Annotated in this window: 41 protein-coding genes and 1 pseudogene (1 of these 42 running past the window's edge); 18 read left to right on the plus strand and 24 right to left on the minus strand. The window is 68.2% G+C overall.

Annotation, left to right across the window (positions count from 1 at the left end):
• The 3 genes from potA to Q0Z44_RS01995 form a co-directional block, all read right to left on the minus strand.
• Positions 1 to 89 carry the 5' end (the start) of a polyamine ABC transporter ATP-binding protein gene (gene potA, locus Q0Z44_RS01985; RefSeq protein ID WP_298009446.1) on the minus strand. Its footprint begins 1045 nt before the window's first position, so 89 of the gene's 1134 nt are visible here — the first part of the coding sequence; it begins with the start codon at positions 87 to 89; its stop codon lies beyond the left edge, outside the window.
• 8 nt (positions 90 to 97) lie between these two features.
• Entirely contained in the window at positions 98 to 1159 is a 1062-nt protein-coding gene (locus Q0Z44_RS01990; protein ID WP_298009577.1) for a polyamine ABC transporter substrate-binding protein, read from the minus strand.
• 180 nt (positions 1160 to 1339) lie between these two features.
• Positions 1340 to 2707 (minus strand): glutamine synthetase family protein, encoded by a 1368-nt coding sequence (locus tag Q0Z44_RS01995; RefSeq protein WP_298009449.1) that lies wholly within the window; start codon positions 2705 to 2707, stop codon positions 1340 to 1342.
• A gap of 289 nt (positions 2708 to 2996) precedes the next feature.
• Between Q0Z44_RS01995 and tssI the strand changes: the two genes are divergently transcribed.
• The 8 genes from tssI (at position 2997) to Q0Z44_RS02035 (ending at position 12270) form a co-directional block, all read left to right on the plus strand.
• Positions 2997 to 5975: a type VI secretion system Vgr family protein gene (gene tssI / locus Q0Z44_RS02000; protein ID WP_298009452.1), complete on the plus strand. Its 2979-nt coding sequence runs from the start codon at positions 2997 to 2999 to the stop codon at positions 5973 to 5975.
• A gap of 4 nt (positions 5976 to 5979) precedes the next feature.
• Entirely contained in the window at positions 5980 to 6900 is a 921-nt protein-coding gene (locus Q0Z44_RS02005) for a hypothetical protein (protein WP_298009455.1), read from the plus strand.
• Between the two features lie 18 nt (positions 6901 to 6918).
• Positions 6919 to 9906 carry a T6SS effector BTH_I2691 family protein gene (locus tag Q0Z44_RS02010; protein ID WP_298009458.1) on the plus strand — a complete coding sequence of 996 codons (2988 nt, stop codon included), beginning with the start codon at positions 6919 to 6921 and terminating at the stop codon, positions 9904 to 9906.
• A 5-nt stretch (positions 9907 to 9911) separates the two neighbouring features.
• Positions 9912 to 10934 carry a DUF6708 domain-containing protein gene (locus tag Q0Z44_RS02015; protein ID WP_298009461.1) on the plus strand — a complete coding sequence of 341 codons (1023 nt, stop codon included), beginning with the start codon at positions 9912 to 9914 and terminating at the stop codon, positions 10932 to 10934.
• Positions 10935 to 11083: 149 nt separating this feature from the next.
• Entirely contained in the window at positions 11084 to 11296 is a 213-nt protein-coding gene (locus Q0Z44_RS02020) for a DUF4177 domain-containing protein (protein WP_298009466.1), read from the plus strand.
• Positions 11293 to 11508, plus strand: a complete 216-nt coding sequence (locus tag Q0Z44_RS02025) for a hypothetical protein (protein WP_298009470.1) — start codon at positions 11293 to 11295, stop codon at positions 11506 to 11508. The genes Q0Z44_RS02020 and Q0Z44_RS02025 overlap by 4 nt, the downstream gene beginning before the upstream one ends.
• Positions 11509 to 11559: 51 nt before the next feature.
• A complete protein-coding gene (locus tag Q0Z44_RS02030; protein ID WP_298009474.1) occupies positions 11560 to 12033 on the plus strand; it encodes a thioesterase family protein in 474 nt (157 codons plus the stop codon).
• A 105-nt stretch (positions 12034 to 12138) separates the two neighbouring features.
• On the plus strand, positions 12139 to 12270 hold the full coding sequence (locus Q0Z44_RS02035; protein WP_298009479.1) for a hypothetical protein: 132 nt from the start codon (positions 12139 to 12141) through the stop codon (positions 12268 to 12270).
• A gap of 61 nt (positions 12271 to 12331) precedes the next feature.
• Here Q0Z44_RS02035 and Q0Z44_RS02040 read toward each other — a convergent pair whose 3' ends face one another.
• The 3 genes from Q0Z44_RS02040 to Q0Z44_RS02055 form a co-directional block, all read right to left on the minus strand.
• Positions 12332 to 13126 carry a MetQ/NlpA family ABC transporter substrate-binding protein gene (locus tag Q0Z44_RS02040; protein WP_298009482.1) on the minus strand — a complete coding sequence of 265 codons (795 nt, stop codon included), beginning with the start codon at positions 13124 to 13126 and terminating at the stop codon, positions 12332 to 12334.
• A 63-nt stretch (positions 13127 to 13189) separates the two neighbouring features.
• Positions 13190 to 13867 carry a methionine ABC transporter permease gene (locus Q0Z44_RS02045; RefSeq protein WP_294639420.1) on the minus strand — a complete coding sequence of 226 codons (678 nt, stop codon included), beginning with the start codon at positions 13865 to 13867 and terminating at the stop codon, positions 13190 to 13192.
• Complete coding sequence (locus Q0Z44_RS02055) at positions 13864 to 14814, minus strand: ATP-binding cassette domain-containing protein (protein ID WP_366517565.1); 951 nt, start codon at positions 14812 to 14814, stop codon at positions 13864 to 13866. The genes Q0Z44_RS02045 and Q0Z44_RS02055 overlap by 4 nt, the downstream gene beginning before the upstream one ends.
• Positions 14815 to 15059: 245 nt before the next feature.
• Here Q0Z44_RS02055 and Q0Z44_RS02060 point away from each other — a divergent pair, with 245 nt between their 5' ends.
• The 5 genes from Q0Z44_RS02060 (at position 15060) to Q0Z44_RS02080 (ending at position 19221) form a co-directional block, all read left to right on the plus strand.
• A complete protein-coding gene (locus tag Q0Z44_RS02060; protein ID WP_298009487.1) occupies positions 15060 to 15365 on the plus strand; it encodes a hypothetical protein in 306 nt (101 codons plus the stop codon).
• 123 nt (positions 15366 to 15488) lie between these two features.
• Positions 15489 to 16400 (plus strand): TauD/TfdA family dioxygenase, encoded by a 912-nt coding sequence (locus Q0Z44_RS02065; protein ID WP_298009492.1) that lies wholly within the window; start codon positions 15489 to 15491, stop codon positions 16398 to 16400.
• Positions 16401 to 16489: 89 nt separating this feature from the next.
• Positions 16490 to 17500: an ABC transporter substrate-binding protein gene (locus Q0Z44_RS02070; protein ID WP_298009495.1), complete on the plus strand. Its 1011-nt coding sequence runs from the start codon at positions 16490 to 16492 to the stop codon at positions 17498 to 17500.
• Positions 17501 to 17512: 12 nt separating this feature from the next.
• On the plus strand, positions 17513 to 18358 hold the full coding sequence (locus Q0Z44_RS02075; protein WP_298009498.1) for an ABC transporter ATP-binding protein: 846 nt from the start codon (positions 17513 to 17515) through the stop codon (positions 18356 to 18358).
• Entirely contained in the window at positions 18355 to 19221 is an 867-nt protein-coding gene (locus tag Q0Z44_RS02080) for an ABC transporter permease (RefSeq protein WP_298009503.1), read from the plus strand. Before Q0Z44_RS02075 ends, Q0Z44_RS02080 begins: the two co-directional genes overlap by 4 nt.
• Here the strand turns inward: Q0Z44_RS02080 and Q0Z44_RS02085 are convergent.
• Both Q0Z44_RS02085 and Q0Z44_RS02090 read right to left on the minus strand, forming a co-directional pair.
• Positions 19187 to 20260: an RNA methyltransferase gene (locus Q0Z44_RS02085; RefSeq protein WP_298009507.1), complete on the minus strand. Its 1074-nt coding sequence runs from the start codon at positions 20258 to 20260 to the stop codon at positions 19187 to 19189. The two genes, Q0Z44_RS02080 and Q0Z44_RS02085, sit on opposite strands and share 35 nt — an antisense overlap.
• 74 nt (positions 20261 to 20334) lie before the next feature.
• Positions 20335 to 21129 carry a sulfite exporter TauE/SafE family protein gene (locus Q0Z44_RS02090; protein ID WP_298009511.1) on the minus strand — a complete coding sequence of 265 codons (795 nt, stop codon included), beginning with the start codon at positions 21127 to 21129 and terminating at the stop codon, positions 20335 to 20337.
• A gap of 117 nt (positions 21130 to 21246) precedes the next feature.
• Between Q0Z44_RS02090 and Q0Z44_RS02095 the strand changes: the two genes are divergently transcribed.
• Positions 21247 to 22176: a LysR family transcriptional regulator gene (locus Q0Z44_RS02095; protein ID WP_298009514.1), complete on the plus strand. Its 930-nt coding sequence runs from the start codon at positions 21247 to 21249 to the stop codon at positions 22174 to 22176.
• Between the two features lie 37 nt (positions 22177 to 22213).
• Here Q0Z44_RS02095 and infA read toward each other — a convergent pair whose 3' ends face one another.
• The 9 genes from infA to Q0Z44_RS02140 all read right to left on the minus strand — a co-directional run bounded on the left by infA (position 22214) and on the right by Q0Z44_RS02140 (position 33011).
• Positions 22214 to 22471 (minus strand): translation initiation factor IF-1, encoded by a 258-nt coding sequence (infA, locus tag Q0Z44_RS02100; RefSeq protein ID WP_298009517.1) that lies wholly within the window; start codon positions 22469 to 22471, stop codon positions 22214 to 22216.
• 218 nt (positions 22472 to 22689) lie between these two features.
• A complete protein-coding gene (locus Q0Z44_RS02105; protein ID WP_298009520.1) occupies positions 22690 to 23874 on the minus strand; it encodes a hypothetical protein in 1185 nt (394 codons plus the stop codon).
• Between the two features lie 126 nt (positions 23875 to 24000).
• A complete protein-coding gene (locus Q0Z44_RS02110; RefSeq protein ID WP_298009523.1) occupies positions 24001 to 24324 on the minus strand; it encodes a hypothetical protein in 324 nt (107 codons plus the stop codon).
• Positions 24325 to 24365: 41 nt separating this feature from the next.
• Complete coding sequence (locus tag Q0Z44_RS02115; RefSeq protein WP_298009526.1) at positions 24366 to 24791, minus strand: hypothetical protein; 426 nt, start codon at positions 24789 to 24791, stop codon at positions 24366 to 24368.
• Positions 24792 to 24801: 10 nt separating this feature from the next.
• Positions 24802 to 26103 (minus strand): hypothetical protein, encoded by a 1302-nt coding sequence (locus Q0Z44_RS02120; protein ID WP_298009529.1) that lies wholly within the window; start codon positions 26101 to 26103, stop codon positions 24802 to 24804.
• Positions 26103 to 27200 (minus strand): two-component system response regulator, encoded by a 1098-nt coding sequence (locus tag Q0Z44_RS02125; RefSeq protein ID WP_298009531.1) that lies wholly within the window; start codon positions 27198 to 27200, stop codon positions 26103 to 26105. Before Q0Z44_RS02125 ends, Q0Z44_RS02120 begins: the two co-directional genes overlap by 1 nt.
• The gene (locus tag Q0Z44_RS02130) at positions 27197 to 30427 is read right to left on the minus strand and encodes a response regulator (protein WP_298009535.1); all 3231 of its coding nucleotides are present in this window, start codon (positions 30425 to 30427) and stop codon (positions 27197 to 27199) included. Before Q0Z44_RS02130 ends, Q0Z44_RS02125 begins: the two co-directional genes overlap by 4 nt.
• A gap of 254 nt (positions 30428 to 30681) precedes the next feature.
• Positions 30682 to 31881 carry a GGDEF domain-containing protein gene (locus Q0Z44_RS02135; RefSeq protein ID WP_298009538.1) on the minus strand — a complete coding sequence of 400 codons (1200 nt, stop codon included), beginning with the start codon at positions 31879 to 31881 and terminating at the stop codon, positions 30682 to 30684.
• Positions 31878 to 33011 carry a GGDEF domain-containing protein gene (locus Q0Z44_RS02140; protein ID WP_298009541.1) on the minus strand — a complete coding sequence of 378 codons (1134 nt, stop codon included), beginning with the start codon at positions 33009 to 33011 and terminating at the stop codon, positions 31878 to 31880. The genes Q0Z44_RS02135 and Q0Z44_RS02140 overlap by 4 nt, the downstream gene beginning before the upstream one ends.
• A 157-nt stretch (positions 33012 to 33168) precedes the next feature.
• On the opposite strand from Q0Z44_RS02140, the gene Q0Z44_RS02145 reads away from it, so the two are divergent.
• The gene (locus tag Q0Z44_RS02145) at positions 33169 to 33540 is read left to right on the plus strand and encodes a phage holin family protein (protein WP_298009544.1); all 372 of its coding nucleotides are present in this window, start codon (positions 33169 to 33171) and stop codon (positions 33538 to 33540) included.
• Positions 33541 to 33562: 22 nt separating this feature from the next.
• On the opposite strand, the gene Q0Z44_RS02150 is transcribed toward Q0Z44_RS02145, so the two are convergent.
• From Q0Z44_RS02150 to Q0Z44_RS02170, 5 genes are all read right to left on the minus strand, one after another.
• Positions 33563 to 34054, minus strand: coding sequence for a CinA family protein (locus Q0Z44_RS02150; RefSeq protein WP_298009547.1), 492 nt, complete (start codon positions 34052 to 34054; stop codon positions 33563 to 33565).
• A gap of 12 nt (positions 34055 to 34066) precedes the next feature.
• The gene (locus Q0Z44_RS02155) at positions 34067 to 34645 is read right to left on the minus strand and encodes a phosphatidylglycerophosphatase A (protein WP_298009550.1); all 579 of its coding nucleotides are present in this window, start codon (positions 34643 to 34645) and stop codon (positions 34067 to 34069) included.
• A gap of 3 nt (positions 34646 to 34648) precedes the next feature.
• Positions 34649 to 35638: a thiamine-phosphate kinase gene (gene thiL / locus Q0Z44_RS02160; RefSeq protein ID WP_298009584.1), complete on the minus strand. Its 990-nt coding sequence runs from the start codon at positions 35636 to 35638 to the stop codon at positions 34649 to 34651.
• A gap of 74 nt (positions 35639 to 35712) precedes the next feature.
• Complete coding sequence (locus Q0Z44_RS02165; RefSeq protein ID WP_298009553.1) at positions 35713 to 36870, minus strand: hypothetical protein; 1158 nt, start codon at positions 36868 to 36870, stop codon at positions 35713 to 35715.
• 66 nt (positions 36871 to 36936) lie between these two features.
• Entirely contained in the window at positions 36937 to 39405 is a 2469-nt protein-coding gene (locus tag Q0Z44_RS02170) for a hypothetical protein (protein ID WP_298009556.1), read from the minus strand.
• 289 nt (positions 39406 to 39694) lie between these two features.
• Between Q0Z44_RS02170 and Q0Z44_RS02175 the strand changes: the two genes are divergently transcribed.
• The 3 genes and pseudogenes from Q0Z44_RS02175 to Q0Z44_RS02185 all read left to right on the plus strand — a co-directional run.
• The gene (locus tag Q0Z44_RS02175) at positions 39695 to 42070 is read left to right on the plus strand and encodes an NADP-dependent malic enzyme (protein ID WP_366517563.1); all 2376 of its coding nucleotides are present in this window, start codon (positions 39695 to 39697) and stop codon (positions 42068 to 42070) included.
• Between the two features lie 332 nt (positions 42071 to 42402).
• On the plus strand, positions 42403 to 42792 hold the full coding sequence (locus tag Q0Z44_RS02180; protein WP_109038474.1) for a ribonuclease domain-containing protein: 390 nt from the start codon (positions 42403 to 42405) through the stop codon (positions 42790 to 42792).
• A 104-nt stretch (positions 42793 to 42896) separates the two neighbouring features.
• Positions 42897 to 43283 (plus strand): annotated as a pseudogene (locus Q0Z44_RS02185) (barstar family protein); the annotation flags it as partial.
• A 242-nt stretch (positions 43284 to 43525) separates the two neighbouring features.
• Here the strand turns inward: Q0Z44_RS02185 and Q0Z44_RS02190 are convergent.
• Together Q0Z44_RS02190 and Q0Z44_RS02195 are read right to left on the minus strand one after the other, a co-directional pair.
• A complete protein-coding gene (locus Q0Z44_RS02190; RefSeq protein ID WP_298009562.1) occupies positions 43526 to 44497 on the minus strand; it encodes a complex I NDUFA9 subunit family protein in 972 nt (323 codons plus the stop codon).
• Positions 44498 to 44516: 19 nt separating this feature from the next.
• The coding region (locus Q0Z44_RS02195; protein ID WP_298009564.1) for a lytic transglycosylase domain-containing protein at positions 44517 to 45957 on the minus strand (1441 nt) is incomplete at its 5' end.

Here is a 45957-nt window from a genome sequence, read left to right on the forward strand (position 1 = left end):
ACCGCCCGGAAGCTGCCGCCGTCCGGGCTCACGAAGTCCTTCACCACCCGGTCGATGACCAGGTAGCCCTCCCCTGTCCTGCTGTTCATTCTGTTCTTTACAGGCCGGTCTTGAAGGACGTGTAGATGCGCGTCATCTGGCGGCGAATGTCGTTGTTCAGCGCCTCGGGCTGCGCCATCTTCTTCATCTCGGCCTCGGGCGGGAACACCGCCGGGTCATTGGCCACTTCGGGCTTGATGAACTTGCGCGACGCCAGGTTCGGGTTGGCGTAGAACACCTTGTTGCTCAGGCCCGCATGCACCTCGGGGCGCAGGATGTAGTTGATCCACTTGTGGGCGTTCTCGGGATGCGGCGCATCGGCCGGAATCACCATCGAATCCATGAAGATCACGCCGCCGGTCTTCGGCGTCATCGTCTGGATGTGCTGGCCCGTCTTGCCCTCGATCGCACGGTTCTTGGCGATGTTGATGTCGCCCGAGTAGCCGAACACCGCGCACAGCTGCCCGTTGGCCAGGTCGTTGATGTAGCCGCTCGAGCTGAACAGCGTCACGTACGGGCGGATGGTCTTGAGCAGCGGCGGCACGGCCTGGTAGTCGGCAATGTTCTTCGAGTACGCCGGTTTGCCCAGGTAGTGCAGCGCCGCCGGGATCACCTCGGTGGGCGAATCCAGGAAGGACACGCCACAGCTCTTGAGCTTGCTGATGTACTCCGGCTTGAAGATCAGGTCCCAGGCGTTGTCGGGCATGGGCGTGCTGCCCAGCGCGGCCTTCACCTTGTCGACGTTGATGCCGACCGTGGTGTAGCCCCACATCCAGTTGACCATGTACTGGTTGCCCGGGTCGAGCCGACCGAGCTGCGCCAGCATCGCCGGATCCAGGTTCTTCCAGTTCGGGATCTTGCTCTTGTCGATCTTCTGCAGCAGTCCGCCATCGGCCTGCAGCTTGCCCCAGTACGACGAGGGCACGACGATGTCATAGCCCGTCTTGCCGGCCACCAGCTTGGCGTGCACGATCTCGTTGTTGTCGAACACGTCGTAGCGGACCTTGATGCCCGTCTCCTTCTCGAAGTTGGCAATCGTGTCCGGTGCGATGTAGTTCGACCAGTTGTAGATGTTGAGCACCTTCTCTTCCTCGGCGTGGGCGCCCAGGGCTGCCGCCATGCCGAAGGCCAGGCCGCACGTCAGCCGGATCAGGGAAGGCATTGCACTCATCTTCAGGTTCATGGTGATCGTCTCCAGCGCGGGGCCGCGAACAGGTTCAGGTGCGCACCCGGACAGGTGCATCGGTTCAATTCGAAATTGTGACGCGCCGATGTGGTGCGGACGCCGCAGGGCGCCCGCTCACACATGCAGCAGCAGGTGCTCGCGCTCCCACGGCGAGATCACCTTCATGAATTCGGCGTACTCCACTTCCTTGATCTCGGTGTAGACCGTGACGAACTCGTGGCCCAGCACCTCGGCCAGGTCGGCTTCATCGCGCAACAGGGCGAGCGCCTCACCCAGGCTGCGGGGCAGGCCGTAGTCCCCGAGGTAGGCGTCGCCCCGGCATTCCGGCGCCGGCTCGATCTGCTTGACCATGCCGAGGTAGCCGCAGGCCAGCGTGGCGGCCAGCGCCACATACGGGTTGGCATCCGCCCCGATCACGCGGTTCTCGATGCGGCGCGAGGCCGGGGTGGCCACGGGCGATCGGAAGCCCACCGTGCGGTTGTCCGAGCCCCACTGGATGTTGATGGGCGCTGCGGTGGCCCGCACCAGCCGGCGGTAGCTGTTCACATAGGGCGCCATCAACGCCATGGCCGCGGGCACATAGCGCTGCAGCCCGCCGATGAACCAGTGAAACGCCTTCGACGGGCTGCCGTCCGGGTTGCTGAAGATGTTCTGCCCCGTGGCCGTGTCGACCACGCTCTGGTGCACGTGCATGGCGCTGCCCGGCTCGTTGGCCATGGGCTTGGCCATGAAAGTCGCGTACATCTCGTGGCGCAGCGCCGCCTCGCGGATCGTGCGCTTGAAGAAGAACACCTCGTCGGCCAGGCCCAGCGGGTGGTCGTGAAAGAAGTTGATCTCCATCTGCCCCGCGCCCACCTCGTGGATCAGCGTGTCGACGTTCAACTCCATCTTCTCGCAGTAGTCGTAGATGTCCTCGAACAGCGGATCGAACTCGTTGACCGCGTCGATGGAGTAGGCCTGCCGCGAGGTTTCGGCCCGACCGCTGCGCCCCCGGGGCGGCCTCAGCGGCATGTTGGGATCGGTTGACCGCTCGATCAGGTAGAACTCCAGCTCGGGCGCCACCACCGGCGACCAGCCCTTGTCGGCATACAGCTGGCACACCCGCTTGAGCACCGAGCGCGGCGCATACGGAATGAGGTTGCCCTCGCGGTCGAAGCAATCGTGGATGACCTGCGCCGTGGGGTCGGAGGCCCACGGCACGATGCGCACCGTGGCCGGGTCCGGCTGCAGGTGCATGTCGCGGTCGGTCGGGGTGATGACGTCGTAGTACGGGCCGCTGGCCGGGAACTCGCCCGTCACGCCGATGGCCACGATGCCCTCCGGCAGGCGCATGCCGCGGTCTTCGGTGAACTTCTGGCGCGGCAGGATCTTGCCGCGGGCCACCCCCGTCAGGTCAGGGACGAGGCATTCGATTTCGGTGACACGCCGCTCGTTGAGCCAATGCTCCAGATCGCTGAAACTGCCGGGTAGCTTGCCTTGCATCAGGTCCTCGGTGGATGGGGTGCAGGCCGGTTGCCCGGCTGCCAGCCGGGGTGCTCGCAAGGCCCGTACCAGGGTGCATGCCGGACCAGTGTGCCAAACGGTCAAACCGTGTCAAGCCGCACGGCCCCGGAGCTCTCGTCACATCGGACACAAGTTCTTGCACTTTTGATGTGCGCGCGGGGCCCCCAGGCGGGTGCCCATGCATGGTGCACGGCGGCTTTTGCGCTACCGTCGCCGCATGACCAGCCCGTGCATCCGCACACGGGTGACAGACACATCAGGGACGACCATGACCGACCATTCCGGCATCCAGCATGCGCTGGGTGACGCTGCGCGCAGCGTGCTCGATGGCCTGCTGGCCGAGCTCAGCGCCTTCGGCCCCAACCAGCACACCCGGCTGCTGCGCCTGCACACTCCGCTGGGCCCAGACGTGCTGCTGGCCGAGCGCGTGCAGATCCACGAAGGGATCGGCCCCGGCGCCGCGCTGCTGCCCGACACCCTCGATGCCCCCGTCGGCCCGCACCCTGCCCCGTCGGTGGAGGCGCCCCCCACGGGTCAGCGCATCGAATTGCTGGCGCTCAGCACCCGTGCCGATCTCGCTCCCGTGGACCTCCTCGGCCACCCTGTCCTGCTGGAGCTGCTCACTGCCGGCCCGGGCGGTACGCTTCGCCCCTTCCACGGTCACGTCACCGCCTTCGAACTGCTGGGCGCCGATGGCGGCCATGCCCGCTACCGCCTGCGCATCGAACCCTGGCTGGCCTTCCTCGGCCACCGCACCGATGCCTGGGTGTTCCAGGACATGAGCGTGCTCGACATCACCGAAGCGGTGTTCGCCGACTACGCCGCACAGGGCAAGCTGGTGCCCGCCTGGCGGTTCGATCTGGCCGACCGCAGCGCCTACGCGCGCCGCTCGCTGTGCGTGCAGTTCAACGAAACCGACCTCGCCTTCCTGCAGCGCCTGTGGGCCGAAGAAGGCCTGTTCATCTGGTTCGAGCACGAGGGACGCCCCGCCGACGCCCCCCACCTGGGCCGCCACACCCTGGTGATCGCCGACCACAACGGTGCCTTCGGCCCCAACGCGCAGCCGCGCGTGCGCTTCACCCAGCCCGGCGCCGTGATGAAGGAAGACAGCCTCACGCGCTGGCACGGCCTGCGCCGCATCAGCCCGGCCACGCTGCACACCGCAAGCTTCGACTACCGGGCCGTGGCCAACCACGGCGCCAGCGCCACCACCGACGCCGGCCACGACCAGCCCTTCGATCTGGTCCACGCCGACCAACCCGGCACCTATGCCTACGAGACCCCGGCCCAGGCCGAGCGCCGCGCCTGGGTGCAGATGCAGTCGCTCGACGCGGCGCGCAAGCGCTTCGTGGGTGAAGGCACCGTGCGCACGCTGGCGCCAGCCACCACCTTCACCTTGCTGGACCATGCCGAGCACGACGTGGGGATCCTGCTGGCCGGCAGCACCGAGAACCAGTTCGTGGTGCTGGGCGTGGTGCACGAGGCGCGCAACAACCTGAGCGCCGATGCGCAGGCTGGGCTGAAGCGCCTGCTGGGCGATGCCGTGCTGGGCGCCCTGGCCGCCGCCGGTGACGGCGAAGCCCAGGCCAACGACTCGGACGCGCCCCTGTACCGCGCCCGCGTGACCGCCCAGCGCCACAGCGTGCCCGTACGCGCGCCCATGCGCGGCGCCGACGGACGGCTGCTGCACCCGCGCCCGGTGGTGCACGGCGCCCAGACGGCCGTGGTCGTGGGCCTCGGCGAGCCGGTGCACACCGACCGTGACGGCCGCATCAAGGTGCAGTTCCACTGGCAACGCGGCGCTCAGGGTAGCCACCGCCTGAGCGCCCCGGCCGACGACAACGCGCCCGCCTCCGCTGCCTCCGGCACCTGGGTGCGGGTCGCGCAAGACTGGTCCGGCCAGAACTGGGGCAGCGTCTTCATCCCCCGCCTGGGCCAGGAGGTCATCGTCGGCTTCGTCGAAGGCGACATCGACCGCCCCGTGGTGGTGGGCGCGGCCTACAACGGACAAGGCGCCGCCGATGCGCAGGGCAACCAGGTGGCCGCCGGCAGCGCCACGGCCACGGGCAACGCCCCCGCGTGGTTCCCCGGCAGCCAGAAGGCCGGCGAGCTGGAGGGCCACGCCCACACGGCCACACTGAGTGGCTTCAAGAGCCAAGCGCTGGATGCCTCGCAGACGGGGAGCGGCGGGCACAACCAGCTCGTGCTGGACGACACGCCAGGACAAGGCCGGCTGCTGGCGCACACCACCCAGCACCAGACCTGGCTGCAGATCGGCCACCTGCTGCAACAGCATGACAACCAGCGCCTGGCGCACCGCGGGCACGGGCTGGAGCTGCACACGCTGGCACAAGGCGCCCTGCGCGCCGCGTCGGGGCTGCACCTGTCGAGCTTTGCGCGCGCCGGTGGCACCAGTGCGCAGGCCCGCCCGATGGACACGCGCGAAGCACAGGCTCAACTGGTGAGCCATGCCGCCCTGGTGCGGACGCTGGCCGGCAACGCCCGCACGCACCAAGCCAACCTGCCCAACGAGGCGGAAGCCGACAAGCTGCCCGCGCACCAGGCCATGCAGGCCACGGTGCGGAGCTTGAAGGGCACGGAAGGCAACGGCCAGGGCAGCGAAGCCGATGGCGCATCGGGCGAGGTGGTGCCCATCGGCGGCGGGCACGGCAGCATCCCCGTCACCGAGCGACCGGATCTGGTGGCCAGCGCCGCCGGAGACATCGCCGGCATGACGCCTGCCCATACGGTGCTGAGCGCCGGCCAGCACACCACGATGAGCGCCGCGCAAGACACCAACCTGCTGGCCCAGCGCCATCAGGCCTGGGCCGTGAAAGACGGCATCAGCCTGTTCACCCGCGGCGAGGCGAAGAACGAACAGCGCGCCGTGAAGGACGTCGGCATGAAGCTGCATGCGGCCAGCGGCAACGTGAACGTGCAGGCTCAGAGCGGCGCGTTTTCGCTGACGGCGCTGAACGCGGTCGATGTGCAGAGTACGGCGGCGGATGTGGTGATCTCGGCGCCCTCGCGCATCGTGCTCAATGGCGGCGGGGGCTACGTGAAGATCGACGGCGGCAACATCGAGATCGGCACGAGCGGGATGGCGCAGTTCAAGGCGGCGATGAAGGAGTTGACGTCGGGGGGAAGGCCCTCGGGAGATGGGCCCCCATTGAAGAAGATCGGATCGCTGAAAGGGTGCTCCGAGAAGGTCGTCGATGCGGCGCTGACTGGCTCCGCGGTGATCTGACACCATGTCCTTGGAAACCTCACCCGCTCTGAATGCGGTCGCACGCCTTCACGAAGCCACGGAGCGCGTGCCGGGCCAGAGTCTCTACCTGCTGGTAGACCCCGTCACATGGTCTGAAGAAGAACATGCCCGCTGGTCCGGCCGGCCCGTGGAATGGGCCGCAGTGCCTGTGCGCCACCCTGATGTGGAACCGGATCAAACGCCACGCCTGTTGCAGCTCGCACCCGGTACGGCGTCTGCCGACGACCTGCTTCTGAAGGAGTCTGTTTCGTTGTCACTGGATGAGGTGCTGCGCCCTGCCGAAGCCGGTCGCAAAGCCCGCTCGTACTGCGCGTGGATTGCGTCGAGCGTGTCAAAACAAGCGCTGGCCAACGCGATCGCCGGGGCCTGCTGGCAACACATCGAGGAGCGCCGTCGCTTGGTTCGAATCTGGGACCCTCGGCTTCTCTCCTCATGGGCGGATGTCTGCCGCCAGGAAGAAATGGCCCTGGATGCGGCGCCCAGCGAATGGTTCTTCTTCGACTGGTCCGGCGACTTGATTCGCCTCCACGCCAGCGGGAACCGGGGGCACGTCATGGCCTGGCATGAACAGCGCCTGGTTCAACTCGGCGCCTTCAATCGGCTGATGCAATTACTCATACCTCGTCAGAAAGCGCCTGCGCGCGCGCTTGGGGCAGAGGTCTGGAGAACCCTAGCCCTGGTCGGGCAACTGAATCTGCTTCATGAAGATGACCGATTCAGGGTGGCGCGCGATTGCTTGCTGCATGGCAACGCCATCAGGCACTCAAGCCGATTTGCCGACCTCCTCGCCACGGCACGCGAGCATCCCGGCAGCTACGGGGTGATGACATCAGAAATGGACTCGGCGGACTGGAGGGAGATGGTCCGTGAAGGTGCATCGGCACTGCGCAGCCACAACCCATAGAGAGAAAGTCGGAACACCGTGTCAGAAACCAAAGACTGCAAGTTCTGCAATCGCAGGGGGCTGCCTCTGTTGCCCCTTCGCTTTGCGTACCTGCCAGACGGCGGAGGGCAACTCCCCCCGGGCATGTCAGCAGCAAAGTCGCTGGCAGGCGCCCTGGGGACAGGACAGTACGTCTTGCGCACCATCACCGAGGGCTTCGTGTACAGCTACGACACGCGAGCGCATGTCGGGTGGCGCTGTTTCGCCGCGACGCCCGACGGACGATTCCGCGAAGTGACGATCGCCGATGAGGATCGCCCCAAGGAGGCGCCAACGTTTCGCTGTGCGACTCAAGGACACGGTGTGGCGGCCTCGGTCATCTCGGTGGAAGACGCTCTTTCAGGGAGCGAGACGTGGGTCGGCTACTTCCGCACCTGGTTGACCCGAGATGCCCGAAAGACGCTGCGCGACAGCCTGGCCTTGCGGCAAAAGACCATGGTCAAGCTCGATCCCCGCAGCCTGGTCACGGGGGGCAGCCTGCCCGTGACGGACGGGTTTCGCATCGACGCCAACGGGGTCAGCCTCGGGCAGCATGTGCTCGAGTATGGCAACACCGGCGTCGCTGCCCGGAGGTTCGCGTACACGTGGTCGGCCGCGTGTGACCGGCAGGCCGAATTGGCATCCCTGGCCCACCGCATGCACCAGATGTCGCCAGGTAACGCGCTTGCGCTGGCTCTGCCCGACGCCATCGGCATCGTCGGAGACATCAGCAAGTGGCGGAACTTCAAAGCGGGAGAGCTGGCCAAGTTCGAGGTGGACCAGAAAAACCTGCGCGAGAAGGTGGTGGCAGACATCGTGCTTGGGCTCAAGCAGCAGCTGACCGACGCCGGACGCGCCACAGAATGGGGGCGTTACGCCAAGCACGTGGACATGTCCCGGGTCGACGGCGTCCGCAAGAAGTACGACGACACGGTCAAACGGTTCGAGACGGTTCTGGAGAAGATCGGCAAGGACTGGCAGCTGTGGATGTGCAGCCGCTCCTTCTGGGACGCCTGGGCGGTCTTCGACGGCGCAGAACGCAGTGTGGGCCTGGACATGGAGCGGCTCTTCTCACGGGCGGTCGAGGGCTCTGGCGCAACCCAGCCCGAACAAGCGGCATGGGACAGCATGCTCAGTGCGAGCCTGGACAGCAATGTCCAGGCCCTCTGGCTTGCGTTCGCGGCCGGTGACAAATCGGTGCTGGACTTCCTCAAGGACAAGGGGGACAAGGCCAATGACGTATTCAAGAACGCGCGGGATGGCAAGGACAACCTGAGCAAGTGGTTGGCGGACAGGCGCAAGGCAGCGTTGGTGCGCACGGCCACGCACGACACGGGCCTGCTGGGCAATGTCATTGCCTCGCAAGCGGCCCGCCTGTTCGCGCAGCGTCCTCAGCAAGCTCAGGTGCTGGGCTTGCGTCTGCGCATCGTGGCCGCAGCGCGGATGGACATGGAAATCTCCCCCTATCGCTTGAGCGTCCAGGTGAGAGAGCTGGTGGCAATGAGCCATGAAACGGTCTGGGGACCACCAACCGCCAGGCTCACCCAGGCCATGCAGGAGACACGGCGCCTGCGGCTGATCCAAAACCTGGATGGCATGCTGCTGGGGGCCAAGGCCAACGTGAGCCAAGTGGTACACATCGACATGTGGTTGCCGCGCGTGGTGGCCGCCGAGTTGGGCGGGCAGTCGCTCGTGGGACAGACAACGGCAAAGCTACCCCCGGTCAAAGCACCGCTCGCATTGCCGGCCCCCGCGCTGAACCCTTTTAAGGCCTTCTTGGCGTGGAGCAAGAAGACCGAGGCCCGGCTGGTGGGACTGGGCGCAGCCCTTCAACTCTGGAATCTGAGCAACACGCTGGCCACCATGAGAACGGCGGAACTCGCGGGTGATGCGGCTGCGGTGAAGGAAGCCCTGTTCGGTGTTGCGTCCGGCATCAGTGGGCTCGGTGGCGTGACGCTGGAAGTGGTTGCCAAAACAGTCGAGGCCCGGGTGGTGCCGGCGGTCGCCGCGAGCACCAGCACCAAGCTGCTCACCGTGGTGGGCTGGACTACGCTCAGTGGTGGGTTGCTGGCGATGGGGGCGGCTTGGACGGAAGCGACGCAGAGCTACTTGAAGGCGAGGAACCTTTCGCGCTCTGGGGACGAGGATGCTGCCACAGCATATCAACGGGCCTCCTACTTGTTGGCAGCCTCTGGTGCTGCTGGCGCCGCCGTCGCGATCGTCAACGCAGGAGCAGCATTCACGGCTGCAGGCATCACCGCATCGTCGGGTGGCATCGCAGGCGCCATTGTCGGCATGACAGGTAGCGGCGCTGTTCTTCTTGGCATCCCCGTCTGGGGATGGATCGCACTCGGCGTACTCAGTCTGGTAGCTGGCGTGTGGTTCATGTTTCAGGGTTCCAAGGAGGAAGACATGCCGTTGGAGGTCTGGCTTTCGCGCTGCTGCCTGCGCAACGAAGCCGCCTACGCCAGCACCGATCGGGCGCGCTATGCCACCGCGGCGCTGGAGATGGAGGGCTTCCAGCAGGCCGTCTTCGGACTACAAGTGACACTCGAGTGGGAGGACAAGATCGGCAAAGACCGGGTGACGGTGCAGGTGCTCATGCCCGGCTTCGGGCAAAGCAGCGAGTACGCCTTTGCCCTCAGCCTTGGCAATCGCCAAGGCACATGGAACACCACGGTGGATCGCAAGACCAGTGGCATGAGTGCTGATCCAGATCTACAGCCGCAGCGGACCCAGCACTACATGAGTGCGGTCAAGCCAGGACAGAAGTCCACTCTTATGGAACAAGTGCTTGAACTGGAAGAGCCCGTCCGTTTGAGCATCAGCGGCGGCACCGCAACCCTGTCCGGCAGCGTGAAGGTCAGCGAAGACCATTACGATCACGCTAGGCTCAAGTTCGAGTACTGGCCCGACATCGTTCACCGTCCCCAACTCAAGATGACACCGGCTGCCAATGGCTTGAACTTCAAGCTGGTGAGCGACTGACCACCATGTTCAGCAAGACCCAGCAGAAGAAAGCACTCGCATCGCTCAGGCAACACGCGCAGAACCTGCGGCGCCTGCCGCCGGGGCAGCAGTTGTCGCCTTGGCCGCAGGCGGAAGACCTCGTCTACGCGGCCAACCCGGTTTACCTGGAGATCAGCCAAGGTGGCGCCTCGCCCATGCGGGGATGGGGCGCGCTGATATTCTTGCTCGGCGCGTTTCTCACTCTTTCGACGCCGTACACGTTGATCTCTGACATCCAGACCAGAGTCGAACGCGGCCTTTATCAGAGCGGTGAGTTCAGTTACGCAGGCACCGCTTTGGACGTTGGGTTGGCAACGCTCGTTTTTGCCATGTCAGTCATCCCCCTTTTTTGGCTCTACATGAGCTTCTTCGCCGTCACCGACGTGGTGGTGCGCTTCGACCGCAAGCGGGGCAAAGTGTGGATGTGGACCGGGAGCGGCCCCATCGAAATGCGCTGGGCCGACTTGCACCCTGGGGTGATGGGCCTGGCTGCATCGGCCCACCTGCCCGGGCGCACCTACCGCGGCGTGTATGCAGAGTTCGACGCCTCAGGGCAGATCAAGGTAACGCGCAACATCCCGCACCTGATTCAGGTAGGCCAGATCTCCGCAGCCGAAGCCGGCGTGATGCCCGGGCTGGAGTACGTGCGTGCGTTCATGGAACACGGCCCCCGAGGCTTGCCGCCGCCGAACCGGCTGCTGCAACACCGCCCCCGCTGGTACGCGATGGTGAACTTCCTCGGCCTAGCCGACGAGTGGGCCTTGATTGCCAACGGCCAACCCGGGCCTTTGGGCAAGCCCTGGATCCGCACCATCGGCTTCGTGGTGTTCTTCCCGGTGCTGTTCCCCCTGCAGTTCACCAACTGGCTGGCACTGCGGGTGGCGCCCATTCCCAAGTGGCCCCGCGAGATCGTTGACATGCATGCAGCCGATCTGGCCGAGCTCGACAAGCCACGCAGAAAGCCGGTCATCAGGGTCAATGGAGAGCTACTCGATTCGGATCCCTGAACCGTCGTAACACATGGCATGCGTAGCATGACGACCGCACCGATACCTTGATCCGGACAGGAGACGAACCCGTGCGGCGAAGTAAAGCTCATTCACTCTAGGCTTCGCCTATCCAACATTCAATCCGCCCCTCAACACAGCAAAAACCCATGAAGCAATACAAAGCCGTGATCTACCAAGAGGGCATGCTCGGCTCGCTGCTCCTCGGCGCGTCCAAGGTCGACCCGGTCCGGTTCACCGACTTCCTCAACAAGCACGCCGCCCAGGGCTGGCGCGTGATCACCATGGAGAAAGACATCCGCCGCATGCTGCTGCTGTGGCGCCGCGAGGCCTATGTCGTGCTGATGGAGAAAGAGGCGTGAAGCTGGGCCTCATCTGCGGCCTGGCGGTGGCTGTGCTGTGGGGTGCCCTGGCGATCGCCCAGCTGTGGTGGGCGCCGCTGGACGGCCCGACCTTCATGAAGGTCTCGGTCACGGCAGCCATCGTCGAAGCCCTGATCGTCATCGTGACGCTGGCCGTGCGGGAATACCTGTCGGACAAGCGCTTGAAGAAAGACGGCTTTCTCGACGGCTGACGGGCAGCCCGCTGTCACCCATAATCCCAGGGTAACCCCGCATTACCCGCCATGCCCCGCATCCAGTTCACCCTTCCCGAGCGCTTCCTCTTCTCGACCGACATCCCGATCTACATCAGCCACGTCAACCAGGGCGGGCATCTGGACAACGCTCAGCTGCTGACGCTGGTGTCCGAAGCGCGTGTGCGCTTCTTCCGCTGGCTGGGTTACCAGGGTGAGCTGAACGTCGACGGGCAGTCCATCGTGGTGGGCGACATGATGGCGCAGTACAAGTCGGAGGCCTTCTACGGCGAGACCATGCAGGTCGACATGGTGCCGGACGACTTCAACAAGTACGGCTTCGATCTGGTGTTCCGCCTGACGGACAAGGCGACAGGCCGCGAAGTGGCCCGGGGCAAGACCGGCGTGGTCTTTCTGCGCGACCAGGGCGACGGCCACAAGAAGGTGGCGCCACCGCCCGAGGGCTTCATCAGCCGCCTGCGCGACCGCGGCGAGGCCCTGGGCTGGTCACCGAAGACCGTGTGAACCCGCTCCCGCGAACGCGGGGCGGCGCGGGGTTTCACTGAACGCGTTCAATGCGACTCGGCGCACGATGGGCTCCACCGATTCACTCACCGGAAAGGCCCTGCGATGAACCCGTCCCTCTGCACCACGCCTGAACAACTGTTCACCGACTTCATCCACGCCGGTGGCTGGCCCAAGCTGGGCTGGTGCGCCGAAGACACGGACGAGCCCACGCTCACGTGCTTCGACGAGCGCTGAGCGCCGCGTCAACCCCGCCTCAGCGCGGGCTTGATGCGGCAGGCTCACACAATGAGCTGGCTCAGTTCGCGGGCACCACGGCGCCCTTGTACTTCTGCTGGATGAACTGGCGCGTTTCGGCGCTGCGCAGTTCGTTCACCAGCTTCACCAGCGCCGGGTTGTCCTTGTTCTCGGTGCGCGCCACCACCACGTTGGCATAGGGCGAGACCTTCTCGGCAAACAGCGCGTCCTGTGTGGGCGAGAGCTTGGCAGCCAGCGCGAAGTTCGAGTTGATCAGCGCCAGGTCCACCTGCGGCAGCACGCGCGGCAGCGTCGCGGCCTCCAGTTCGCGGAACTTCAGCTTCTTCGGGTTCGCCGTCACATCCTTGGCCGTGGCCAGGATGTTGTTGGTGTCCTTCAGCTGGATCAGCCCTTGCGCAGCCAGCAGCAGCAGCGCGCGCCCGCCGTTGGTCGGATCGTTCGGAATGGCGACCACGGCGCCCTCGGGCAGATCGGCCAGCTTCTTGAGCTTGGTCGAGTAGGCGCCCAGCGGCTCGATGTGGACGGGCTGGCCCACCACCGACAGCTTGGTGCCGTTGCCCTTGTTGAAGGTGTCCAGGTAAGGCACGTGCTGGAAGTAGTTGGCGTCCAGGTGCTTCTGGTCGACCTGCAGATTGGGCTGGATGTAGTCGTTGAAGACCTTCACTTCCAGCTGCACGCCCTGCTTGGCCAGCTTGGGCTTGACGAACTCGAGGATCTCGGCGTGCGGCACGGGCGAGGCGGCCACCACGATGCGGGTGGTTTGCGCCCACGAGGCGCCTGCGGCGAACAGCGGCAGCAGGCTGGCAATGACGGCGCGACGGACAACGTTGGTCATGGTGTTTTTCCTTCAGCGGATGGAAACGGTTTTGTTGTAGACACGGGCGGACGCACGGACGCGTCAGCGCTTCAGCAGGCGGTGCGCCAGCCGATCGCCGGCCGACTGCACGCACTGCACCAGCACCAGCAGCAGCGCAACGGTCACGATCATGACCTCGGTCTGGAAACGCTGGTAGCCGTAGCGCACGGCCAGGTCGCCCAGGCCGCCGCCGCCGATCACACCGGACATGGCGGTGTAGGACACGAGCGTGACCGCGGTAACGGTGATGGCGCCGACCAGGCCGGGCAGTGACTCGGGGAGCAGCACGCCGAATATGAGCTGGTGCAGGCGGGCGCCCATGGCCTGGCTGGCTTCGATGACGCCGGGATCGACCTCACGGAAGACGTTCTCGGCGAGGCGCGCGAAGAACGGGGCCGCGGCGGCGATCAGCGGCGGGATGGCCCCGGCCACGCCGAGCGACGAGCCCACCAGCTTCAGCGTGACGGGGATCATCACGATCAGCAGGATGATGAAGGGCAGCGAGCGCAGCGCGTTGATCAGCAGCGAGATGGCCGCATACAGGCGCGGGCGCGCCAGCAGCTGACCGGGGGCCGTCAGGAACAGCAGCACGCCCAGGGGCAGGCCGATGAGCACGGTGAACGCCAGCGAAACCCCGAGCATGGTCAGGGTGTCCAGGCTGGCCTGAAAGACTTCCGCCCAGTCGATGGCGGCAAAGGTTTGCCAGTCGAGCTCGCTCATTGGGTGATCCCCTCGTTCAACCAGCGGGCGTGCCCACCCAGTTCGGCCACCAGCGCCGGGATGCGGTCCAGCGGCACGTCGGCGCCCAGCACGTCGGCGCGCAGGCGGGCCACGGGCTCGCCCTTGATGTGGGTCACGCGGCCTTCCAGCAGATTGAGACGGATGCCGTGCTGCGCGCGCAGGCGGTCGAGCAACGGCGACTGGGCCGCCGCACCCACGGCCGTGATCTGTAGATGGGGTCGACCCGGTTCGGTCGCCGCCCCCTCATCCAGCAGAAAGCCCGCATGCGCCAGCAGCGACCGGGTGGTGGCGTGCTGCGGGTCGAGAAACACGTCCAGCACGCGCCCTTGCTCGACGATGCGGCCCTGCTCCATCACGGCCACGCGGTCGCACAGCGAGTGGATCACGTGCATCTCGTGCGTGATGAGCAACACGGTGAGCTTCAGCCGCGCGCTGACGTCGGCCAGCAGGCTCAGGATCTGTTCGGTGGTTTCGGGGTCGAGCGCCGAGGTGGCCTCGTCGCACAACAGCACGTGCGGCTCGTTGGCCAGCGCCCGCGCGATGCCGACGCGCTGTTTCTGCCCGCCGGACAGCTGCGACGGGTGCCGGTCTTTGAGATGCGCCAGGCCGACGAGGGTCAGCAGTTCGTCCACACGGCGGTCCATCTCGGCGGCCGTGCGCCCGCCAGCCAGCTGCATCGGGTAGCGGACGTTGCCGGCCACCGTGCGCGACTGCAGCAGGTTGAAGTGCTGGAACACCATGCCGATGCGCTGACGCTGCTGCTGCAGTTCGCGGGGCGACAGCGCCGTCAGGTCGACACCGCCGACGCGCACTACGCCCGCGTCCGGGCGCTCGAGCAGATTGACGGTGCGGATCAGGGTGCTCTTGCCGGCGCCGGAGCGGCCGATGACGCCGAAGATTTCACCAGGCTGCACATGCAGCGACACGTCGTCGAGGGCCGTGACGGCAGCATGGCGCGCACCGCCGCGGGCCGGGTAGGTTTTGTGGAGTCGTTCGAGCGCGATCAAGACAGGTCACACCGTCGCGCGGCCACGCTCGTGGCGTGGGGCAACGGCTCTGGGGGCCAGACAAGCCGAGAGTCTATACCGCCGCGTTCACGAAGCGTTCAACTCCTGGCGCATGACCTCAGGCGGTATCGGCATGATCGGCCCCGCGGGCGGACAATGGCGACATGAGCGCACTGCATTACCTCACGTTCGAGATCAGCGAAGACACCGACGGCATCGGCACGGCCGAGGGCATGGCGTCGACCGACGCCGCAGCGCATGCGCAGGCCCTCGCCGAAGCGCAGACCGTGCTCGTCTGGGCACAGGCTCACAGCCCCCTGGGGCACGGGCCACTGGAGGAAGGCTTCGAGTGGGACCACGACCTGCAGATCAGCCGGGAAGGCGACTGGCACACGGTGACGCTGACCTTGAGCGGCACGATGGCCTTTCTGGACGCGTTCCGGGAACGCTTCGCAGCCAGTCTGGAATAAGCCTTATGCGTTCGACGCAGATCGGTCTGCCGACATGCGTTGCCGGTCGATGCATGTGCCGAATGCTTTGTTCCATCGGCAGGCGGCGCTGCCTAGAGTCGGTGTTCCCACAAGGAGCACCGCATGACGATCGCCACCCCTGACGCGCCCCACGCCGCCGCACCGGCCCTTCACCTTCGCCTCGGCCCCATCGAGGTCCGCCCCCTGAACGGGCCGCTGGGCGCCGAAGTGTGGGGGCTGGACCTGTCCCGCGACGTCTCGCTGGAAGACGTGCGCCGCATCCATCGCGCCCACCTGCAGCACCATGTGCTGATCTTCCGAGATCAGCGCATCACGCCCGCTCAACAGGTGAGCTTCAGCGCACGGTTCGGCCCGCTGCAGCGCCATGTGCTGGCGCAGTTCGCGCTGCCGGACCACCCCGAGGTCCTGGTGGTGTCCAACATCGTGGAGAACGGGCGCCCGATCGGCCTGGGCGATGCCGGCCACTTCTGGCACTCGGATCTGTCGTACAAGGAGCGCCCCAGCCTGGGCTCCTTCCTGCATGCACAGGAATTGCCGTCGGAGGGAGGCGACACCCTGTTCGCCAACCAGCACCTTGCCTGGGAAGAACTGCCGCTGGCCCTGAAAGTGGCGATCGCGCACGCGCGCGCCGAGCACACCTACACCGCGCGTTATGCCGAGCTGCAGGCCCGCAGCCCCTGGCGGCCCAACCTGACCGCGGCCCAGCTGAACGAAGTGAGGCCGGTGGTGCACCCGGTGGTGCGAACCCACCCGGAGACCGGGCGCAAGGCCCTGTTCGTCAGCGAGCACTTCACCACGCGCATCGTGGGCCTGCCGGAGGACGAGAGCCGTGCATTGCTGGCTGAGTTGTTCGCGCTCAGCACCCGGGCCGACCTGCAGTACCAGCATGTCTGGCGCACGCACGACATGGTGTTCTGGGACAACCGCTCGGTGACGCACCTGGCCGCCGGCACGCCACCGCACCTGCGTCGCAAGCTGTACCGCACCACGGTCGAAGGCGACGTCCCGTTCTGACCGGCGTCACTCGCGAAGAACACCTGCTGGCTCACACCATGAGCCTGAACGCCGCATCGATTGGCCCGCCCTCCCCTCTGACACGCACCATGAAGCTCTCCCGTCGCCGCATCAGCGCCCTCCTCGTCGGCCTGGGTCTGGCCGCCTCCAGCCTGGCCACCCACGCCGAAGGGCAGATCCGCATCGCCCAGCAGTTCGGCATCAGCTACCTGCTGCTCCACGTCGTTCAGGATCAGAAACTGATCGAGAAGCACGGCAAGGCACAGGGTCTGGCCATCACGCCACAGTGGTTGCAGCTGTCCGGTGGCGCAGCCATCAACGACGCGCTGCTGTCGGGCTCCATCGACATCGGCGGCGCGGGCATCGGGCCCATGCTGACCCTGTGGGACCGTACCAAGGGCCGCCAGAACGTCCGGGGCGTGGCCTCACTGGGCAACACCCCGTACTACCTGATCAGCACCAACCCGAACGTGCGCACCGTGGCCGACCTCACCGAGAAGGACCGGGTTGCGTTGCCGGCGGTGGGCGTGTCGGTGCAGTCGCGCTACCTGCAGCTGGCCGCGGCCAAACGCTGGGGCGATGGCGGCTTCAACAAGCTCGACAAGTTCACCGTGACCTTGCCGCATCCCGAAGCGGTCGCCGCCATCGTTCGCGGGGGCACCGAGGTCAACGCGCACTTCGCCACCCCGCCGTTCCAGGAGCAGGAACTGGCGGCCAACCCCAAGGCCCGCGTCATCCTCAATTCGTATGACGTGCTGGGCGGCCCTTCATCGCCCAATGCGTTGTACGCCACCGAGGCCTTCCGCACGCAGAATCCGAAGACCTACCGCGCCTTCGTGCAGGCCCTGGCCGACGCGTCGAAGCTGATCGCGCAGCAACCGGAACTGGCGGCGGACATCTACCTGCGCGTGAACCACGCGAAGCTGGACCGCGAGTTGCTGCTGAAGGTCATCCGCAGCCCGGAGGTGCAGTTCTCGCTCACGCCGCAGAACACGTTCGTGCTGGCCGACTTCATGGCCCGCGTGGGCGCCATCCGCAACCGACCGGCGTCGGTGCAGGACTATTTCTTCGCCGACGCACACCTGCGCGGCGGCAGCTGACGGGAGGCACGCATGAGCCCCATACCGCATCCGCCACTGCTGCAGGTCGACGGCGTCAGCCTGGTCTACCGCACAGCCGTGCAGGAGGTGCGCGCCACGCACCAGGTGAGCTTCGACGTGCACGAGGCAGATCGCTTCGTGCTGCTGGGCGCCTCGGGCTGCGGCAAGTCGACGCTGCTCAAGGCCATCGCGGGCTTCATCGAACCGACAGAAGGCGAGATCCGCCTGGATGGCCAGGCGGTGCAGGGCCCGGGCCCCGATCGCATCGTGGTGTTCCAGGAATTCGACCAGCTGCCGCCATGGAAGACCGTGCGCGAGAACGTGATGTTTCCGCTGCTGGCCTCGGGGCGCCTACGCCGCCGTGAGGCCCGTGAGCGAGCCGAGGTGTATCTGGAGAAGGTCGGCCTGAGCCGCTTTGCCGACGCGCACCCGCACACCCTGTCGGGCGGCATGAAGCAGCGCGTGGCCATTGCCCGGGCCCTGGCCATGCAGCCGCGGGTGCTGTTGATGGACGAGCCATTTGCCGCGCTGGACGCCCTCACGCGCCGCCGCATGCAGGAAGAACTGCTGGCCCTGTGGGACGAGGTGCGCTTCACGCTGGTGTTCGTCACGCATTCGATCGAAGAGGCGCTGGTGGTGGGCAACCGGATCGGGCTGCTGTCGCCGCACCCCGGGCGCGTGCGGGCCGAACTCAACAGCCAGGGCTGGACACTGGACCGCCAGGGCGAGGCGGGTTTTCAGGCGGCGGTGCAACGCATCCACCGCCTGCTGTTTGAAGACGCCGGGCAGGCGCCCGCTGGGGTCGACGCCGCCCCGCGCGCGCCGGTGATCGCCCTGCCTGAAAGGAGGCTCGCATGAGCACCACCACGCTGCGGGCCGAGTACGAACGCGAGCTCGCGCCGCTGAGCCACGTGCAACCGGCGCGCGCCCTGCCCTGGGCCACACGCTGGCGCGCCCACCCGGCCGCACGGCAGGCGCTGATCCTGCTGGTGCTCGGGGCCGTGTGGGAGGCCGCCGCCCGCTGGCAGCAGAACGACTTGCTGCTGCCCACCTTCACGGCGACGCTGTGGGCGCTGGCCGACGGCGTGCGCTCGGGCGAGTTGCTCGCGAAGACCGCCGTCTCGCTCAGCACGCTGCTGGAGGGCTACGCGCTGGGGGTGCTGGCCGCGTTCGGATTCACGGCGCTCGCCACGGCGTCACGCTGGGGCCGCGACCTGCTCGGCACGCTGACCGCCATGTTCAACCCGCTTCCCGCCATCGCGCTGCTGCCGCTGGCCCTGTTGTGGTTCGGCCTGGGCAAGGCCAGCCTGCTGTTCGTGCTGGTGCACGCAGTGCTGTGGGCGGTGGCGCTCAACACGCTGGCGGGCTTCCAGGCGGTGCCCGAAACGCTGCGCATGGCGGGCCGCAACTACGGGCTCAAGGGCGTGCCCTATGTCGTGCAGATCCTGCTGCCAGCAGCGCTGCCGTCGGTGCTGTCAGGCCTGAAGATCGGCTGGGCCTTTGCCTGGCGCACGCTGATCGCCGCCGAGTTGGTGTTCGGCGCCACCTCGGGCCAGGGCGGCCTGGGCTGGTACATCTACCAGAACCGCAACGAGCTCTACACCGACCGCGTGTTTGCCGGCCTGGTGCTGGTGATCCTGATCGGCCTGGCCGTGGAAGGCCTGGTGTTCCAGACGCTCGAGCGCCTCACGGTGCGGCGTTGGGGTCAGCAACGGGGATGACGTCGGCGCGGCGCAAATGCAGCGCCACACGCTGCGCCTTCGGCAGGGCCGCACGCGCCCGCAGCTGGCCACAGCCGCCGTCCACATCCTGCCCGGCGGAATGCCGCAGCTTGGTCAGCACGCCCGCCCGATGCAGCGAGCGGGCAATCTCGGCGGCCCTCTCCCACGCCGGCCGCTGGTAGGGCAGCTCGGGCACGGCGTTGTACGGGATCAGGTTCATCAACGCGTACTTGCCCTTGAGCAGGCGCACGATGCCCTCGATCTCGTCGGGACCGTCGTTGATGCCCTCCAGCAGCGTCCACTGATACTGGATGGGATAACCGGTGGCGCGCGCGTAGGCCTCGCCCAGCTCGACGAGCTCGGCCGGGTCCATGCGGGGCGCACGTGGCAGGAGTTCCGCCCGCAGTTGCGGCTTGGTCGTGTGCAGTGACAGGGCCAGCGCGGGCTTCACGCGCCCACGCGGCAGCTGTTCGAACACGCGGTGGTCGCCCACGGTCGAGAACACCAGGTTCTTGTGGCCGATGTTGCCGACGGTGCCCAGCAGGTCGATGGCTTCGAGCACGTTCTCGAGGTTGTGCGAGGGCTCGCCCATGCCCATGAACACGACCTTCTTGACCACCCGCCGCGTGCGCGCGAGCGCCACCTGCGCCACGATCTCGCCGCTGGTGACCTGGCGCACCAGGCCTTCCTTGCCGGTCATGCAGAACACGCATCCCACGGCGCAGCCAACCTGGGTCGACACGCACAAGCCGTCGCGCGGCAGCAGCACGCTTTCCACGGTCTGGCCATCGGCCAGCTCGACCAGCAGGCGCGCCGAGCCGTCTTCACCCGGGTGCTCGGATTTCAGGCGCGCCAGGCCCGCCAGCTCGTCGGTGAAGGCGGGCAGCATGGCGCGCACGGCTTCGGGCAGGAAGTCTTCGGGCTTGCGGCGGCCGTGGCTCTGCGGCAGGGCCTGGGCCCACAGGCGCAGCACTCGCTGCTCGTGAAGGGGGCGGGCGCCATGCTCGCGCAGGCGCTGGCGGAGGGTCTCGATGCGCATGGATCAGGGTGGAGGCAGGCCGGCAGTGTAGGCGCTGCGGGCGCGGGCTGTCATGCGCCGAGGTGCGCCGGCCTTCAGTGCCAGAGCAGGCCCAACAACAGCCAGCCCCCCGTGACCAGCAGCATCCACGCGAACAGCGTCCTCATGCGCTGCTCGGGCAGGCGGTGCGCCAGCGCCACGCCGGCCGACACCGTCAGCATGCCGCTGGCGGCCAGCGGCAGCCCCATGTGCCAGTCAACCCGGTGGGCCTGCGCGTAGCTCAGCAGCGCGATGATGGAACTGGGCGCGACCAGCGCCAGCGACAGGCTCTGCGCCACCGTCTGACGCTGTGCGAACACGCTGGTGAGAATGGGCGTGGCCACCAGCCCGCCGCCGATGCCGAGCAGGCCCATGCTCGAGCCACCCACCATGCCGACCAGCGGGATGTAGCGCTCGGACACGCGCGGCGCGGCCTCGGTCGTGATGCCCGCCGCGGCCGCACGCTGACGCACCCGCAGCTGCCACAGCAGCCGCCACGCCAGCAGCATCAGCGCCACGCTGAACACCGTGCGCAGCAAGGCAGACGGCAGCCCGATCGCCACCTGCGCCACCAGCCAGGTCGTGGTGGTCGCACACACGCCGATGGCCAGCGCACGGCGCAGCGGCACCGGGTACAGCCGGCTGTAACGCCACCAGCCGATCAGCAGGTTGGGCACCATCATCACGAGCGCGGTACCCTGCGCGAGCGCCTGGTCCATGCCGTAGCCAAGCACCAGCAGCGGGATGGCAATGATTCCGCCGCCAATGCCGAACAGCCCGCCGAAGAAGCCCATGAGGCCGCCCAGCAGCAGAGCGGGCAGGAAGGCGAACAGATCGGCAGGCGACAGCATGGCCCGCATGATGTTTCACGGCATGCCGCTCATCAATGGGCAAGCATTCACTTGATTGATGCGCTGGGTGCAAGAATGGGGGCACCGCCACCCGAGCTGCTTGTCGACGCAAACCCGATGGTCCATTCCACCCAGGCCGATCTGGCCTTCTTCACCGTGCTGGCCCGCCACCCGAGTCTGGCGGCCGCCGCCCCCGAACTGGGTGTGTCGGCCCCGGCGGTCAGTCGGCGGCTGGCGGCGCTGGAACAGCGACTGGGCGTGCGCCTGCTCAACCGCACCACGCGGCGACTGAGCCTGACCCCCCAGGGGGAACGCTATCTGGAGGAAGGCGCCCGCCTGCTGCGCGAAATCGAGCAACTGGAGCGCGCCTTGGGCGCCAGCCGGGATGCGCCCCGCGGCCTCCTGCGCATCAATGCCACTTTCGGCTTCGGGCGCCGGCACCTGGGTCCCGCGGTGTCCGACTTCGTGCGGCTGCATCCGGCCGTCGAGGTGATTCTGGAGCTGACCGACCGGCCACTGGACCTCACGGCCCACGCCATGGACATCGGCATCCGCTTTGGCGTGCCGCCGGACGCACGGGTGCTGGCGCGGCAGATTGCCGCCAACCGGCGGCTGCTTTGTGCTGCGCCCGCCTACCTGGCGGCGCACGGCACACCGGCTTGCCCGCGCGAGCTCGCGCGGCACCAGTGCATCGTCATCCGGGAGAACAACGCGGCCTACAACACCTGGCACCTGTCAGACGGGCGCCAGCAGGAAACCGTGAAGGTGCGCGGCGCCCTGGCCACCAACCATGGCGAGATCGCCGTGGACTGGGGCGTGGCCGGTCACGGCATCCTCTTGCGTTCGGAGTGGGACGTGGCGCCCTACCTGCGGTCAGGGGCCCTGCAGCGCGTGCTGCCTGCGTGGTCCGACCCGTCGGCCGACATCCACGCGATCTACCCGCAGCGCCATCACCTGTCGGCGACCGTGCGGGTGTTTCTGGACTTTCTGGCAGACCGCTTTGCGGCTTATCGGCCCGCCTCACCGCAGGAGGCGGCAAGCTGGTGACGCGCTGCCATGCCCGGCGGTGCGGGCGTCAGCCGCTTCAGTGGCGGCGCGGTGCGGGCGTGTAGTTGCCGCTGCGCTCGATGTGGCGGAAGGTGATCCGGCCCTTGGTCAGGTCGTACGGCGAAAGCTCAAGCGACACCTTGTCACCCGCCAGGATGCGGATGTGGTGCTTCTTCATCTTGCCGGACGTGTAGGCCACCAGCTGGTGCCCGTTGTCCAGGGTGACGCGAAAACGAGAGTCGGGCAGGACTTCGTCAACGACGCCGTTCATTTCGATCAGTTCTTCTTTGGCCATGAAATGGAACCGGTTGGGTGGCCCACTCGGATCGGGTTGCGTCCTCTGGCGCAACCACGGTCCGGCGTGCCGGGTGTCGGGCGGACGGGGGTTCGGATCGGCCCTCGCCCTGGCATGCTCCTCCCGGACCCGTGCGTGGTGACCGAGAAGAAACCTTTGACTGTAGCATGCTGGCCACATGCTCGTCCAGACCTCGGCCGCGGTGGGGTGGCGCCGGATCAGGTGCCGGCTTCGAGTTGCGCGCGGCTGGGCAGCGGCTTGAGCGGCGGGGCGCCACGGGCCAGGATGACCTGCATGACGCACCCGGGCAGCAGCGCCATGCCGCTGAGTTGCACCCGGTGCTCGGCGAGCGTGAAGGTCGCCTCAACCAGAGCGTGGCCCAGCTTCAGGGTTTCACCGGCGCGGCCCGTGACCTGCAGCAAGGCGCGCCCCTGGGCCGCCATGACGCGGCCCTCCTCCGCCGAGCCACTGTGGGCGACGACCGCCTGGCTCTGCAGGTTGAACAGGCAGACCCGCTGCACACCCGGCTGGCGCATCAGATGGTGCACGAGGCGCTGGGCCAGCAGTCCCGTGTCGTTGACCACGATGGATTCAGCCCGGCGGGTCGACGGCGTGTCGGCCGCCACCAGCGCCAGCGTGCGCAGGGTCAGGCGCTGCGCGGGCGGCTCCTTGTCCTGCATCTGGTTCCAGGTGGAGCCCAGGTAGACCCAGAGCTGGTCGGCGCGGCGCACGGCCGGCGCCATGCGCGCGGGGATGCCGGTGTCCGCCCGAAACCGGGTGATGTACTTGACGAGGTCGGGCGACGTCTGCCCGGGCATGAAGATGATGGCGCGGCACAGCCAGTCACCGCGCCCGCTGCGCACCTGAGTGGCCAGTGCGCTCACTGCGTCGGCCTGCTGCGCCAGCGTCAGCCCCTCCGGCACCAGCATGGCGACCAGCTCGGCGCGGCCCATCAGCGCCTGGGCCAGGGCCTGGCGGCTGACTTCGTCGGCATCGGCGTCGGCACAGAATACGCGCACCCGCCCGCCGTCCTGCGTGGGGCTGTCCAGAAAATGCAGCGTGGCCAGCGTGTCGCCAAAACCCTGCCGGCGCACCACCAGGCGCTGCAGCGGCCAGCCCGATGCGCGGGCGATGTCGAGCAGCCCGCGACGGGCCCGCCCCCCGCCCACATCGGCGATGACCATGTAGCGCAGCCCGGTCTGGCCCAACTGCATGCGCAAGGCCTCGGCGGGCTCGCACGAGACGAACAGCTCGCGGGTGTGGCGCCCCACCGGTTCACCGATGTCGATTGCAGCCGGAGCACGCGGCGCGGCGTCGTGCACCTGGGTGACCACATTGGTGTCGGCCCAGAACCGGGCGGCGGCAGGGCCAGTGGCGGCGGGTTCGGAGGGGTCTGCGGACATGGGACGCCAGGGGGACGAGAGCATGTCCGAATGTCGCACCTTCTTCCCGGCCGCACCATTGGCCGGATGGCTAATTCCGGCTTCCGCGCCGCGCCGCACGCCCCCCTGCCAATGGGGTGCCCGCCTTCAGTGGGGCTTGCGCGGGCCCTTGAACGAGTGCGGGGTGTAGACGTTTCCGTCCTTGTCGACACCGGGGCGGGCGCGGCGGGCGCGGTTGATCACGTCCTCGGCCGCCCGTGCCGCCTCGCGGCGGTCGGCCCGGCGGTGCCACAGACGCCGCAGCGCGTGCCCGACCTGCCGGGCACGGTGCAGGCTGCCTCGCCCCACGCGGTCGACCCAGAAACGGTCGAACCGGGCGCGCCGTGCGGGGCGCATCAGCAGGCGCAGCAACAGCACGCCGCACACGAGGGCGACGGCCAACGCAATCCACGACGACATACCGGCAACCATGTGACGATGCTAGCGCGAAGCGGGGGCGCTGTGTCGCCCGCTCACTTGCGCAGCACGATGTGGGCGCCGGGCGGCACGTCGGCCTCGTCCACGTAGGCAATGGCGCCGGGCGTGCGGCTGACCTGGGCGAGGAGCTCGGCGAGCGGCCACACGTCGCGCGGCGGCACGCCCTTGCCCACGTAACGGCGCACCGTCCAGTAAGCGGTGTAGGCGTCCTCGGTCTGGTCGAGGTAGTCGGCCAGGAAGCGCTTGCGCAGCATCTGCCCGGATGGGGCGTTCAGGGGCACGACGGGCACGCCATCGACTTCGACCATGCGGCCGGTGTAGATGCGCTGGACGGCGGGAACGTCGAGCTTGCGCACCGACGGGTGGGCGATGACCACAACGCCGGCGTGGGCCAGCACCGCGCCGCAGAGGCCGACGGCCAGCAGGACACGGTGCGCGAGGGTTCTGAGTGGGTGCGTCATGCGGCCTCCCTCAGAACACGAAGCTGTAGCTGATCGACAGCGTGTTGATCAGCTCGCGCGACACGACCGCGCTCCCGGCCGGGCTGTCCACCATCGCCGAGCGCTTGCCGATGCGGGTGCGCATCCACTCGCCCTTGAGCTTGCTGTGCGGCGTGAGCGCATACGACAGCCCGAGGCTGAGTGCGGTCTGGTCGTACACCGGAATGCTGTCGCCGGCGGCGCGCTGGGCCAGCGCAAGGTCCGGGATGATGGCCGCCTGGGACGCCTGCTCCAGCGCCTGGGCGTTGCGCATCGAGGCGCCCAGGCTGCGCAGGTGCGAGACGACCACATACGGCGTGACGCGGTCGATGCGACGCAGCAGCGCCAGGTAGGCGCCCACCGTGCTGGAGCCGAGGTCGGTGCGGCGCTGGAAATTGCGCGCCACCTCGCCCACCAGGCGCCAGTCGGGCGCCAGATTCAGGTCGGCGCCGAGCGTGACGACATCGTTGACGATGGTGTCCGTGGTGTCGACGCCCGGGCCTGGAAGGGCGTTGCTGACCTGGTAGTAGCTGCCGAGCGGAAAGCCGGCGTCGACCCGGGGATAACGGGCGTCCAGCGGCGAACCATCGCGCTTTTCGGTGGTGGCACGGTAGAGGCTGGCGCGGAAGGTGCTCGCATCTTCGAGCCGCAGGGTCAGCGCCGCGCCCACCACCCGGGTGTGCACGCGCAGGAAGTCGGTGCCCAGGTCCCGGGACGACACCCGCACGCTGAGGTCGTCGGCGCCGGCATAGGCGTCCAGCGACCACTCGCCCGCGGGCTGCTGCCAGGTGCGCGACACCGACAACCCCGTCATGTCGGTGCTGGGCGCGATGCCGTAGACCTCCGCCGGCAGGCGCAGCAGGTCGTAGGTCTGCCCCACGTCGCGGTTCTCGGTATGGAGGAAGAGCGGGATGCGCTGTCGCCCCAGCCGCACCAGCCAGTCGTTGTCCGGGCGCCAGGAGACAAAGGCCCACGTGGCGGTCACGGCGAGGCCGTGGTCGTCGCTCAGCGAGGGCGCGAGCGTGGCCTGCACGGTGGCCGACCAGGCCGGGTTGAACTGCAGGTCGAGCTGCGTGCCGAAGACGGAATCGCGCTTGAACGACCCCTGGTCCGACAGAAATCGCTGGTAGGCGTACGGCCGATCGGTCTGGGCCCAGCCGGCCGTGCCGAAGCCGGAGAGGCGCCAATCCAGCCCCTCGGCGTGGGCCGGGGGCATCAGCCCCGCGGCGGTGGCCAGTGCCAGCCAGGCGGCCAGGCCGAGGCGGTTCAGGGGGACAACGTACGGTGTGGGCATCAGGCGTCGCGCCAGGTGTCAGCGATGGAGCGGAATTGGTCGATCGTCGCGTGGAAGGCGGCAACGACCTCCGGGTCGAAGTGGTGCCCGCTGCCTTCGTCGATCAGGCGCACGGCCTCTTCGTGGGCAAACGGGATCTTGTAAGGCCGGCGGCTGATCAGCGCGTCGTACACGTCGGCCACGGACATCAGGCGGGCGGCCAGGGGGATGGCCTCGCCCTGCAGAGCGTCGGGGTAGCCGGTGCCATCCCAGCGCTCGTGGTGGGCCCGCGCGATCTGCATGGCGTAGGTGAGGAAATCGGCGTGTTCGCCCAGGCGCTCGGCCGCCCGGCGCAGCATTTCCCAGCCATGCATGGCGTGCGTGCGCATGATGACCGTCTCTTCCGGCGTATGGCGCCCTGGCTTGAGCAGGATGTGGTCCGGAATGGCGACCTTGCCGACGTCGTGCAGCGGGGCCGAGCGGGCGATGTGGTCGATGCTCTCGGGGTTCAGCACGTCGAGGTGGCGGCCCTGTTCGTAAAGGTACTGCGCCAGGGTGCGCACGTACTCCTGCGTGCGCTTGACGTGGTGGCCGGTGTCCTCGTCACGGAACTCGGCGAACGAGATCATCACGTGCAGCGTGGCCTCGCGCAGCTGGTCGACCTGGGTGAGCCGCTTGGCCAGCTCGCGCTCGAGCCACTCGGCCCGGTCGATCAGCTCGTCGCGGTAGGTCTTGATCTGCAGGTGGGTGCGCACGCGGGCCTGCACGATGGGCGGACTCACGGGCTTGTGGATGAAGTCGGCGGCGCCCACTTCGAAGCCGAGGGTTTCGTCCTCCACCTGGCTCATGGCCGTCAGGAACAGCACGGGGATGCTGGCGGTGGCCGGGTCGGCCTTGAGACGGCGACACACCTCGTAGCCGTCCATCTCCGGCATCATCACATCGAGCACGATCAGGTCGGGACGGTCACGGCGCGCAATTTCAAGTGCCTTGGCGCCGGACGCGGCGAGCTTGACACGGTACAGCCGGTTGAGCAGCCCGGCCAGCAGGCTCAGGTTGGCGGGTGCGTCGTCAACGACGAGCACGGTGGCCAGGGGGGCGATCGGCGTGGTCGTCATGGCTGCTTCACCCCCTCGTGGAGTTCCGTGAGCAGCCCGAAGGCCGAGTCGAAGTCGCAGCGATCGAGGGCTGAAGCCAGCCGGGCGGTGGTCAGGGGCGGCAGCCAGTTGGCGAAGTCGGCACGATGCCGCTGCCACAGGGCGAGGGCCTCACTGTCGCTCTCGGCGGTCAGGCGTCGCAGTTCCTCGGCCAGCGCCACGTGTTCGGCCGTGGTGCCCGCGGGCGCACCGGCACCGGACGCGGAAGACGGCCCGTTGAGGTGGGCGCGCAGCGCTGGCAGCAGGCGCTCGATTTCGCCGACCACCGCATCGACCGCCGGGGGGGCGCCGTCCAGCGCGTCGGGCGACTGGGCTGCCGCCTCCAGCATGGTGGCGTGCAGGGCCAGGCCGTCGTGCCCGATGGTGCCGGCCAGCCCCTTCAGCGTGTGCGCCTCGCGCGCCAGGTCGGGCCAGGCCCGCTCCTGCTGGGCGGAGCGCAGGATGTGCGGCAGGTGGCGCGCGTGCAGCATGAAGCTGCGCAGGGTGCGGTTGTAGAAGTCGACGTCGCCCTCGAACCGCGACAGCGCCAGCTCGGCATGCAGGCCTTCGATCTGCGGCAGGCCGTCGGGCGCCGATGCAGCGGCCGGTGCGTCCAGCGACGTGTGCGCGCTGTCGGCCAGCGCGCCGAAGCCGCTCGGCGAGCCGGTCGATGGCGCGGGCACGAACGGCATCAGCGTTTCGTACAAGCGTCCCGGGTCGAGTGGCTTGGTCAGATGGCCGACCATGCCCAGCGCCGTGCAGCGGTCGCGCTCTTCCTGCATGGCGTGGGCGGTCAGCGCCACGATGGGCAGGCTCGCCAGCGTGGCGTCCGCGCGGATCTCGCGTGTGGCCTCGTAGCCGTCCATCAGCGGCATCTGCAGGTCCATCAGCACGACGTCGAAGCCATCGGCGCCCGCCTGGCGCAGCCGCTCCAGCGCCTCGCAGCCGTTGTTGGCCACGGCGACGCGCGCGCCACGCCGTGCCAGCAGTTCGATGGCCAGCTGCTGGTTGAGCAGGTTGTCTTCCACCAGCAGCACGCGCAGGCCGTCGAGCCGCAGCCCTTCGTTGACCACCGCGGGGCGCGAGTGCTCCGGCAGGCTGATGCCCAGCAGCCGTGCCAGCATGGCGCGCAGGCCTTCCGGCAGCACCGGCTTGTTCAGGAAGCCGCTGGCGCCCGCCTGCATCGCCGAGATGCGCAGGCTGTCAAGGCCGTAGGCGGACATCACGACGACCTCGGTGCGCGGCGCCAGCGTGCGCAACTCCGCTATCACGGACTTGCCATCGCGCCCGGGCATGACCCAGTCGAGCAGCACGAGGTCGTAAGGGTGCTCTTCCTGCAGCGCGGCGTGGACACTGTCGATGGCCTGTTGACCATCTTCTGCCAGGTCGATGCCGCCGGGCGCCTGGCTGCCCACGCCCAGCGAGTTCAGCAGACTGCGCAGCGTCAGGCGGGTCTCGGCCTGGTCGTCGACCACCAGCACGCGCAGCCGCGACACGGGCATGCCGCCCAGCGCGTGCTGCGGCATCGGCGCCATCTGCATCGGCAGGGTCACCGAGAAGCACGAGCCCTTGCCCAACTCGCTGTGCACATGGATGGCGCCGCCCATGAGCGTGACAAGCCGGCGCGTGATGCTCAGACCCAGACCGGTGCCGCCGTAGCGGCGGGTGGTGGAGCCATCGGCTTGCGTGAACTCTTCGAACAGGCGGGCCTGCTGTTCGGCGTTCATGCCGATGCCGGTGTCGCGCACCTCGAAGCGCAGGGTCAGCTGCGAACCGATGTGCGTGACGACGTACACGCCCACCTTGACGTGCCCATGGTGCGTGAACTTCACCGCGTTGGACACAAGGTTGGTGAGCACCTGACCCAGGCGCAACGCATCGCCGTAAACGCAGCCCGCCTCGTTGAGCAGCGCCTCGCTGCCGAACTCGCACAGCAGCTCCAGCTCTTTTTCCTGCGCGCGCTGGCGCAGCAGCATCAGCGCATGGCCGACCACGTCTTCCAGCCGCATGGGCGCGGACTCGAGCTCGAGCTTGCCGGCCTCGATCTTCGAGAAATCGAGGATGTCGTTGATGACGCCCAGGAGCGTGTCGGACGCGGCCTGCACCTTGTTGAGGTAGTCGCGCTGCTGCTCGTCGAGGTCGGTCTGTAGCGCCAGGTGCGTCATCCCGAGGATGGCGTTCATCGGCGTACGGATCTCGTGGCTCATGTTGGCCAGGAACATCGACTTGGCGCGCGTGGCGCCCTCGGCCTGGTCACGCGCGGCCTGCAGTTCTTCCTGGATGCGCGCGCGACGGGCCAGGTCGTCCTCCACGGCCTGGGCCATGCCGTTGAGCGCACGGCCCAGCGTGTCGAGCTCTTCGACCCAGCCTGCACGGTCACCCGTGCGGGCGGTGTAGCCGCCTTCGGCAATCTGCCGTGCGACGCCGCCCAGCCGTTCGATCGGATTCAGCAGACGGACCCGCAGGATGAAGAGCGCCAACGCCAGGGCCGGCACCAGAATCAGGTCGATCACCAGCGCGTAGCCGATGAAGCGCTGCAGGTTGGCCGCGGCCTGCTGCTGCTCGCGGGCGGTGCGCTCGTCGGTGGCGCGGCCGAGCGCACCCACGGCCTGCGCCAGGTCGGCGGTCTGCGCCTCGTAGCGCGCGGCGTGCACCAGCTCGCTGGCGTAGGCCAGGTCGGGCCGGCCCTCGGACACATAGGCCTGCTTCTCGCGGTCGAACAGGCCCTGCGCAGCGGCAAACGCCTCTTGCTCGGTCTTGCGCAGGCGCTCGGTGGCCGCCACGACCTGGTTCATGGCGGCCAGTTCGGTCGCACTGAAGTCGAGCGCGCGCATGCGGTCGATGAGGGAGACGCCGGGCTTGCCCTCGGGCAGCACGTGCCCGCGCCGGCCCGCAATCACGTCGTCCCAGTACAGGTCGGGGTTGTCGGACTCGGGCAGGGGCTTGCTGCCCTCGCGGATCGCCAGGATGTCGTAGTAATAGAGCAGGTAGCGCGGGTTGCCGGTGGTGGCGTAGGAGCGCACCAGCCGCCCGAGGAGTTCGGTTTCGTGGCGCAGCGCCGTCACGACGTGCAGGGTCTCGGCGCGCCGCGCATTGGCCGCCTCGTTCGACTGGTAGGCCGTGCGGATCAGCAGCAGAAAGCTGACGTTGGCCAGCAGCGCCAGGCCAACCAGCACGAAGAACCAGCGGGATACGGTCTGCAGCTTCATCGTGCCACCCCGTTCACCGTGGTGCGCCCAGGCACGCCGTGTGCGGGCCCCTGGGGTGCGCACCCTTTGCGACAGACGGGCAGATCAACGCACGCCATGCGCGCGTACCAGACAGGACGGGATGTCATCACCACCCGATTGTGCGCACGCACGGCGCGCACACTCGCGCGGAATGGGCGTTGTTGAACGGCCATATGTCACGCTCGCGGCCCCTGAGCCGGGGGGAATGTCTGCATCTCGCCTCGCCTGTCTGATCACTGAAACAACCCCGCCGAACCGGTCCCGGCGCGTACCACCTCAGGAGTAGCGACGCCACCCACGATGCGATCCCGCCCGGCCCGCTTGGCATCGTAGAGGTTGTTGTCTGCCAGGCGCAAGGCGGCTTCCGCGTGGCCCTCCACCACTTGGGCGACCCCCACGCTCGCGGTGACGTGAAAGGCTGCGCCATCGATCTGGAACGTGTGTTGGCGAAGGTGATCGCACACCTTGGCGGCCACGCGCTCGCCCCCGGCCAGGTCGGTTTCGGGCAACAGCAGCAGGAACTCCTCGCCGCCATAGCGGGCAGCGGTGTCAACGCGCTCGCGGGTGTGTTCGCGCAGGACGCGCCCGAACTCGGCCAGCACGCTGTCCCCCGCCGGATGCCCGTGGCGGTCATTGACGAGCTTGAAGCGGTCGATGTCGACCATGAGCAGCGTGAGCGGACGACCGCTGCGCGCCTGGCGGTGCGCCTCGCGCTCGAAGCGCTCGAGGAAGGCGCGCCGGTTGAGCAGGCCCGTGAGGCCGTCCGTGCTGACCAGCGTCTCGAGGGCGCGCTGGCGCCGCGCGATCACCCCTGCGTAGAAGAACATCATGGCGGTGTGCGGCCCGATGGCCACCGCGAAGGTGATGCGCGTCCACCAGAGCCACCAGGGGGCCATGGGCTCGCCCGAGAACACCGGCGCGCGCAGCATCGGCGACAGATCCTGCCCGGGCCCCAGGCGATCGAGCCCGACCACGGCCACCAGCACGAAGGCCGCCACGACCGCCGGGCGCAACTGGGCCCACGTGAACACGGATCGCGCCAGAACGATCTGCGCCATCAACACCATGGCCATGGGGGTGTCGGTCAACCCATAGGCGAGGCCGAGGGCGGTCACGCCGAGCACGCCCGGCCACACCGTCCAACGCACCAGACCGGGTTGCGCAGGCGCCCGCCAGCGCCGCGTCCACGCGCACCACGCCACGCCGAGCAGCCACGCCATCAGCGCGCTCAGCGCCCCATGCACCGCCAGCAGCCATGGCCGGTGAACGTGCTGCGTGCCGGCCACGCCCAGCAGGGCCACCGTCTGCATCACCCACAGCACGGCCAGCATGGGCCAGGCACCCATCACGAACAACAGCACGCCCCGCGCGTCGTGGTGCGCGACCAGGCTGTGCGCCAGCCGCTGCAGCCAGACGCTGCGCAAGGCCTTCACGCGACCGCCCCCACGATTGCGCGCAGGCAGACTCGGTTGCGCCCGGTTGCCTTCGCAAGATAGAGTTGCTGGTCGGCCTCGCGCAGGGCCTGGTGAGACGTGGTGCTGCTGCACACCGCACCACCCATGCTCACCGTGATCGTGAACGGCGCCAGCGGGTCGCCGAAGCGCTCTCGGGACAGGGCCTCGCACATGCGCTGGCACACCACCTCGGCCTCATCCAGCCGGGTGTCGGGCAACAGCAGCGCAAACTCCTCGCCCCCCAGCCGGGCCGCGAGGTCGGTCGGGCTGCGCACGCCAGCCAGCAGCAGCCGGCCCAGGCTGCGCAACACCATGTCGCCCTGCAGATGGCCCCAGGTGTCATTGACCTGCTTGAAGTGATCGGCATCGATCATGACGAGGCAGAACGGCCGGCCAGTGCGCCGCTGGCGCGCCACTTCCGCCTCCAGCGCCTCCATCAGCCGGCGGCGGTTGGCCAGCCCGGTCAGCGCGTCGGTGTGCGACAGCGTGTCGAGCTGCCCGTGCAGGGCGTCCAACCGGGCAAACAGCACCATCGCCAGCCCCAGCAGCACCGCAAAGCCGCTCACGAAGACAAAGGTGCGCCAGCCCCGCCAGGCCTCCGACGCCGCCGGATCCTGGAACAGCGCGGGGCGCAGGCCCGGCGCGTAGGACCACCAGCCAGCCAGCACGCCCGCATCGTGCACCAGCAGCATGCCCATGCACACCCCGAACGTGATGGCCACGGGGCGGCGATCGAACAGCAGCAGGCCCACCAGCAGCACCCCGACCAGCACGAGGCTCGGCGGCGAGGTGTAGGGCCCCGAGAGGATGGTGATCAGCGTGTAGGTGCCGCCGATCGTCAGACACACCAGCAGCGTGGCACAGGCCAGCGGCTCGGCATCGTCACGCCGCGGCCACACCCACACGGCCACGCCCAGGTTGAGGAGGGCCGCGCCCAGCATGGGCCACTGCATGGTCCGCACAAGCGCCGCATCGAGGTAGGGCGACACGGCCGGGTGGGACAGCGCCTGTTCGTGGATGAACAGCACCAGCAGAAAGAACGGCAACGACGCCGCAACAGCCAGCAGGATCCGGCGGGCAGGTGTCGCGCTGCTCAAGAGGTGGGCCATCCGGGCTCGCATGACCGTTTTGCACTCCAGGCCCGGCTCCGGCCGGACTGTTCATTCAAAGTGTGACACCGTCAACGGGCGCGTTCTTGACCCAATACGGCCAGGGTGCATCGCGCCGTCAACTTGCACACGGTTGCTGCTGGGCTATGCTCGGGTCATGAAACTGATCGTTCGCTGGCTTCTGCTCGCTTGCGCCCTGGTGCTGCTCACCCAATGGGATCTGGGTCTGTCGGTGCGCAGCTTCGGATCGGCCCTGCTCGCGGCCTTCGTCATCGGCTTGCTCAACGCGGTGGTGCGGCCGGTGCTCATCCTGCTGACGCTGCCGGTCACGGTGCTGACGCTGGGGCTGTTCCTGTTCGTGATCAACGCCCTCACCTTCCAGATGGCGTCCGGCCTGCTGGACGGCTTTCAGGTCAGCGGGTTCGGCGGGGCGCTGCTCGGCTCGGTGCTCTACAGCCTGTGGGGCCTGGTGATCGACGTGGCGCTGGAGCGGATGTTTCGCACGGGCAGCCCGCCGCCGCGGGCCTGAGACCGCGCCCGCGACCCGCGTTTCAGAGCGGCACGCTCCGCGCCAGCACCCCGGCCAGCGCGTGGCGCACGGTGGCCTCGCGCACCGCAGCCCGGTCGCCCGGAAAGACACGCACTTCGGCATGCGCCCCCGCCGCCGTGGCCCAGGCAAACCACACCGTGCCCACCGGCTTCAGGGCCGAGCCGCCCGTGGGCCCTGCCACACCGGTCACGGCGACCGCCACATCGGCCTTTGAGCGCGCCAGCAGCCCTTCGGCCATGGCCAGCGCCACGGACTCGCTGACGGCACCGTTCGCCTCGATCAACTCGGGCGCCACATCCAGCAAGGCCGTCTTCGCCTCGTTGCTGTAGCTCACCACGCCGCGGTCAAACCACAGGCTCGAGCCCGCCAGCTCGGTGCAGGCGGCGGCAATCAGGCCGCCTGTGCAGGATTCGGCCGTGGCCAGGCGCCAGCCGCGCGCCTGCAGCCGGGCCGCCACGTCGCCAACGAGGCCAAGGGTCGCGAGGGTGTCCATGTGTGCTCCTTGTCAGCTCAACAGGCCGGCCGACACGCCACCCTGGCGCACCACCACGGCCAGCGCCAGCAGCAGCAGCGTGCAACCCGCCGCCACGAGGTCATCGAACATGATGCCCAGCCCCTGCGCCCACCCGATGGGCTGACCCTTGGGCAGCTTGAACAGCTGGTCGGCCCAGGCCACCGGGCCCGGCTTGGCCGCATCGAAGAAGCGGAAGGCCGCCACGGCCAGTGCCTGACCCCGCCAGTCGGCGGCGCCCACCACCCACAGCACCAGCCAGATCGCCCAGATCTCGTCCCACACGATGGCGCCCGGGTCGGCCACCTGCAGGCTGCGGGCCGTGCGCGTGCAGGCCCACCAGCCGACCAGCCAGCCGACGGCCAGGATGGCGGCCCAGGTGAGGTCGGCCTGGCGGCCCTGCCCCAGCACCCGCTCGATCGCGACGAACACCAGCCAGCCCCACAGCGTACCGACAGTACCAGGGGCAATGGGGCTCAGGCCGCTGCCGGCGCCCAAGGCGATCCAGTGCGCCGGATGGCTCAGCAGCAGGCGCACACCGGGGCGGCGAGGAGCCGAAACAAGCGTGTCCATGGCTCAGCCCCGAAAGTGGTCGAACGAGACCCAGCGGTTGGGCACGGGAGTGGCGTCGCCCTCCCCGTCGAGGCCGGATGCCTGCAGCCGCACGCCGGGTTCGGCCTCGATGCGGCCAATGCGGCTGAGCACCAGGCCGAGCGTGTCGCCCAGCGCCGTCACCCCCTCGCGCCGTGCGGGCGGGGCCGTGAACACCAGCTCGTAGTCGTCGCCGCCGGCAAGGATGCAATCCAGCTGCTCGGCACGGGGCCGTGCGCCCAGCCACGGGCTGAGCGGCAGCGCGTCGAGCGCCAGCATGGCGCCCGCTCCGCTGCGGCGCAGCACATGGCCCAGGTCGCCCAACAGGCCATCGGACACGTCCACCGCGGCCGAGGCCACGCCGCGCAGCCCCACACCCAGCGCCACGCGGGGGGACGGGGCCTCCATTGCGAGCCGCGTGGCGTCAAAGGCATCGCCGCTGAGCCCCGGGTGCAACGTGCCGCGGAAAGCCTCGAGCGCCAGCCGCGCTTCGCCCGGGAAGCCGCTCACCCAGATGTCATCGCCCGCACAGGCGCCACTGCGCAGCAGGGCCTGGCCGGCTGGCACCTCGCCCATCACCGTGATGCCGATGGCCAGCGGCCCGGCGGTGGTGTCGCCACCGATCAGCTCGCACTCGTGCTCGTCGGCCAGGTCCAGCAGGCCTTGCGCAAAGGCCTGCAGCCACGCTGCATCGACCCGTGGCAAGGTCAGCGCCAGCGTGAAGGCCAGCGGCTGCGCGCCGCACGCGGCCAGGTCGGACAGGTTGACGGCCAGGGCCTTGTGCCCCAGACGGCGCGGGTCGACCGTGGACAGGAAGTGCCGTCCCTCCACCAGCGTGTCGGTGGAGACGGCCAGCTGCATGCCGGGCGCCGGCGCAATCACCGCGCAGTCGTCGCCATTGCCCACGACGGCACGCCGCGGGCCCTGCCCCGGCCGGCGCCAGAAAAACGACTCGATCAGTTCGAATTCACCCAGGCTCATGGGGCGATTGTCGCGCCGGATGGAAGCGATTGCGAAGGCGCTCGCCCCGACGACGGTGTCGAGCCGGCTCAGAATCCGAGCATCCAGCTCATCTGCAGGCCGCGCACGTGGCCCGACGCCTCGCCAAAGCCGCTCATCAGCGAGGCCTCCAGCCCCTGCCAGGCGACCCCGACGCGCGCCACGCCGACAAACGGCTCCATGCCGACGCGCCAGCGCACCGTGCCGGGGGATTGCCAGTCGAGCCAGCGTTGCCAGAGGCCAATGCGGTGGGCCAGGGTCACGGTCCAGGTGCCACTCGCTCGATCCCAGTCGGCCTGCCAGCGGGTCGCCACCGGAATCCGCTTGACCGCCTCGATCTGGCTGTACTGCCCGTTGATGGCCGCGCGGTACGCAATGCGCCCTTCCGGCGTGCGGGTGCTGACGGCGCTGTCGAGCACCGCGTCATCGCGGATCAGCCCGGACCACGTGAGCCGCGACCACACGTCTCGGACATCGAGCCGCCATCGATCGGGCCACACCGCCGCGCCCGCCTCGCCCTGAGGGCGGGCCCACGTCAAGGCGATGGACAAGGCCTGGCCCTGCCCCTGTGCGCGTGCCGGAGGCAGGTACGGCGTCGTCGCCTCATGGTTGTCGTCGCGCAGCGTGCCGCGGAAGGCGTAGCTGTCGTCAGCCTGGTAGCCCACCTCGCCCTGGCTGTGGATGGTGCGCAGGCGCTGCAGGATCAGCTGGTCCCAGCCGACCTCCAGGCCCAGCTGCCCCATGCGCACGGCGGGCAGGTGAATCGCCACGCCGCGCCCGGCCCACATCATCAGGTTGGTGTCCGCGTTGTAACGCACGGGCGCGTCGGGGTCGGTGCGGCTCTGGTAGTGGTACAGCACCTGGGCGGCCTCGCCCGACAGCCGCGCCGTGCCGTCCACCCGGGCCAGCGCACCAATGCGCCACGGGTTGTCGCGCCCCGCTTCACTGAATGCGACGGCCACGCCGGCTTCGGCGCGGCCTTGCACCTCCGCCCGCTGCGTGTCATGCCGCATCCGGTAATCCGACGACCAGTCGCCATCAAGCTGGAAGACCGGCACGCCGTTGGACCAGGCCTCGGCACGCACCGACGCGTACGGGCGCACGGCCCAGCTCGAGGGGCCCGTCGCCCCATCGCCTTCTGCCGCCACCGACACGCCCATCCACAGGGCCAGCGGCAGGATCAACGCGGCGCCACGCTTGCTTCTCATTGTTGTCCCCTATAGAAAAAAGGCCCCCGTCGCCGGGGGCCCTGAAGCGTCATTCCGGCCAGGCGGTCAGAAGCGTTCGTAGCTGTTGTCGGCGTAGACCAGCAGGCTCTTGTCGACATCGTAGACGCCGACGGAATCACGGCCCTTGGCGATGGGGATCGACGTGGCGCCGCTCGTCACGGTGAAGGCGACACCAGACGGCGTGGAGAACCTGAGGGCGCTCTCCGACGGGGTGATTTCGTTCACCGTGCCGGACAGGATCACCTTCTGTGTGCCGTTCTCGCTGTACGTACCGGCCAGGCCGAACTTGCGCTTGCCGGTGCCTGCGTCGTACTGCTCCTGCGTCAGCGTGGCATTGAGCGTCAGGGTGTTGGTGCCCGACGTGATCAGCGTGCCATTCAGCCCAAGCGACCAGTTGTTGCCCTGGTTCAGCTGCAGGTACTCGGGCATCGTGGCGGTCAGCGTGCCATCGAACAGCGCAGCGCCGCCGGCTTCCTTGATCACGCCCTGGAACGAGGCGAGCGTGGGCACGGCACGGCCGGTACCATCCGGGATGAAGCTGCTGGCGCTCAGGGTGCCAGTCAGCGTCGCACCGTTTGGCGCCACGGCTTCCACGATGAACTTCGCGCTGGAGTTCTCCATGTCGGCAAGGGCCGAGGAAACGTTGTACACGTTACCCGGCGTGGCGGTCTTCGCGATGATCTCGGAGCCATTCTTGATGGCCACCGTCGACAGGCGCGTCGTGCCGCTCATCACCTTGAACTCGGCCGTCGTCGCCAGCTTGGTCAGGGTGTTGCCCGTACCGGTGGCCGACGAGGCGAAGTTCAGCGCGATCTGCTGGTGCGTGCCACGCGAGCTGTAACCCACACCCGGCTCGAAGTGCAGCCCCGCGGCCATTTCGCCGCTGATGCCGAAGGCGTTGCACGAAGTGATCACGTCGTCCGAGCGTTCGCAGGTGCGGGTGGCCGTGGCAGTACGGAAGGCTTTGTCGCCACCTGCAACCGGTAGGGCATCGGTGGCCACCGTGCTGGGCTCGAACACCCCTGATGTGCTGTTGATCGTGCCGAACTGGCGCACAAGACGGCTTTCGATCGTCATGCTGTCGTCGGTGCCGCGCTTCAGGCGGAAGTGGTGCTGGAAGGCCACGTTCGTGTTCGACGAACCGACGCCAGCGGGCAGCGGAGCGGTCGCCTCACGCACCGCATAGGTCGCGCGGCAGATCAGCTGGTTGGTGGGTCCGGAGGGCACCGTGGCCGAGAACGTGGCGTCTGCAAAACGGCAGGTCACCGGGACATTCTGAGACTGACCGGGCAGGTCGGCCGACGTGTTGAGCAGGTTGAAGCGCCCCGCGCTGTCCACCATCAGCTCGGAATAGATCCACGGGCCGCTGTCGATGACGAAGGTGCCGGCCATGGCTGTGACGATCTGCGTCCACGAGCTGCTGTCGAGCGGGGCCACCGCGCTGTCGAATGCGTCTCCAACGGACTTCAGGCGGGTCGTGATCGCGGTCGGCTCGGTCTTGTTGCTCAGCGTCGCGCCCGTGGTGCGCAGCGACGTGATCAGCGCCTTGGCGTCGCGGATGTAGCCCGCCACGGTGGTCGAAATCGTGCTCGGCGCAACGGTGTCAGCGGTCTGCACGGGCGGCACGGTGCCGGTGTAGCCTACCTGCGCGATGATGTCCTGACGCGAAGATTCCAGTTCGGCCACCACGTCGGTGCCGTCAGAGGTGTCATCGTCCTTGGTGCCGAGCGCAGCCAGCTGTTCGACCACGCATTTCACGGCGGCGGCCTGGTCCGCGGGTGCGGGTGCGGCGGGCGCTGCGATCACGGCGCCTGCGGCCGTCACGCGGCCCGGCGCGCTGAGCTGGGAAAGCGGGACGCCACAACCCAGCCCGCCCCGCTCGGCGAGCTTGGAAACAGCTGCGAGGGCCACGGCGGCGGCATTCAGCGGCGCCTTGGTGTCCGGATCGAATTCCGGCTTGTCCTTCAGCACGTCGGTGCCGCCGACAAACAGCACCACCTGCGCGTTGGCAGCGGCCACCGTGTCGGCCTTCAGACCACCGGCGTTCTTCTCGGCAATCGCCACAGCCATTTCGGAGAACGGCGTGACCTGCACGCTCGCGGTGCCACCGGCTTCGGGCACGGCGGCCGCGCGCATCGTGAACCCGGCCACCGGAGTGATCACGGCGCCCGTCGCCTCATCGTCCATGCGCGTCTGGTCGTCGGCCACCACTTCGATGACCACAACCTGCCCTGCGGGCAGCCCGCGCAGTTCGTAGAGACCGGCATTGTCCGTGCGGTCGGTGGCCAGTGCCTTCGACCGATCGACAGTGCCGTCGGCCTTGACGGCATAGGCCGACACCACCGCGTTGCGCATCAAACCCTTCGATGCCACACCCGACACACTGGCCGTGCTGGTCGACGGCGGGGTGGAGCTGCTTCCACCGCCGCCCCCGCATGCCGCCAGGGTTGCCACCACCGCCACGCCCACCGCTGTCTTCGCCCATGTCCAGGGCTGCTTACGCCAAGTCGTCAACGCCATCTCCTTGAAGGCCGGTTTGAAACAACTGCAGGCGGGGCTTCGCGGGGAAACCAAATGTCACTGCAGTCACAAAGGACATTTTGTGTGAATTAACGTGAACTTGAAATGTCAGTTAGCCGGGGTTTGATGGCTTGTTCATCGGCCAGATGGCCAATCGCCCCACGAGAGGGGGCTTCAACGTGACAAGCTCACGGTGAGCCGGCGTACCACCCCCCTTCTCTCCGCCGCCGAGAAGCTCCACCGGTGCGCAAAGCGCACTTCCCTCACCCATGCGGGCATCCACATGCCCCCGCGCCAGGGAAACTTCCTAAAATCCCCCCTCCGGCGACCGCTTTCGGCCGTCACCACGGAGCAAGTCCCCTCTATGACCACACCTGAGCAGAAGCGAGCCGAACTCAAAAAGTCCGCGCTCGAGTACCACGAGCTGCCGACACCCGGCAAGCTTGCGATCAGCGCCACCAAGCAGCTCACCAACCAGCGTGACCTGGCCCTGGCCTACTCGCCCGGCGTTGCCGCGCCTTGCGAAGAGATCGTCGAGAACCCCGCGAACGCGTTCAAGTACACCAGCCGCGGCAACCTCGTGGCGGTCATCACCAACGGCACCGCCGTGCTGGGTCTGGGCGACATCGGCCCGCTGGCCGCCAAGCCGGTGATGGAAGGCAAGGCCGTCCTGTTCAAGAAGTTCGCCGACATCGACGTCTTCGACATCGAGATCAACGAAAAGGATCCGGACAAGCTCGTCGAGGTGATCGCTGCGCTCGAACCCACGTTCGGCGGCATCAACCTGGAAGACATCAAGGCACCCGACTGCTTCTACGTCGAGCGCAAGCTCCGTGAGCGGATGAACATCCCCGTCTTCCACGACGACCAGCACGGCACCGCCATCGTCGTGGGCGCGGCCCTGCTCAACGGCCTGAAGGTCGTCGGCAAGGACATCAAGCAGGTCAAGCTCGTGACCTCGGGCGCCGGCGCCGCAGCCCTCGCCTGCCTGCAGCTGCTCGTCAAGCTCGGCCTGCCCCGCGAAAACATCTGGGTGACCGACCTCGCCGGCGTCGTGTACGAGGGGCGCACGGAACTGATGGACCCGGACAAGGCCCAGTTCGCCCAGAAGACCGAGCAGCGCAAGCTCTCCGAAGTCATCGCCGACGCCGACATCTTCCTCGGCCTGTCCGCCGGTGGCGTGCTCAAGGCCGACATGGTCGCGCGCATGGCCGACAGCCCCATCATCTTCGCGCTGGCCAACCCCACGCCGGAAATCCTGCCGGAAGAGGTCAAGGCCGTCCGCGACGACGCCATCATGGCCACGGGCCGTTCGGACTTCCCGAACCAGGTCAACAACGTCCTGTGCTTCCCGTACATCTTCCGCGGCGCGCTGGACTCGGGCGCGACCACCATCACCGATGAGATGGAGATCGCCGCGGTGCATGCGATCGCCGAGCTGGCCCAGGCCGAGCAGAGCGACGTCGTGGCCGCCGCCTACGTGGGCGCCACGCTGAGCTTCGGCCCGGAATACCTGATTCCGAAGCCGTTCGACCCGCGCCTGATGATGAAGATCGCGCCGGCCGTGGCCAAGGCCGCCGAAGAGTCCGGCGTCGCGACCCGCCCGGTCAAGGACTTCGTGGCCTACGGCGAGAAGCTGCAGAGCTTCGTCTACGCCTCGGGCACCACGATGAAGCCGATCTTCAGCGTGGCCAAGCGGGCCAAGGCCAAGCGCATTGCCTACGCCGAGGGCGAAGAAGAACGCGTGCTGCGCGCCGCCCAGATCGTGGTGGACGAAGGCCTCGCCCGTCCGATCCTGGTGGGCCGCCCCGCCGTGCTCGAACAGCGCTGCGAGCGCTTCGGTCTGCGCCTGAAGGCCGGCATCGACTACGACGTGGTCAGCACCGAATACGACCCGCGCCACCGCGAGTACTGGCAGTCGTATCACCGCCTGACCGAGCGCAAGGGCGTCACCGCCCAGATGGCCAAGATCGAGATGCGCCGTCGCCTGACGCTGATCGGCTCGATGCTGGTGCACAAGGGCGACGCCGATGGCCTGATCTGCGGGACATGGGGCCAGACCTCGATGCACCTGAACTACATCGATCAGGTGATCGGTCGACGCGCCGGGGTGAAGACCTACGCCGCCATGACCGGCCTGATCCTGCCGGGACGCACCGTCAACATCCTCGACACGCACATCAACTACGACCCGACGGCCGAACAGATCGCCGAGATCACCATCATGGCCGCCGAGGAAATGATGCGTTTCGGCCAGCGCCCGAAGGCCGCGCTGCTGTCGCACTCGAACTTCGGCTCGAGCAACCAGCCGTCGGCCATGAAGATGCGCGAGGCGCTCGGCCTGATCCAGCAACAGGCTCCGTGGCTGGAAATCGATGGCGAAATGCACGGCGACACCGCACTCGACGCGGCCTACCGCGCCGAGCTGATGCCGCACAGCACCCTGACCGGCGAAGCCAACCTGCTGGTGTGCCCGAACATCGACGCCGCCAACATCGCCTACAACCTGCTGAAGGTAGCGGCGGGCAATGGCATCGCGCTGGGCCCGGTGCTGCTGGGCGCGGCCAAGCCGGTGTGCATCCTGACGCCGTCGGCCACCGTGCGCCGCATCGTCAACATGACGGCCATGACCGTGGCCGACGCCAACGCGGTGCGCTGAAAGGCGCATGCCCGCCCCCTGGAAACGGGGCGGCGGGCTTATAGCACACCCGCTCCAGCGGGATCAAAAGGCCCCGTCTGCCCCTTTTTGAGGCACCGGGGCCTTGAGCTTTTGGGCCGATTTCTATAGCATCTCGTCTTTGTCGAAGTGCTGCATTGCTGACCGATCAAGGCTGGAAACACAGCAACATGGTGCCCTCCACGCTGACCCGGGATCCGTCGCCAAGTGGTCGCGGTTTGCTTACCCAGCCCGCCTCCCTGACCCGACCGGGGCGCCTGAACGGCCACCACAAGCTGGCCGGTTTCGTCGCCCGCGTGGCCCTGTCCCTGTTGATGGGAGCCAGCCTGAGTCTGGGCCTTGTGCCCGATTCGGCGCAGGCTCGTCGCAGTACCCCGCAAGACACCGAGCTGTCCAGTCCGTCCGGCCTGGCGGTTGCGCCCCTGTCCTCCCTGCCACGTCAGGCCCAGGACGTTTACGGACGCATCCACCAGGGCGGCCCGTTTCGATACGACAAGGACGGCACGGTCTTCTTCAACCGCGAGCGTGCCCTGCCCCGGCAGCCACGCGGCTTTTACCGTGAATACACCGTGCCCACACCGGGCTCGCGCGACCGGGGGGCCCGGCGCATTGTTTGTGGCGGACATGAGCTTCGTCAACCTGAAACTTGTTTCTACACCGAGGATCACTACCAGAGCTTCCTGACCATTGATCCGCGGCGCTGACCGGTCATCCCGGTCGTCCCCATCTTCGTTCTTTCTTCATACCTTCTCATCGGCCCACCGGGGCGCAGGCGCTCAGCGCCTCCCGCTCCGTGGCCCCAGCGATCATGTTGTTGCAATCCGTTCGAACCAACATCGTTCAATCCATCCGCGCCTACCGCCCGGAAGACTTGCAACAGGCGGCCAACGCGGCTGGCCAGCATTTCCTGTACACCAACCTGAGCGGCGCTCAGAGCAAACAGGACGTGCTGGACATCATCGCCCGTGACTTCCTCTTCCCGGACCACTTCGGCAAGAACCTGGACGCGCTGTACGACTGCATCACCGACACCGTGCACAAGTCAGGCCCTCAGCCGGGCTTTGTCGTGGTGCTGGAACTGATCCCCGATGGTGCCCGTTACGACCGCGAAAGCCGCGAACAGCTGCTCGACGCCTTCCGTGACGCCGCCGATTTCTGGGGCGAACGCAAGGTGCCGTTCCGCGTCTTCTACTCGATCGCCGTGTCGGGAAAGGAATCGGCCGGCAACTGGGACAAGGCCGACGTGGCCCAGAACGACCCGAACGCCAAGCCGGTGAAGATTTCGAAGAACGCGCCGCAACCGATGATCATGAACCTGCCGCCCATGAGCAGCGTGTTCGACACGGCCCAGCTGCTGGCTGCCGCCTGAGTTCGACCGCCTCGCGTTGACCAACGCCGCCTCCGGGCGGCGTTGCCGCTTCTGCAGGCTGTGCTTCTTCAGCCGCGCCGCGCCAGCGAACGCCACAGGTCCATCTGCCGCGCCATGGCGCCGGCTTCGCCGAGGTAGCCCGGGCCGATGGCATCGAGCGAGTGCGGTGTGACGCCCAGCGCAGCGAGGCCCGGCAGCCGCCCGCTCGCCACATTGGGCACCTTCATCGAGTCCAGGTTGTCGGTGGACATCAGCGGCTCGCCCGGCATCAGGCCCATCATCGTCGCCTGCATGCGCCCCGCAAAGTCGGGAATGGGCAGCACCGGTCGGGCGCGCCCGCTCCATCGGCCCGCGCGCTGCACCAGCTCGGCCAGCGTCAGCACCTGCGGGCCGGCCGCCTCGTAGACGCCCGTCTGCCCGCCTTCCAGCAGCTTGACCAGCGCGGCCGCCACGTCTTCGACCCACACGGGCTGGAAGCGCGCCTGGCTGCCCGCCAGCGGCAGGGCCGGAAACAGGCGCTGCAGGGCCGCAAACAGGTTCAGGAAGCGGTCCTGCGCCCCGAAAATCACGCTGGGCCGCAGGATGCCGACGCTCAGGCCGCTGGCGGCTGCCTGACGGAGCACGCCCTCGCCCTCGGCCTTGCTGCGCAGGTAGTTGGACGGCGCCTGAGCCGGGTCTTCCGGCACGCCGAGCGCGCTGACGTGCACGAGGCGCCGCACACCGGTCTTGAGGCAGGCGCCCACCAGGCGCTGAACCAGATCGACATGGGCCGCGCGGAAGGCCTGCGGCGTGCCGTGCAGGATGGCCACCAGATTGACCACGGCATCGCACCCGCTGAGCAGGCGCACCAGGGTGGCCTCGTCGTGCACGTTGGCGTCCACCACGTCGACATGGGGCAGCGGAAACAGGTGCTTGCCGCGCTCACGCCGGCGGCTGGGCACCAGCACGCGCGCGCCGGCGAGGGCCGGGCTGTGGGGGATGTGCTCGCACAGGGCGCGGCCCACGAAGCCGGTGCCGCCGAGGATGAGGATGCGTTGCATGCCGGGTCTCCGGGTGGTTTCAGGGCAGGTCGGTGGCGCTGGGTGGTGCGGTGCCGGCACGCGGGCCGACGCTGGCGCCCAGGCGCTCACGCAGGGACAGGGGCTTGCCGTGCAGCAGGTGGGCATAAACCACCGCGTTGGACAGCACCTTCTTGACGTAGTCGCGGGTTTCGGTGAACGGGATGTTCTCGACCCAGGCAGCGGCTTCGGTGCGGGGCCCTTCGCGCCAGCGCCGTGGGCGGCCCGGGCCGGCGTTGTAGGCCGCGGCAGCCAGCGCCTGCATGCCCTGGAAGTCATCCAGCACCAGCTTGAGGTAGCCGGCGCCGATGCGCAGATTGGTCTGCCGGTCGGTGAGCAGGTCGGGCTGGTAGGCGATGTCGAGCTTGCGCGCCGTCCAGGCGGCGGTGGCGGGCATCACCTGCATCAGGCCCGACGCCCCGACGTGCGAACGGGCGGCCACCAGAAAACGCGACTCCTGCCGGATCAGCCCCAGCATGTAAGCCGGGTCCAGACCCACATCGCGGGCCGCAGAGAGGATGTCCTGGCGGAAGGGCGTGGGGTAGCGCTGGGCCAGGCTCACCTCGTTGCGGGTGCGTTCGCTGCCGTTGATGCAACGGTCCCAGATCTCGCGCTGGCAGGCGAGTTCGGCCATGGTCAGGATGTCGCGGTCGGCCATGCCGCCGGGCTTGCCCCAGGTGAGCGTGTAGTTCCATTCGCGCACGGCCTCGCCGCGCCAGCCGAGATCGAACAGGCGCAGCGCACGGTCGGTGCCCGGCACTGCACGCGCCTGGGCCAACTCCACCTCGGTGAAGGGCGCCGGGGTGGCGGGCGCGCGCGCCGGGGTGCCGTGCAGTTCTTCGGCCGCGAGCTGACCGTAAAAGGTCAAGGGGTGCGCCACCCGCTGCAGTTGCGCGCGGGCCCGTTCACGCAATTCCTTGCGGGCAGGCTCTGCCGTGGCCTGTGTCGCCCGGGCCTGCAGCGCCTTGGCACGCCAGTAGGCCCAGGCCGGGTCGGCCTGCTGTTCGGGGGCCATGGCGTCCAGCGCCTGCTCGAGCTGGGCCCACGCCGCAGGCTGACCGGCCGAGGCCGCACGCAGGGCAGCCCGGGCCATCCACGCCAGCGTCTCGGGCGACCAGCTCACGGGGATGCGCCCGCCGGTCCCGAGCGCCAGCCCTCGGTCGGTCAGCGCGCGCTGGAAGTACGAGGGGGCTTCCGGGTTCAGACGCCAGGCGGCCGAACGCCCCAATTGCGCCCACGCCCAGCCGGCTTCTTCGGGCTGCCAGTGCCAGCGTTGTCGGGCCGTGTTGTCCTGGATGGCAGCCGCCGCGGCCACTGTGTCGGTGCCGGCCCAGCGGATGAAGGCCAGCAGGTTGAGCTGGGCTTCGATCGGCTCGGGCAAGGCCAGGGGGAATGGGCTGCGGTGCAGGCCGGTTGCGGGCCCGCGCCTTCGACACCGGCGC

It is taken from the genome of uncultured Aquabacterium sp. (assembly GCF_947366995.1).
Lineage (GTDB): Bacteria > Pseudomonadota > Gammaproteobacteria > Burkholderiales > Burkholderiaceae_C > Aquabacterium.

Excerpts from the sequence above, each read along its gene's own strand:
- Q0Z44_RS01990 (WP_298009577.1), bottom strand. The coding sequence starts at position 1,159 with ATGGCGGCAGCCCTGGGCGCCCACGCCGAGGAAGAGAAGGTGCTCAAC.
- Q0Z44_RS01995 (WP_298009449.1), bottom strand. The coding sequence starts at position 2,707 with ATGCAAGGCAAGCTACCCGGCAGTTTCAGCGATCTGGAGCATTGGCTC.
- tssI (WP_298009452.1), top strand. The coding sequence starts at position 2,997 with ATGACCGACCATTCCGGCATCCAGCATGCGCTGGGTGACGCTGCGCGC.
- Q0Z44_RS02005 (WP_298009455.1), top strand. The coding sequence starts at position 5,980 with ATGTCCTTGGAAACCTCACCCGCTCTGAATGCGGTCGCACGCCTTCAC.
- Q0Z44_RS02015 (WP_298009461.1), top strand. The coding sequence starts at position 9,912 with ATGTTCAGCAAGACCCAGCAGAAGAAAGCACTCGCATCGCTCAGGCAA.
- Q0Z44_RS02020 (WP_298009466.1), top strand. The coding sequence starts at position 11,084 with ATGAAGCAATACAAAGCCGTGATCTACCAAGAGGGCATGCTCGGCTCG.
- Q0Z44_RS02030 (WP_298009474.1), top strand. The coding sequence starts at position 11,560 with ATGCCCCGCATCCAGTTCACCCTTCCCGAGCGCTTCCTCTTCTCGACC.
- Q0Z44_RS02035 (WP_298009479.1), top strand. The coding sequence starts at position 12,139 with ATGAACCCGTCCCTCTGCACCACGCCTGAACAACTGTTCACCGACTTC.
- Q0Z44_RS02040 (WP_298009482.1), bottom strand. The coding sequence starts at position 13,126 with ATGACCAACGTTGTCCGTCGCGCCGTCATTGCCAGCCTGCTGCCGCTG.
- Q0Z44_RS02045 (WP_294639420.1), bottom strand. The coding sequence starts at position 13,867 with ATGAGCGAGCTCGACTGGCAAACCTTTGCCGCCATCGACTGGGCGGAA.
- Q0Z44_RS02060 (WP_298009487.1), top strand. The coding sequence starts at position 15,060 with ATGAGCGCACTGCATTACCTCACGTTCGAGATCAGCGAAGACACCGAC.
- Q0Z44_RS02065 (WP_298009492.1), top strand. The coding sequence starts at position 15,489 with ATGACGATCGCCACCCCTGACGCGCCCCACGCCGCCGCACCGGCCCTT.
- Q0Z44_RS02070 (WP_298009495.1), top strand. The coding sequence starts at position 16,490 with ATGAAGCTCTCCCGTCGCCGCATCAGCGCCCTCCTCGTCGGCCTGGGT.
- Q0Z44_RS02075 (WP_298009498.1), top strand. The coding sequence starts at position 17,513 with ATGAGCCCCATACCGCATCCGCCACTGCTGCAGGTCGACGGCGTCAGC.
- Q0Z44_RS02080 (WP_298009503.1), top strand. The coding sequence starts at position 18,355 with ATGAGCACCACCACGCTGCGGGCCGAGTACGAACGCGAGCTCGCGCCG.
- Q0Z44_RS02085 (WP_298009507.1), bottom strand. The coding sequence starts at position 20,260 with ATGCGCATCGAGACCCTCCGCCAGCGCCTGCGCGAGCATGGCGCCCGC.
- Q0Z44_RS02090 (WP_298009511.1), bottom strand. The coding sequence starts at position 21,129 with ATGCTGTCGCCTGCCGATCTGTTCGCCTTCCTGCCCGCTCTGCTGCTG.
- Q0Z44_RS02095 (WP_298009514.1), top strand. The coding sequence starts at position 21,247 with ATGGTCCATTCCACCCAGGCCGATCTGGCCTTCTTCACCGTGCTGGCC.
- infA (WP_298009517.1), bottom strand. The coding sequence starts at position 22,471 with ATGGCCAAAGAAGAACTGATCGAAATGAACGGCGTCGTTGACGAAGTC.
- Q0Z44_RS02105 (WP_298009520.1), bottom strand. The coding sequence starts at position 23,874 with ATGTCCGCAGACCCCTCCGAACCCGCCGCCACTGGCCCTGCCGCCGCC.
- Q0Z44_RS02110 (WP_298009523.1), bottom strand. The coding sequence starts at position 24,324 with ATGGTTGCCGGTATGTCGTCGTGGATTGCGTTGGCCGTCGCCCTCGTG.
- Q0Z44_RS02115 (WP_298009526.1), bottom strand. The coding sequence starts at position 24,791 with ATGACGCACCCACTCAGAACCCTCGCGCACCGTGTCCTGCTGGCCGTC.
- Q0Z44_RS02120 (WP_298009529.1), bottom strand. The coding sequence starts at position 26,103 with ATGCCCACACCGTACGTTGTCCCCCTGAACCGCCTCGGCCTGGCCGCC.
- Q0Z44_RS02125 (WP_298009531.1), bottom strand. The coding sequence starts at position 27,200 with ATGACGACCACGCCGATCGCCCCCCTGGCCACCGTGCTCGTCGTTGAC.
- Q0Z44_RS02130 (WP_298009535.1), bottom strand. The coding sequence starts at position 30,427 with ATGAAGCTGCAGACCGTATCCCGCTGGTTCTTCGTGCTGGTTGGCCTG.
- Q0Z44_RS02140 (WP_298009541.1), bottom strand. The coding sequence starts at position 33,011 with ATGGCCCACCTCTTGAGCAGCGCGACACCTGCCCGCCGGATCCTGCTG.
- Q0Z44_RS02145 (WP_298009544.1), top strand. The coding sequence starts at position 33,169 with ATGAAACTGATCGTTCGCTGGCTTCTGCTCGCTTGCGCCCTGGTGCTG.
- Q0Z44_RS02150 (WP_298009547.1), bottom strand. The coding sequence starts at position 34,054 with ATGGACACCCTCGCGACCCTTGGCCTCGTTGGCGACGTGGCGGCCCGG.
- Q0Z44_RS02155 (WP_298009550.1), bottom strand. The coding sequence starts at position 34,645 with ATGGACACGCTTGTTTCGGCTCCTCGCCGCCCCGGTGTGCGCCTGCTG.
- Q0Z44_RS02165 (WP_298009553.1), bottom strand. The coding sequence starts at position 36,870 with ATGAGAAGCAAGCGTGGCGCCGCGTTGATCCTGCCGCTGGCCCTGTGG.
- Q0Z44_RS02175 (WP_366517563.1), top strand. The coding sequence starts at position 39,695 with ATGCCCCCGCGCCAGGGAAACTTCCTAAAATCCCCCCTCCGGCGACCG.
- Q0Z44_RS02180 (WP_109038474.1), top strand. The coding sequence starts at position 42,403 with ATGGGAGCCAGCCTGAGTCTGGGCCTTGTGCCCGATTCGGCGCAGGCT.
- Q0Z44_RS02190 (WP_298009562.1), bottom strand. The coding sequence starts at position 44,497 with ATGCAACGCATCCTCATCCTCGGCGGCACCGGCTTCGTGGGCCGCGCC.